The sequence below is a fragment of the Methylosarcina fibrata AML-C10 genome (assembly GCF_000372865.1).
In the GTDB taxonomy this organism is placed as follows: Bacteria; Pseudomonadota; Gammaproteobacteria; order Methylococcales; family Methylomonadaceae; genus Methylosarcina; species Methylosarcina fibrata.
The window spans coordinates 2,275,805-2,322,586 of record NZ_KB889965.1; the positions used below are offsets into that span (position 1 = coordinate 2,275,805).

Below are 46,782 nucleotides of genomic sequence, written 5' to 3' on the forward strand. Positions count from 1 at the left end.
TTTATAGGTCGAGCATAAAACGGCTTAAAGACTTTTCCTTGCTCAACATCGGCTAAAAGCCGTTGCAGTTCTGGCCGCAATTCTCTCAGATGCTGTTTACCAGCAATATCTACCGCTAGCATCGTTTTAGACTCCGATCGTAAAAGAAGCCATTCCTTAAGCGCGGCAACTAATTCCTCTCTCTCAGAAATCATATAACGAGCAACAATATTGTTAATATATTCGTAACCTTGTTCTCCAGATGCGCGGACAGGAAACCCTGCCACTTCCGCATCAAGAAGCTGGAGAAGAGCATTTGTCATTTATCTGATCCTCGTAATTGCCTCAGGGGGAATCAAAGAATTAAATATGACTTCCTGTCCGCCTCCAGGCATATTGAAATCCCTATAAACTTGAGTTGGATTGGGAATATCAATCCCCATCTGTTTGAGTACTCGTGTATCAATCTCTAAGAGGGCATCAGGGACACCTCGGTTCGAAGGTAGAGCCAAATTAATTTGAGCTTGCATTCCGCTCATTGTCCCGTCTGGGGTGGTAAATATCTTATTTGACGAGATACCTGGCTTTAAACCATTTTCAACAATGCTATTTGCATATTTACTCGATGTATAGTGATAGATTTTTTCTGGAGTCTTTGCAATTTTACAAAAGCCGCCTCCTGGTATGCCCTCATTTGCTACTTCTTGCAGTTCATATAATTCTAAAGCCATTGCGGCTACTGCGTAACACCATGGGCAATTACCTGAAATATCAATAATATTCACCGGATCATTCAACACATACCCATACAGGTTCGTGTCGCCGCCGGCAAATAGTATAGGATCCTTGGCGGTCCATCGTCCTGTTTCCGCATCATAGTCACGCGCGCCGAACCGGACAAGTTTGGTATGGGGATCGTACAGTCCGCCGGCGAAGCCGAACGGTTGAAAGCCGGGGTTGGAATCGCGGATAAGGTTGCCCCAGACGTCGTAGTCGAGCTCCTGTACAACGGCGCCGGTGACGGTGTCGACAACGAACCTCGGGCTGCCCAGATGATCCGAAACCAGGCGGTAAATGGTTTTCGCCTGCGTGGCGGGATCGGTTTTGACCAAATACGAAGGCACATTGCCTTTATCGCCATAGATGAAGCGTGTGATTACCTGGCCGTCGCCGTCGAGTTCGGCGACTGGATTCAGTTGGCTTTGATAGAGCCAGGCCTGCACCAGTTGGCCGTTGACTTTCTTGCCGATCCTGCGGTTTTGGCCGTCGACGACGTAATCGATCCGTGTGCCGTCGGATAAATCCACGTGCCGAAGGTTGCCGAAGACATCGTAGCCGTAGCTCGTCGTTTGGCCGTGTTCGGTTTTGCTTTGAAGCTCGCCGTTATCGGTGTAGACGTAATGTTTCCCGTTGAAATCGGTCAGGCGGTCCTGGCTGTCGTAAACCGCAACGGTTTGGCCATTGAGCTGAGTCCTGTTGCCGTTAGAGTCGTAGCCGTAGACGGCGACGACTGCATCGTTGTCCGTGATTTGTTCCAGGCGTCCGCGGTCGTCGTAGCGGTAGCCGAGACTGTGCGACAAGGAACCTACGGTTTCGGTTTTCCGAGTAATCCGGCCCAGCTTGTCGCGCTGGTAGATCCAACGTATCAAAGGAGCGTCATTGATTATTGCCTGATAATCGGAAGTTTCGCCAAAGCCGTTATAGCTGATGCTGTCACTGACGGCTCCCAGAACGGTTCCAGCGAGCAGACCGTTTTGAGGCTTGCGGGTTAAAGTAAGCAGCCCGGCTTGAGTGAGCAAGCCGTCCTTGTCGTAACTGTAAGCCACGGAATCGGCTTGATTCAGGCTGATGCTTTTGATGCGAAAATCCGAGCTGTAACCGAAATCGACTTGCCCGTTGATAGTGCCAGTCCAGATTTGCCCGGTGACGAGGCTGCCGTCGTAGCGGTAGGCCAGGCTGTCGCCGTCCGGTAAGGTGAGGCTGTCCAGTTGTCCACTGGCGGACAGATAGTGGTACTGGATATCGCCGTCTTGGGTATGAACCGCGTCTAGCTTTCCGCTTTGCAGCTGATAAACGAAATCGATCGTCTGGCTATCGGGACGCTGAATCCGGGTCGGCTGTTTGTCTTTGTTGTAAAAATACTCCGTGTACGTTTGGGCGATGCCGGGCGCATCGGGCGGGGTGTAGCGTTCAACCAGATTGACGGCATTGTGATTGAAAAGATGTTCGTCGCGCTCGGGAGGACGGATGCCGGTCAGGTTGCCGTTGGCGTCGTAGTGATATTGAAGGACGCGATGGTCCGGCAGTATTTGGCTGACAATACGTCCTGCGGCGTCGTAAGTAAAATGCTCGCTCCGGCCTAGAGCGTCGGTACGGCTTTCGAGATAGCCTGTCAGGGCGCCGGAGGCGGCATCGGTATGATCGTAGTAGCTATATGCCGTCTTGCGCTGTGCCTCGCCTTGGCCCTGGCGGACGGCACTCAACCGGCCTCTGTCGTCGTAGTCATAGGCCACCGGTTCGATATCGGCCAGAGTCGACCGCAGTGGCCTTCCTTGTCCGTCGATTTGGACGGAGGCGATGCGATTTTCGGCGCTGGTCGCCGTCCAGGTTTTAGTCTGAGCGTGGTAATTTAATACGGACGCCTTGCCGTTGATACTGATCGTGTCGGTCAACGAAGTCAAGCTGAACGGGTCGTTGGCATCGGCCAAGGACACCGTACGCTGTTGGGTGACCGTGGCGCTCAGGCCGGACGGCGTTTTTACGGTGCTGGAAACACCCAGAGGGGCCTGCATGCCGAAACGCGGGTCGGGGCCTTGCTGCGCGGTGGTGACAGTGCCGTTCGCGGCAGTGCCGGTTTCAAGATAGTCTTGTGGATTAAACAATCGACTTTGGGCAGTGCCGTCGGCAGCGGTATTGACCTGCAGTCGCTCACCAGTCGACAAATAGTCTACTGCAAAGCGGAGAATCCGGTTTTCGCCGGTGCTCATGATGCTGTCATAGCCGGCGCTGCGAGTTGAGCCGTCGACTGTCCAGCCTCCGCCGGCCGCATCCATGTCTTTTTCAAGGCGGCCCTGGCTGTCGTAACTGAAAATGCTGGCATGCTGGTTTGGGTCGCTAAAAGATTCAAGCAAGCCTTTCGGCAAGTAAGTCATTTCATGTCGATGCCCGTCCGGGCCTGTAACAGCGCCGAGAGTACCGTCCGGCTTGACGGTAAGTTCGGTGCGCTGCCCGTCGGGCGCAACGATAGCCGTGACGGTGCCGTTGGCGTCGCGTTCGATACGGGTGACATCGTTGTCGATATCGGTAATTGTGCTCAGGCGCCCTTCGGCATCGTAGCCGAAACGGAAGAGCACGGCGCGGGTAACGGCATCCAGTGTACGCAGGTGCTTGCCGTGCGGGTCAAAGTGATAGACCTGGCTGGCGTCGGCAGAGGGGATGAGGAGGTCGCCCAAACCGAGTCCTGGAAAAGGAGACGTCAGTTTACGAATGGTGTTATTAAGCGGATCAGGTGTGGTAGTACGAATATTGGCGATAAAAAGAGCGCCGTCGGGACCTAATGCAACATCGCTGGGATTATATAATTGCGCCTGAACCGTCGGGCCGCCGTCGCCTGATGAGCCTCGTTGGCCGTTGCCGGCAATGGTTGTTATAACTTGATCCGGGCCGACTTTGCGTATGCGGAAGTTACTTCTGTCGGCAATGTATAGACTGCCGTCAACTCCTACCGTTAATGCGGACGGAGAATTGAGTTTGGCCAGAGTTGCCGGCCCGCCGTCGCCTTCATAGCCGGCCTGACCGTTGCCTGCCACGGTCGTGATGACGCCGTCGTTGCCAACCTTGCGGATGCGTTGATTGTTGGAATCGGCAACATATAGACTGCCATCCGGCCCTAAGGCTATTTTATTAGGGTTGCTGAGCTTGGCCTGATTCGCCATACCGCCATCGCCGCCATAGCCGGCCAGACCGCTACCGGCGACGGTGCTGATGATGCCGTTCCCGTCTAATTTTCGGATACGGTTGTTAGCCGTGTCAGCGATATAAAGACTGCCATCAGGCGCTAGAGCAAGACCCGAAGGACGAAACAATTGAGCCTGTACAGCTGGGCCGCCGTCACCGGCATAGCCATTTAATCCGTTACCGGCTACTGTGCTGATGATGCCGTTCCGGTCGACTTTACGAATGCGGTTATTTAAATAATCTGCGATATAGAAACTGCCGTCCGGAGCAACGGCGACATCCTTTGGCCAAGATACATTAGCCTTTGTTGCCGGCCCTCCATCTCCTCCGAAACCTTCAATTCCATTGCCGGCTACGGTATTAATCACCCCATCGGGATTAACTTTCCTAACTCGATAATTATTTTCTTCTTCCGTAATAAAAACACTGCCGTCGGCGGCAATATCGATTCCACTACAGTACCTCAGCCATGCCGTCACTGCGGGTACGCCTTCGCGGCTGTCGCCGGCCCCGCCCGCAACGCGCTTAATCGTTAAGCCCTGGTTGTCGGCCGCCATCCGTTCGCCGTTTCCCAATTCCAGCACGCGCGCCGACATATCGTAATTGTGATGATGGCTTAGGCTCCAGCCGCCGAGCGATCCAGCTCCCGGTGGGTTGCCGGAGAGCATCTTTTGCCAGGTACGGCTAAATGCGATAGTCCCCGCTCTGCGGTTAGCAGAAACCATGGGGCTGTCGGTTCTACCGGGTTGTCCAAAACTTTGTTGAAAGTCGGAACGAATGCCGTAATAAACCGCCTGATAGCGGTAGGCGAGCGTAACTGTCGCCGGCACGCTGCCAACTACTTCCCGGTTGTAAGCGTCCAGACCGTTCCAGACAAAACGGTAGGTTTGGTTAGGCGAAGCGTTGAAGCTTTGGCTGAAACGGCGACCGGCAATGTCGATGGTCAAGTCAATGCTGCCTATAGAGGCCGGCACGTTACTCCCGGTAATTGGAATATCCAGCGCTCGTGCCGGTTGGTAACCCGGACTGCGGCGGCTTTGATAATGCAAGGCATAAGGCGTGCCGGAAATCGCAACCGCTTCGCCGACAGTACGTGCTTGCGGATTGATTTGGCTGCCTGGGCAAGTATCGCAATGTTGATCGGCTGGGGATTCCTGGCTTTTATCCTGCGCCGGCGGGTAAATTGCGCCGAACGGCGGGCCGAACGGCCAATTAAAATCCCACGAGGTGAAGTGGGTGACCGGAACGCGCCAGAGGTTTTTTCCCGAAGGATAAAGTTTTGCCAATTGCCTTTGCTCGTCTTCGGAAATACCCAAGTCCTCCAGTTTGCTTCCGGTATCGGCCAGATTGTCGCCGTCAACATCGAGGGTGGCTGCTTCGTTTTCGATAGCCAGTATGCCGATGACACGGCCGTTATCGGAGGCGATCCAGGCCGCTTTGCTGCGGTCATACCAGCCGGCCGGCACGGCTTGTCCTACCGGAAAATTGAGAAAATTGTCGACATACACCGGCAACGGCTTACTGAAATTCACCTGGACTGCTCCCTGCGCCATCGCCTCATCCACGCTGAGTTCGACCGCATAGGTATAACCCGATGTCGGAGGCAACGGGCCGGGCATGCGTTTGGGACCGTTTTCGCCGACGGTGTATTCGGTCGCGCGTACGGTCAGACTCGTCAGAGGCTGCGATGAGCCGTCCGGCAAAATCATATTGGCCGCGGTTCCCTGCGGAAACAGCACGGCGGCCCGCCGCTGGCCATCGCTGTCGGCTTCCATACTGCCTTGAGCGACCTGATACAATTCCGACGTATTGTTAAGGTCGATAACGGTGGCGTTGACGTCCAGCGGAATCATCACGACGTCGTCGGCATGGACGTAATCCTGCCAGGGAGTCGATACGGTTCGTTGCAGCGGCAAATAGCCTTCCCTACTGTAGTCGAGGGTCAATTGGCCGCCACCGTTGACGGCTAGATCGAAGACGCCGTCGGATCGGGTCAGGGTATGGCCGAATTCCGGGTGATCTTTTATAGTGATGCGAACGCCCGGTAAGGGTCGGTCTTCGTTATCGAACACGGAACCACGCACAATGGCGATACGCCTGGATTCGATCGTTTTCGGGTCGACCCCGGTCTGAACGGGGTGATCACCGCTGTAGAGAAAGGCATTGCGCTCGGCGAGAGTCTCAATCCGGGTCGGGTCCGGCTTCGTCGCGACTTTTTCCGGATCCGGTGGAAGACTTGGATCCTGCGGTTCGATAACGTCGACGGTAAAGCTTTGACTCGTGTCGCCGCCTCGGCCGTCGATTACGCTCACGATCACCGGATAAAGTCCGGCAGCAGACGGCATCCAGTCCATCACGCCGGCCGCATTGATAGTCATCCCTTCCGGTGCGCCGTTTAATCGGTAGCTTAAGGGATCTCCGTCGGGATCCGTGGCATGAACGCTATAACGGTAAGATTGGCCTGCGACCGCACTCGTTACGGGTTCCGAGTCGATTACCGGAGAATGATTAATTGGCGGCGCCAAGGCGGTAACCACCTGGGTGTCCGTCGAGCTGGCCTGATCCGGATCGGTGACTTTTAACTGCGAGACATACAAGCCCGGAACGTCCGGTGTCAGCAAGGGTTCGACCGAATCGGCATTTTGCAGATCGGTTTCGCTGCCTTCGGGCTTGGACAGCAGCGACCAGACATAATCGATCGCATCGCCGTCGACGTCGTGCGACAGACGGCCGTCCAGACGCACTAAAGTGCCGGCGTCCACGGTTCGGTCCTCGCCGGCGTCGGCGACCGGGGCCGAGTTGAGGGTATCGATCGCGATGAAGTCGGGCGCGCTGTCCCCCTGCCCATCGTTGACCGTCAGCCGGGCCACGTAATGGCCGGGCTGGTCGATGTCCAGGCGGGCGAGTGGCTGCCTGTCATCGTCCAGAACGGCATTGCTTGACGCGGGTTTTTCATCCAGATGCCATTGGTAGCTCAAGGCATCGCCGTCGGCATCGTCGGACCCGCTGCCGTCCAGTCGGACGGAAGCGCCGACGAAAGCGCTCTGATCTTCGCCGGCATGCGCGACCGGCGCCGAATTTCGGGTATCGATGACGACCCGGTCCGGTGCGCTGTCGGCAAAGCCGTCGCTGAATTGCGCCGCGCTGTTTGCCGGCGTTTCCAGAAGACGCCACCGGTAGCTCAAGGCATCGCCGTCGGCGTCGGTCGACGCGCTGCCGTCCAGTCGGGCCAGAGCGCCGACGGCCAGCGTCTGATCGAATCCGGCCTCGGCAACGGGCGACTGGTTGCCTCGCACCAGCGCGACGGTGAGTCCGCTTCCGGGCTTGCCCTGGAGCGTTACCGACAAGGTATTGACCAATAAGGCCTCGACCGGAATCGACAGCGAGGCGAGGTTCTTCTTGAATTGAGACGGGCCGGCCACCTCTTGTCCGTTCCAGGCGATCGCTCCGGAACGGACCGGGCCTCCTGGGCCGCCGTTAACAATCAGCAGACGGTAGGCGGCGGCCGGGTTGGTGACGGTTACGGTGTGCGTTTCGGCCACCGGCGAACCCGAACCGCGAATCAACTGGACCGGACCGAACACGCCGACCTCGTCCCCGGTAACCGGAAAAGACAGGATCATCATCAGCATCGGCAAGATCCGATAAAATCTATTCAATAGAATCAGTTGCCATGTTTTGAATAGCTTCCACCCTTTCTTGCCCATTCTGGAATTCAATCCCGTATCCATCGGCGCTCTTCCCTAACAGTTAAAATGACTTTTTCAGATTAGCGTATAAGCTCCGCTTTTTTGGGCTTTTTCGTTAACCGGTTCACATTTCCACCATCCAATCCCCAGTATTCTCGAAAGCGCGTTTAAGACAATCCCCCTCCAGCATCTTGCAGACCTTCGCCATGACGAATATTCTAAGGCCGGTTTTAACTTCAATTGATAACCCCGAGCTCATGCCATTTTAGGACCCTCTTTTTTCAAACGCAAATCCTTATGAAATTTTCACTCAATCCAATCCCCAGTATTCTCGAAAGCGCGTTTAAGACAATCGCCTCCAGCATCTTGCAGACCTTCGCCATGACGAATATTCTAAGGCCGGTTTTAACTTCAATTGATAACCCCGAGCTCATGCCATTTGCTTGAGTACCCTCTTTTTTCAAACGCAAATCCTTATGAAATTTTCACTCAATCTGCAAATTCTGTTCGCCGTAATTGCCAGCTTCATCCTGGGAATCGCCTTGCAGCAAATGGACCCCAACGCAGCGTTTTATAAGAATTTCATGTTCGCCTGCGAGATTATCGGCAACACTTTTGTCGATTTGCTGAAGATGATCCTGATTCCGTTGATCTTTTCTTCGATTGCGGTCGGCGTGGCGCATTTGCGCAGCCACGGCAACAAGCACCGGGTCTGGAAAACGACGCTGATCTTCTTTCTGTTCACGTCATCGCTGGCGGTTCTGCTCGGACTTGGCGCGGCCAACCTGTTCCAGGTCGGCAAAGGGCTGGACATTCATTTATTCGATGCCGACATGGCGCATTTTCAAGCCCGGCAAATGACGCTGCCGGATTTTATCGTCAAATTCTTCCATGGCTTGTTTATCAACCCCTTCGCCGCGATGGCCAACGGTGACATTCTCGCCGTGGTCGTCTTCGCGCTATTCATCGGCATTGCGCTGATCGTGCTGGAGGAAAAAACGCCGCTTTGCCTCAATTTTCTCGAGGAAGTCCTGGCAATTACGATGCTGATCGTCGGCTGGATCATGAAAATTGCCCCGTTGGGCATACTGGCTTTACTGACCCGTCTGATCGCCGGTCAGAGCTTGGAATTGCTGGCTACCCTCGTCCAATTCATTGCGGTCATCATCGGCACGACACTGCTTCATGGGCTTGTCGTGCTGCCTTTGATTCTGTTTGTTCTTACCGGCGTATCGCCGGCTTTCTTTTTCAGAGGAGCGAGAGAATCGTTGATTACGGCCTTTGCGACCAGTTCCAGTTCCGCGACGCTGCCCGTCACGTTGCGCTGCGCCGAACATCATTTACACGTCGATAAAAAAATTGCCGGCTTTGTCGTTTCGATCGGAGCAACCATCAACATGGACGGCACGGCGCTGTACGAAGCGGCGGCGGCCTTGTTTGTCGCCCACCTGACCGGCGTGGAACTCAACCTGTTGCAGCAGCTCATCGTGTTCATCACCGCCATGCTCGCCGCCATCGGCGCTCCCGGCATCCCCAGCGCGGGCATGGTGACCATGATCATGGTACTGCAATCGGTCGGTTTGCCGGCGGAAGCGATCGCCATTCTGTTACCGATCGACCGCCTGCTGGATGCCGTCCGCACCATGGTCAACGTCGAAGGCGACATGATCGGCAGCCTGGTCGTGCAAAAACTGACCAGGCCCGAATGAGTAACGAAGGTTGGAGGGAGATGTAGTGTCTACTTCCCGCTACGCGAGCCGGCCTGTTCTCCCGACGAGTTCAACTTACATAGCGGTCATAGACCATTTGTAGCATCCGGATTTCGCCCGGCTCCGGTTTGCTCCAGCCGTCGATTTGAATGTCGCGCAGAATCGTTTTTCCCTGCTCGTCGTTGGTCATGTCTTGCAAAATCCCGGCCAACAGATCGCCTTCCTCTTGCAGATGCGGCGCCACGCAAAACAGGTGGCAGGCGAAATGGGTTTCGCTTTCGTCAAGTTTACGGACGTTGTTGCGGCTGAACGAGGAAAGGCCTTCGTACGATTTTTTCAACATGAACACCAGATCGCATTTTTTTCGGATCAACGATTGCAGTGCCTTGATTTCATTTCCGGCGACATCGTAGGTAAACTTCGTCGAATCAAGCCCGCTTTCGTCGCATAAAAACCGTCCCAGCAGATAAACAAAGCTGTCTTTCGTCGCCGTGCCGACGCATACGCCCTGATACTCGGACAGGCTTCTCCGGTCGTCCGCCCGGGTCAGCAACACGACCTCGTCGACCTCGGCGACCGGCCGCATCGCCGGAAGAAAACCGTAGCGCTTGATCATCGCGCAGGCTTCAAACGGTCTGGCAAACAACAGATCGGTGGTATCGCCGTTAGGATGTTCCATTGACTGTTCGAAGTGAATTGCTTTTTTCATACGGCGCTGCAGATAGGTATTCAGCAAATACCAGCCGGTCAATTGCTGCCCCGACTGAAGGCTGGCGACGAAATTCAACTTGTCGTGCGCAGCATCCGCACTTTTCTGCCTGATCTCGGCGTGGCGCGGTTCGGGAACGGCGGTCGCGAAAAAACTGTCCTGGGCAGCGGCATTACCGTCGGACTTGACGAAGCGGCCAAGGCCGGTAATTTTGAACAGCATGCTGACCATCCGGTCCAGCCTTTGCACTTCCACTCGGATTTTTTTCCGCTCCCATTCCTCGAACAATTTCAAAAGCAGCGACAAGCCCATCGAATTGACCCGTTCGACCTGGCTGAAATCGAGCAGCACGTGCGCCTGGGAAGGTATTGCCGCCAACGACTCCAGGACCGGATTGGCGTGCGCATCGATCGAACCGATGAAATTGTAACAATAGCTGTTGTCCAGCTCGGAAACGGGCTGGATGGAAAAACTGCTGATCATGCTGCTCATATCGATGCCCTCATTTGATAAGCGGATTCATACTCGCTGTGGTACAGGAACTGAAGACCGGAATCGACGCCCATGTCGACGCTGCCGTGCAGATCCCACAAGGTAGTGACCTGGGTGCGTTTCTGCGGATGCACGCGGATTTGCAGATAATCCGACATCCGCCACATCATGTACAGGCCTACGCCGCCGACGCCGGGTTCGACGCCTTCCGCCATCGCGCGCGCCAGACTTTTCAGAAATACGCCGGGCATCAGGGTGCCCCAGTTATCGGTAATCATCAGCCCCAGGGTATCGCCGCTGACGGCAATATCGATGCGCACTTCTTCCTGGGACGACAGCTCCCGGGATTCGCCTTTGACGTAGTAGGCCACGCCCTTGCCGTCCCGAGGCGCGGCATAGAGGCTGTTTTCGGTCATCTCGTCCAGCACCATCATCAAGGAGTCCAGTTGGTCTTGCGGAATATGCCCCTGATCCTTCAGCCAGGAATGAATCTCCTCCACGATAAACGGCTTGTCGTCGGTATGCGTCAATTGAAAATGGCGATATTCCGCCTTGCCGGGCATCAACGCGTACAAATCGTCGTCGGGCGATTCGTTGTGCTGGCTCAACAAATGATTCCAGCCCAATTTTTTGCAAAAATCGTCGTGCCTCGGCAAAATCCTGCAGATGCCGTCCTGGCTGAAGCGAGGCAACAGGTCGGAATAACCCTGCTCGGCGAGAAACACGACATATTCCTTTGAAATTCGCGGTATCGGATGCTCGCCCTGACGGTAAAAGTTTTCCGAGATGCGGATGATGTCGCTGACCTCGTTGCTGGCGGCGGTCTGGGCCACGCGGTCGCTGTGCGTCACGATCACCATTGTCACGTCGTCCGAATACATCGTGCTCCGGCAGTGCCGCCGCAATGCGTCCAGGATTTGCTCTCGCAACTGTTCTCCCTGTTCGGCTTCGGTATTGGCGTTCAGAATCGCTTCCAGGCGGTCGTAGCCGAAAGGCTCGCCGCCGGGCGATTCTTCTTCGACCAAGCCGTCGGTATAGAGGAACAAACGATCGCCGACTTCCAGAGTCAGTTCGAGCGCGGAGCTTTGATAATCCGAGTCGGCGCTTTTTCCCAAAGGCAGGCCGGAAGCTTCCAGCATCTGCCATTGTTTGGCGTTGCGTTTCAACAGATACGGCAACACATGGCCGGCATTGGCGAACACCAGCTTGCCGGTGCGTGCATCCAGGCTCAGGCAGGCCATCGTCATCAGCAGCGACTCGTGCGCCGTCGCGCGCATCGTGTCGTTCAACGAATTGAGGATCTCGCCCGGGCTGGTTACCCCTTCGTGGATCAAAGGATACACGCCCGCCTTCGCGGCGCTCACCATGGTGCCGGCGGCAACGCCGTGGCCACTGACGTCGCCGATCATGAGAATGCTGTGATGCCCGCCCACTTTGTAATAATCGTAATAATCGCCGCCGACTTCGCTCGACGTCAGCATGTTCGCAAGCCCCTGCATACCGGGCAGTTCAATGCTCGGCTGCGGCAGTATCGAACGCTGCAAAGCGGCGGCCAGATTGACTTCGCCCTGCAGACGCGCGCTCAGCCGCGCCAGATCGGCGTGAGCTTTTTGAACCTTGTTCTCGGCTTCCTTGCGTTCGGTAATGTCGATGCCGGTCATCAGAAACATGATCGGCGCACCGCCTGCGGAATTCTTGATCACCGTGGGATTCCAGACGACGTGAAGACAATCGCCGGTACTGATCTGCATGCGCGTTTCGGTGGCCTCGGCAAATTCGACCGCGCCCGACATCATGCCGGAAAACAGCGTGCGCAGTTCGCCTTGTTCGGCGGCCGGGATGAATTGGGCGAAAAAGTCCTTGCCTTTCAGCTCGGTTTCCGGCCAGCCGGTATTTTCCTCGGCGTGATGGTTGAACAAAACGATTTTGCCGTCCGCATCCAGACCGATGATCAACGCCTGGGTCGTATGAATCACGTTGTCGGCGAACGCCTTTTCCTGCTGCATTCTGACCGCGCTTTCCTTCAGACGCTGCACTAAAGGCTGCAACAGCAGCACGCCGACCAGAGCCAGAGAAGCGAGCGAGACGGCAAACATCATGTGCTGTTTGGTTGCCGTGCTGGTAATCATAAATTCGGACTTGCGTTGATGAATGGTGCTGACTTTGCCCATGTCTTCCAACAGCATCGGCGACAGCGAAAACAATTTCTTAAGATCCGGATTGTCCGCCTGCAAATTGTTCACTGGAATTCTTTGAATTTTACGCACTAGGGAGAGATAATCCCTGACCAGATTGTCGAGCGGCTTGTTTTTGTCGAAATAGATGAATCTCAGATCGTCCGACAGACTCCCGGAAACGCGCATCAGGCGTTCGCCTTCCCTGACATAACGGTCGCCGTCTCGTAAGGTGAGATGCGTCTGTTCCAGTTCGTTCATGCCGACCAGAATTTTCCCGTCCAGCTTGCGCACTTCGTCGCTGCCTGAGGCAAGAATTTTCTGGCTCAGCAGCAGGTTGATGTCCTGTACGATCCTGCTCTGCTCGGTGCTCATTTTCACCAGCAGCGCATTGCCTTCCTGACTGCGGATATCGGTGATTAAAATGAAATAGGTGATGGTGGCTACGCCGGTCAGCACGAAGAGTACGGTCGCATATTGCTCCAGCATTCTTCCCACCAGGCGTCGAAATAGATCCTGCATTGATTATCTCCTCTGATTTTGTGCCTTTTTCAGCTTATTGTTCTTGTTAAACCGGCATTCCGGGTGGGTCCTTTTGCCGCTTGATTTTGTTTAACATGCGGCATGTGTCACCGATACCCGATGAACTATGGCCTGACGGCAAAGCTATGCAGCAACAGCTTTTCGATTCGGCCGACCCATCTTGTCCCGAGCCTGTCCACACGTTGCTTCAAGCATCTTCGAGAATGCGCAATCCGTTCGGTACAACGAACAGCCTCCCGGAAAAACCCAGCAATTGAGTCAAATTTTCCAAATCCAAAACTAGCAGACATCGGGTTTATGTCAAAGCCTGAGACTCATTCGCGAAAAGGATCCGTCCAGACGGCAAAACCAGGCTACTCAGTTAGAATTCAAGGGCGAAGTCCGATTTTTATTCCCATCGGCTTTCCAGTAGCGACCGACTCGCCCGATCTCTCCCTTTATTTTTTGATCAAAAATTATTTTTATATTCCATCAAGTTACAAAATTAAGCTGATAAGCATCGAAGCATCGTGTTTTGTTTTCGAATCCAGCCGTCCACTTGACGATTTTGTGACGATCTTCACAAGATGATGTTACAGGCGACGGTATCCTGTGCCGGCCCAATTCATAAGGCGCCCAAGCCGAACTTTTTCGAGAAGACGCCACAATGACCAGTCTAACTTTATGGGAATTACTGGGTTAAAATACTGTCAATTTTTGGGAGCGGCAGACTGCTGCGGTAAACCCGGCGATTTTTTATTAAGCAAAGGTAGAGAAAAATGACGCTAAAAACCATCTGTAATCGTGAAGTGCTGATTGTCGGCAAAAACGATACCGTCCCGGAAGCCGCCCGGTTAATGCGCGAACATCATGCCGGCGACGTGGTGATTGTCGAAGAACGCGACGGACTCCGGTTTCCGGTCGGCATCGTGACCGACAGGGACATCGTCATCGAATTGATCGCCAAGGAGGTGGATATTCATTCGGTCACCGTCGGCGATGTCATGTGCCAGGACATCGTTTTGGCAAAGGAAGAAGACGACGTTGACGAAACGATAAAAATCATGCGGCACAAAGGCATCCGCCGTCTGCCGGTGGTGGATCAGGCCGGAGCATTGGTCGGAATCGTCACGTTGGACGACCTGATCGACCTGATTGCCGAGCAGTTGAAGGATTTGGCCGGTCTGATCGCCCGCCAGCAGGATCTGGAAAAGAAGTACCGATAAGCCACCCGGAGTCAACCTCCGGCACATTCATTCCGTGCAAGCCGGCTCCGGACGTCTCTCCGCCGGAGTCATAGATTGCCGGGCTTTCCCCTGCTAAGGCCGGTCACGAACCGAGGTTTCCGGATAGCGTCTCGGCGTCTCGAGCTGACGATGAGAGCGCCTGGCCGGATACACATCCTGTCCATAGCCTCCGGCTTTAGAATGGAGGATCCTCGCCCAATCAACAGCAACCGCCGCCGGGATTGCATTTATTTTCGTGCTGCGCTCCTTTGGTTTCGGCTACCGGCCGAAGAGTGCCGGCCGGCGCGCACCACGGAATGCCCGGGACTTCCTGCCGGGGAGCGATGCCGATAAAGTCGCTGCCGTAAGCCGGTCCCGTCAACAGTTGGTAACTGCGTTCACAGACCGCCATGCGTCGGCCGCGGTAATAGACGTGGCCTTCGTCGTCCTGCACTTCGGCATAGGGACCTCGGTAAATGACGGCATGGCCTTTATCGAGACAGGGTTCGCTGTGAGGTTTGACCGCGGTAATCGTGACCGAACGGAACTCCACGCCTTCCACGACGCGCCACGGCGCAGTTTCCCAATGATCGAGGCAGACCGCAATAAAGCCGGCCTGAACGAACGACTGCAAAAAATCGTATTCCTGAAGGGCTCCGGACAGACAGCCGCTCCATAATTGCCTATCCTGTTTCAAAGGCTCGGGCACCGGCTCGTCGGAGACGATATCGGAAATCGCCACTCGCCCTCCCGGCTTGACCACCCGGAAAATCTCCCGGACCAGTTGCTCCTTGTCGCTGTCGTGGACCAGATTCAACACGCAATTGGAGACCACCAGATCGACCGAGTTGTCGGCAATCAACGGCGATACTTTGCGCTGGTTTTCCTGCCAGGCCCGCAGGGCGATCAGATCTTCTGCGTTGCATACCGGGCGATCGGCCAGATGACGATTCACGGCCGCCAGATCCAGGGCCAGATCCTGGATTTGCCCTTTCTTGAACTCGACCCGGTCGGAACCCAGTTTTTCGGCCATTTCCGCCTGATATTTCCGGGCCAGCGCCAGCATGTCGTCGTTCATGTCGACCCCGATCACCCGACCTTCCTCGCCGACTAGTTGCGCGGCCATGTAACAGATTTTACCGGAGCCCGAGCCCAGATCGAGCACGACGTCCCCTTTCCGGACATGGCGCGAAGGATCGCCGCAGCCGTAATCTTTTTCGATGATTTCCTGCGGCAGGACGGCCAGCAATTCCCGGTCGTAGTCGACCGGACAACAAAGATCGGCCTGCCTCTCCGCGGCCCCCGCCGAATAACGCTCTAAAACCCCTGTTTCTACGGTCATGTTGTCTCCTCGGTCCGAATGATTTTATGGTGCTTTGGCCACGCCCAGCGCGCCGCCGCAACTGCTGCCCTGCCCTGCGGTGCAACCGTAGCAATGATCGGCTACGGCGATGCGTGATCCCGGCAGGGAACGCGCATTGAGCCGGTTCAAGTGAATCTTTTCGCCGCCCCCCGAGCCCAAAGGGAGTTGCAGCATCTGATTGAAATCGCAGTCATAGACGTACCCTTGCCAATCGATGCTCAGCGTGTTCCGGCACATCACGCCGTTCAGGTTTTCCGGACGATGGCTGTCCTTCAGCAGGCGCATGTAGTCGTTAAAGAGCCCCTTGCTGATCAACAGGCTGCCGAAGCGCTGGACGGGCAGATTCGCCAGAGCGAACAGGCGGTTAAAAACGATGCCGTAATGGTCGAACAGATAATTCTTATAAGCCAGTTCCAGCCCCTGCTGATCCGGCGGCAGCGACGCGCCTTGCGGATTAAACACCAGATTCAGCATCAGCCCGCTGCCGGCCTGCCCGTAGCCCAAATCATTCAATTTTTTCAGCGCGGCCAGGCTGGAACTGAACGTGCCTTTCCCTCTCTGCCGGTCGACGTTGTCTTCAAGATAACAGGGCAACGAAGCGGTGATCTCAACCCGGTTTTCCGCGAGAAATTCGGCCAGGTCTTCATAACCGGGCTCTTCGAGGATCACCAGATTGCAGCGGTCGATGACGGTCACTTCCAGTTTCCTGGCTTCGGCTACAAGATATTTAAAATAGGGATTCATTTCCGGAGCGCCGCCGGTCAAATCCAGGATGCGAACGTTTTCCTTCCGGATAAACTCCAGTACCCGATCGACGGTCTCTTTTTCCATGGATTCCTTGCGTTTAGGGCCGGCATTGACGTGGCAATGCGTACAGCTCAGGTTGCACCGGTAACCCAGATTGACCTGAACTATTTCGAGGGCATTCCGGGTAATCGCCGGAAAATCGCTCGGTTTCAGAAAGGACAATGTCTCGTGCATGAACTTCAATCGCTGCTGAAAAATAGATCGCCGTAATAAGAGAGGCCGGCGCCGAGTAATCATTCCCCGCCTTGGCTTATTCGTTGATGGCGCCGAGCCTTTTTCGGCCCGCCGGAGTCCATTCATGAACGACGTTTTTTAAACATGCCGCTCGAAAAAACGCCGACGAGCCTGGCGTCCGCCGTCAAGCGTAAATCCTTTTATCAGACTTTTCAACTTATGCGTGAATTCGGCAATCGTCATCGAATTGTAATCGTTCGGACTTTAAACTTTAATATGCATCGTTCATGCTGCATTCATCGATCGGAGGTATCAGCCATGAACAAAAACATTATCTCACCCTTTTATAAAAGCTCCCCATTACTGTTTGCCGCAGCCGCGATGACCTCGCTGACTCTTCTGATAGCCTGGGCCATCGAACAATTCGCTCTGGTCGTATTCCGGGTGTGGTGAATTCTCCCTATCCGTACCGGAAAAACGGCAGGGAACATTGCCTTCTTATTTTTCCGTCAATTCGATCAAATCCCCACTATGGTTTTCGGCCAGACGCTTCAAATGGAAGGCGGCAAGACCGTCCGAAGGATGCCGGGCAAGCAGGTTTCGAAAGGCTTCGACGGCGGTAGGATCGGCTTCGCACATAAGGCGGTAGGCTGCCAGATAGTCGTTTAACTCCGTCTCATCGGTCAAGCCGGGATCGAGCAACTCGAACACCAACAACGGCTGCGCCTTGCCTTTCAACCGCAACCGCCCGATGGGCCGCACCGGAAAATCGGCACAACCGGCCAGCGTGGCCTCGGACAGGCACACCGACGTCCCCAGGTATTTGTTGGCGTGTTCCAGACGCGAGGCGGTATTGACGGGATCGCCCAAAGCCCGGTAATCAAAAAAAGTTCTGCCGCCGAAATTGCCCACAATCACTTCACCGGTATGGACGCCGATCCGCGTTTTGCCGAAGAGTATGCCTCTGGCGTTCAACTTCGCGGCATATTCTTCGGCAAAGCGATGCATGGCCAAAGCGCATCGAAGCGCCCGGCACTCATGATCCGGTTGCCGGATAGGCGCGGAAAACAGGATGGCTACGGCATCGCCCACGATACGGTCCAGGGTGCCCTGATGAGCAAAAGCAATGGCAATCATTCGGTCCAGATAGCCGTTCAGTACGGCTACCGCTTCGCCGGGATCCATGCTTTCCATCAAGCCGGTAAAATCGGTCAGGTCACTGAAAACGAAGCTGCATTTCTGACGGCGCCCGCCCAGTTCCAAAGCGTCGGGGCAGGCGATCAGATGATCGACCAGATTGGGCGAGATATAGCGGGCAAAAGCCTGTTTAACCCAGCGCTGCCGGCGCTCGCTGTAAACATGCCGGAAAATGCTGGACATCAGATAGACCAAGGCCAGCAGCACCGTCGCCGCCATCGGGTCGAGCAGCAGACGATAGCCGGAAAAGGCTTCCCAGGCGCCGGCCCACAAAAAAACCAATACCAGCCAAAAGACGCTAAAAGAAAGCAGAGCTCCGGCATTCAAAGCGAGCAGTCCGATGCCCGAGCCGGCTAGAATGACGGTCAGCAACTCCGCTGTTTCGGTCCAGCCGGGCCGAAGCAAGGGCGTGCCGCTCAACATTTGCTCCAAAGCCTGGGCATGAATTTCGATACCGGGAACGACGTCGCCCAACGGACTGAAGCGCATGTCCAGGATGCCTTGCGCCGAAGCCCCGACCAACAGAATGCGCCCCTGCAGGCCGGCCGGATCCACCCGTCCGGACAGGATTTTCCAGGCGGAAATATAACGAGTCCTGTCCGGTTTGGCGTAATGAATCCAGATTTCTCCGTTCGGCGCGGTCGGCACGGCAATCCGGCCTATACGGATTTCGCCGATTCCGCATCCCGGTTCGGAAGCCGAACGGATCGTATAATTGCCGGCGTTTTGAGAGACTCTCAACACTTCAGCGGCCAGCGAAGGAACGACGGCACTCCGGTAACTCAGCAAAATAGGGACTTTTCGGATGATGCCGTCGGCATCGGCCATAAAATTCAACGCGCCGTTGCCCTGAGCCTTCTTCTCGAACTGCGGCAGCGAGGCTACCACGCCGTCAAAACGGGCAAGGCAGGATGCAGGAGAGTTGCCCAGGCTGATAAAGCGCGCCTTGATGGCCGGATTACGCTCTTTGGGAGCGACCGAATGGCTCAGCGCAAAGCCCAGCACGACTTTGCCGCGGCCGATCACATCGGCCAGCATGTCGTCATGATCGGGCAAAAGGCTCAGCAAACGTCGGTTTTCCGGAGACAGCGGCCAAAGCTCCAGCATCGATTTCGGCGACGTGCGGTCGGCTTCCGCAAAAATAACGTCGAGAGCGATCACCGCGGGTTTTGCACTCTGCAATTTCGACACCAATTCGGCGAGGCGGCTGCGGGGCCAGGGCCATTGGCCGAGGCGCGCCAGGCTTTCATCGTCGATGTCGATGACGACGACCGATCCGTCCCGGCCGGTACGGGGCTGCCACCGTTGAAATTGGTCGAAGGCAGCGTTGCGCAGGTACTGGAGGGGAACCGGATACCACAGAAACAGAAAGAAGCAGGCCACCAACATCGCCAACAAAAGCCAAAGTCCGAAGCGCACATTGGGGTAAGCGATCGGCATACCGCCCGGCCGGTTCATCCGTGCCTTTTCAAGCTGACCATGGCCGAAGGCCGCCGATCGGCCGCCGAAAACTTCGGAATGTCCGGAACGGCGCTCCGCCATGCGTTCAAGACGATGCTCTCCCTATGGACGGCACGGGCCCCAGAAAATCGCTGATGTCGACTTCATCGATTTGTTCGGGATCGAGATATTGTTCGGCAAATCTCCGATAGACGCCCGAGGTTAAAAACAGATCGAACAAATCGGGATCGATTTGCCGGTTTTTCTTCATGCCGAACAGAATTTTCAAGGACTTGGACAGTTTATAAGGCCCTTTATAAGGGCGGTCGGCGGAGGTCAGCGCCTCGAAAACGTCGGCAATCGCCATGATTCGGGCGGGTATGGACAGTTCGGCCGCGCTCAGTTTCCGGGGATAGCCCCGTCCGTCCAGCGTTTCATGATGCGTCGTGGCGTATTCGGGCACGCGCTTCAGATAGTCCGGATACGTCATCTGTTCCAGCATTTTGATGGTTTCGATGATATGTTCGTTGATTTTATAACGATCCTCGCTAGTCAACGTCCCCCTGAGTATGCTCAGGTTATAAATCTCTCCGTAATTGTAAAGATTCTCCGGAATCGTCATTTTGATGCCGAGGGCGGGATCCGGATTTTGCTGGATATTGCGTGGAATGACATGGTAAGGCTTGTCGCTCAATAGAAATTCTTCGGCCGGCAAAGGCGTGACCGATTCATCCCGACGCCGGTTCATATCTTCCCAGGAAAGGCCGAGCTTGTCGTCGAAATGGCGCCGCCAGGTTTTTTGAGCAATGCTCCGGATGCGGGCAAGATGTTCGGGGTCCATGGTTTCTCTGCCGAGATTGCATTCCGCAATAAAGCCGAAATCGTCCAGAAGCCGGTTTTTTTGTTGTTCATAACGCTCATTCGCCGACTGTTCGTCCATCCCGCGCAGCCGGCTTTTAAGGCATTCGATTTCAGCATCCCGCAACAAGACTTCGAAGCGCATGCGGACTTCGTGGATCCGATTGTAAATCGCATCCAGTTTGGTGGCCTTTTCAATCACATATTCCGGCGTGGTGACTTTGCCGCAGTCGTGCAGCCAGGCGCCGACGCGAAACTCGAACCATTCGTCTTCGGTTTGAAATTTGAAATCGGCCAAAGGTCCCTCGGTCTCGCGGCAGGCGGCTTCGGCCAGCATGATCGCCAACTCCGGCACCCGCACGCAGTGATGGCCGGTATGCGGGCTTTTGCTGTCCACGGCCGCGGCGATGGTGTGAATGATGTTTTCGGTCGTGGCCTTCTGCCCTTCCACCAGTTGCAGATTGTCCAGGGCAACCGCGGCTTGCGCCGCCAGGGCTTCCACCAGGACGACAATATCGGGCGGAAAAGGAACGATGGCGCCGGTATCGGGATCTTTGGCATTAAAGAACTGCAAAATGCCGATCACTTTGCCGTTTCTGGGAGCCATCGGTGCCGTCAGTAAGGACACGGTCCGGTAACCGCTGCGGGCATCGAAATCCCGGGTGCCGCTGCAATCGAACGCCGTTTCCCGATAGACGTCGTCGATTAAAACCGTCGTTTTGTGAAGAGCGGCAAAAGTGGAAGCGTAGTTTTCGTTGGGCTGGCCCGAGATTTCGTCATACAAGGGAATTTCTTCATAAGGCAAATGATCGTCGCGGGTGCGCTCGGTAAAACGGAGGGTATTCTGCGGAGTGACCAAATACATGGTGCCGCCGTCGCAGTTCAGCAAACGACGGCCCTCCATCAGGATATGTTTCAATAATTTGGCTCGGCTTCTTTCCACCGACATCATCAGACCGCTGTCGATCAGCATGTCGAGTTTTGCGGTTCGGGTTCTGATCTCGTTTTCCAAGTTGGCGAGAATGGCCCGGTTGGCTTTGTAAAAACGGCCGAGCATCAAATAGCTGTTGATCCTGAAGAGATGTTTGTCGGCCTCGAACGGTTTGGTCAGCCAATCGTTCGCCCCTGCCGCCAACGCTGAATTACGCTTGTCTATCGTCCGGGCGCCGTGGATAATCAATACCGGCATTTCGAGCGCGGAAAAATGCTCTCTTATGCCTCGGACCACCTCGTTGCCGTCAAGATCCGCCTTATCGACATCAAGCAGAATCAGATCATAGGCCGCATTCGACAAAGCCGGCATGAGCATCAGCGGATCGTCGAGCAGACGCACTCCCCAATTCCCGGCTGCTTTCTTTAGCGATTTTTGGTAGATCTTGCCATGAATCGGATCAGTGCAAATCAGCAGGAAGTTTTTTTCAGAGAGAGATTCCACTTGGCCTGGATCTGAGCTCATAGAATACCTGGGTCGCGAATGAGAGAAATAGACGAAGTTGGCAGAGGCCACTATTGAGATTGCGCTTCACCGGGCCACGTCGGGAAAAATCGGGCCGTCTGCTTTCATTGAAAATACCGGCCGAAGCATCGGTACGATTCCAGTAAGTTGAACAATAACATCCTAACAAAAAAACCCATGCCGGTGATTAATATAAAAGATCATGGTTTTTTTTCAATCATAAATCAACTCTTCCGGAAACCCGAGGCGAAACATCCGCCGCCACTGACCTTGCGATGCTTGCGCCGGTGGCATCAAGACCGGACGCGGTCTAACAATCCATCTTCGGCCGTACGGTTTAAAGACGCTCTTTATGCGAAACCGAAGCAGGCAAGGAGCGCGCCGCGTCCTCGTTATCTGACTGTAACTTCCACCCGGCGGTTGCGCGGCTCGTCGGTATTATCGGGCGTCGGTACCAGAAGATTCTTTTCCCCGTGCGACTCAACGACGATCTTGTCGGCATCGAGCTTGGCTTCCTTCAGCAAGGATGCAATCGACTTCGCCCTGGCCAGGCTTAATTGTTCATTGTCACGAGAATCACCTACGGTGTCGGTGTGGCCGATCACTGAAACGTCGGGCGCCGGGCGGAGACTGATTTCCTTGAGGATTTTGGGAAGATCGGCGGCCGACGCCCGGGTTAACGTTGCGCCGCCGCCTTCGAAATACAAATAGAAAGAGACCGGTTTTTTAGGGCTTGCCGCCAAAGCCTGGCCAAAATCCCGATTGATTTGCTCCTCGCTGACCGTAAACGTTTTTCCCGCTTCGCCTCCGATGGCAGCGCCTTCGCGCGATTTTTCCAGGACGGTCGTGCCCTCTGCGGTCGCCACCTGCACCTTGCCCACGCGGCCGTCTTCATCAAGAAGCACGACATACGACTGCGAGCAAGCCGAGAGTCCCAGCACGAGAATTACCGAACATACTCGCCGCTGGCAACGGGACGGATTATCCTTCATGCTGTTCTTGGCCATCCTGTTCATTCCTCCACTTTGACCAGAAAACGCGTACCCCTGACGCCAATGATTCCCGTCGGCGTTTTTAAAGCGACGGCCTCGGGTTTAAGCCTGGCGATGACGCCGGAAAGATAGTGCAAGGTGCCCCGGATCATGCTGGCAACCAGCTTCAGATCACCTTTGGCCGGTTTATACAGATAGTCGTCCACAGTCACTTCGGTATCGGCTCCAAGCGACATCACCGTATTGTCTCTGAACGTTACTCCCATGCTGCCTTCCCTGCCGGTTTTGAGCACACTGCCCAGATAAAACGGAATGCCCGGTACCGCTTTTTGCATGTGTTGAGAGGTTGACACCGTCGCTTCACCATGAACCGTTTTAACAAATCCGATCGCATCGCTCTGAGCCCCGGCAGTGACGGAACCCGCACAAAATACCAGCAACAACCCTAAAAAGATCGATTTCGACATGAATTCTCCCTCTGGACATTTTGTGAGTTTCATTAACGAATGCCCTACCGCCGATTCGGTTTCTTCTTCCGCATCGTTATCGGATAAGGCATATTTAACTCCAATTCGGCTGATATAGGCAAATGGATTATCCGACTTGCAAGCTGTCTCCTTTCGAGGGACGAGCGGCAGAGCTCCGGAGCCGGGAGTTCCGGAAACAATCAACATTCGGCAAGGACGGCAACCTTCCGACTTTAAGGCATATTTCCATGATTGATAGGGTATCGGTCTCTTTATATCTTTTGCAAAACTGAGGAATGGAAAAATAAAGATCATATCTGGCTTATTTTTTTTGTTGCTATATAATACGCAGCTCACCCAAATATTCGATGCCTCGGTGGCGAAATTGGTAGACGCAAGGGACTTAAAATCCCTCGGTGGTAACACCGTGCCGGTTCGACTCCGGCCCGAGGCACCATAAATATCAGTAAGTTACAAATAGCGTCTTGACGGATTAAAAAAATCCATTACCATTTTATTACCAATTCTAAAAAGTTTAGGTAATAAATGGCTGCTTTTCGTAAGCTTCCAAATGGAAAATGGTTTGTTCGTATTCGTCGAACTGGCTATCCTGAGCAATCACAGGCCTTCCCAACCCGACCAGAGGCCGAACTTTGGGCGGCCGAAATTGAATCCACAATGCTTCGCGGTTCCTTTATCTGCAAGAAGGAAGCCGAACAAACGACCTTGGCTGAGGCTTGGGATCGTTATCTAAGAGAAATAACCCCCACTAAGAAAGGTGCCAAGCGCGAGCGCTCTCGCATTATGCTGCTCCAAAAAAGCTCGCTCGGCAATCGTTTTTTAGCATCTCTTCGCGGTATTGATATAGCAGCATATCGTGACAGCAGGCTTAAAGAAGTTTCACCCAGAACAGTGCAAGTCGAAATGGCGGCCATTAGTCATTTATACACTATCTGCCGAAAAGAATGGGGTATGGAATATCTCACAAACCCGGTAATGTCTGTTCGCTCTCCCAAAGTAAATAACGCACGCGATCGTCGCTTTAACTATGGCGAAGAAGAAGCCATTCGAGAACATCTCAATCCCGAAATGAACGCCATCGTAACAATCGCTATCGAAACTGCCATGCGTCGTAGCGAGATAGCGTCTCTTCGATGGGATATGATTCGAGGCCATGTGATTACTCTCAAGGAAACCAAGAACGGAGCAGTACGACATGTCCCACTATCGTCAGCAGCAAGGAAAGCCCTAGACACCCTCCCCCGCAGAGAGGACGGTCGCGTATTTGGTATTTACATAGACGACATGACTCACCGATTCAAAGCTGCCTGCGATTCAGCGGGGGTGACTGGAATGAGATTTCATGACTTACGTCATGAAGCAACTAGTCGACTATTCGAGCGTGGTTTTTCTATTATGGAGGTTGCCAGCATAACCGGGCACAAATCACTGACAATGCTTCAGCGTTATACACACATTGCTTCGTCGGATCTTGCCAAACGATTGGGCTAAAGACCCAAAGCCTTCCTTCCTTTGCAATCCATCTTTTTAATCCAAGCATCGACTGATCTTGCTTGAATTTTACAGACAGATAGCTAAGAGACTTGTTTAAGTTCAAAGGCTTCTGGGGATAGATAACCCAACTTGGAATGAAGCCGTTTGCGATTGTAATACACTTCGATGTATTCGAAGACATGTTGCTTTGCATCGGCTCGCGTTTGTAGCCGCTCACCGTGAATGGCTTCAACCTTGAAGCTGTGGTTCCAGCTTTCCATGGCGGCGTTATCGTAGCAGTCGCCTTTCTTGCTCATGCTACAAATCAATTGATGCTGTTTGAGCAGGGCTTGATAGGCTGCCGAACAATACTGGCTGCCCCGATCCGAATGAACGATGACGTTTTTTGGGCGCTTTCGCCGCCATAATGCCATGGTTAATGCATCGTAAACCAGGCTGGCGGTCATGCGCTCCGCCATGGCCCAGCCGATGACCTTGCGCGAATACAACTCCAAGACGACGGCCAGATAAAGCCAGCCCTCATCCGTCCAGATGTAGGTAATGTCGGAGACCCATTTCTGATCGGGCACCGTCGCTTCAAAATCTTGAGCCAAGTGGTTGGGCGCTACGGGCAAGTTGTGATTGCTGTTGGTCGTGGCTTTGTATTTTCGCGCGGCCTTGGCCCGCCAACCCTTAGATCTCATGATCTTGGCCACGGTATGGCGGCTGATACGATGGCCTTCATCATTGAGACGCTTGGTTATTCGTGGCGAACCGGCGCGTGCCTTTTCATCGTCGAATACCCGCTTGATCTCATTGGCCATAGCTTCTTGCGATTGCGCTCTTGGCGAGGGCGGGCGTTTTTTCCATTGATAATAGCCGCTGCGCGAAACTTTAAGACAGCGGCACATCAGCGTGGCTGAAAATTCAGATTCAAGGGATTGCATCATAGCGTACCTCACCGTGGTTGCTTGGCAAAGTACGCTGCCGCCTTTTTTAAAAAAGCGACTTCCTCTTCCAGGCGAGCATTTTCCCGTTTAAGCCGCGCAATTTCTGCTTGTTGCAGTTTTTGCTCTTCAAAGGGCTGACCGGTTTGGTGGCTTTTGGCTTGCCAGCAATACAGCATGGCTTGAGCAATCCCCAAGTCTTTGGCTGCCTTTGGAACGCCGTCTTGCTTTGCCCGCTCCAAAGCCTGCTCTTTAAACTGGGGCGAATATTTGTTGCGTTTTGGTTGCGTCGTAGCAGATGCTGCTTGATCATTGTTTTTCATAAGACTCCTCATGCATAGAGATTACTCTCTTAACAGAGTGTCTGTGAAATTTTGGCAAGATCATTGCCCGGCGTCGGCAGAAATTTGTACAAATCGACATGCGCCGGACCGTGGCTAACGCCTTTGCGCAACACATCCACCACGCCGCGCTTGGCGATCTCGCCCTGAATGCGATGCAGAAACTGGCTGCGTTTGATGCCGTCCTGCGCCAACTCCAAGGTTTCGACAGTCTTGGGCTGGGTGGCCTGCAAAAAGGCCAGCAACTTGACGACATCCAGCGCCACGTCGCGGTTGTAATCGGCGGGCAGGCCTTGCTGATAGCCGCCGACGCTGTAATAACCCACGCTGGATTGAACCGCGTTATCCGCGGCAACGTCCGGTGTCGGTTGACCGGTGAGATGATTAACGATCAGGGCTTCCAGACCTTTTTCGCTGGTGTCGGTGGGTTTCATGCGTTGTCTCCCTTTTTCTTGCGCCGGGGTTTTGGCACTGCATTCGTAGGTTTGGCCATTGCGCTCTGCGGCGACAAGGTCGCCGCTGCAGCCCGTTCACGCGCCACTGCGATGGCGTGATGCAAGCGGGAACGCAGCGCCTCGCGTTCCGGCAGTTCGGTCAGATACTCGGCCACGCGGATGCTAGAGCCATCCAGTTGTAGCACTTCAATTTCTTCCCGGTTGATGCTAGCGCACAGAATCAGGCCGATGGGCGCTTCTTCGCCGGGTTGCCGCTCGTAGCGATCGAGCCAACGCAAGTACAGCTCCATCTGCCCCTTGTGCGCCGCTTGAAACTTCTCCAACTTCAGCTCCACCGCCACCAAGCGTTGCAACTTGCGGTGATAGAACAGCAGGTCGAGATAAAAATCGTCCGCCCCGATAATCAGACGCTTCTGCCGGGCGACAAAGCAGAAGCCATCACCCATTTCCAGCAGAAAACGCTCCATGTCGGCCAGAATGGCCGACTCCAGGTCGCGCTCGCTGTAAACGCCTTGCAGGCCCAGAAAATCCAGCAGGTAAGGATCGCGGAACACCAGATCGGTGCTGATCTGGTCTCGCTCGCGCAGCTTGGCGATTTCCATTTCCACCACAGCCTCGGGCTTTTTGGAGATGGCGGTGCGCTCGTAGAGCATCCCGCCAATCTTCTTTTCCAGCGTGCGCGTACTCCAGCGTTCGATGCGGCACATCTCGGCATAGAACTCGCGCTGCAAGGGTCGCTCCAGATAGATGATCTGGCGAAAATGCGTCCACGACAAAACTGTACTCAGCGCGGAGACAATCTTTTCGTCCGGAAAAGCCTCGGCAAATCGCTTCATGTGCCACAGATTGCGGTCGGCGAAGCCTCTGCCGTAGGCCTGGGTCAATTCTCTACTCACTGCGGAGACAATCTCCTGCCCGTAGGGCGCTCGCTCCTTCTGCAGCAATTCCACGCCGATCCGGTGGCCGATGCGCCAATACAGCATCGTCAGCGTGGCGTTGGCGGTCTGCGCGATGTGCTGACGGGCGGAATCGATCAGGCCGCGCAACTCCAGCAGCAGGGCATCGGCCGGTTTGGGTGCGGCGGGCTTATTCTTCGCCATCCTCGTCCTCCCCATCGGCTTCGATGTCTTCGCCGCCGCCCAGAGCCGCCAAGTCTTCCTCGGCCACCACGTCATCCGGCCCCGGCACCCAATCGCGAACATCGATTTGGCCGGTGACGACGTCGGTAATCAGGCGGTCGCGGTATTCGCGGATCAGCTTGATTTCTTCTTCGGCACGTTGGATGGCTTCTTCGAGCGGTTTACACTCGTCGGCGATCCACTTGCAGATTGCCTTTTGCTCTTCGACGGGTGGTACAGTGAACGGAACGGTCACAAGCTTTTCACGTGTCAGATGCGCGATGCTAACTCGGTTCACGATGGCGTTGAAACGTCCGCGCTTGCCGTAGGAGAAGAACTGATGAAACAGGAATTCCGGCAGCATCATGGTCTTGGCCGCTACCCGGTGTACGGAGTTTTGGATGTAACACTCCGGCAGTTCATCGTTCCACATGCAAGCACGACCGACTTCGCCGCCTTCACTGACAAGCAGATCACCCTTGCGAACGCGGAGCTGTGCCATCTCTGAACTGGCAATCCACATTTCCTTTACGTCATGCACGTCCGGCTTTACCCATTGCACATTCGTGGAACGCAGGTAGGGCTTGAATTCACCGTCACTATCTTTGGCCTCGGTGATCAGCATCTTGCCCAGAATCACGTTGGCAACATTTTTCAGTCGCTGAAGCTTCCAATGCTCGGGGATATCCCCCAGCCACTCAATACCAGAAGATTTCAACGCAACTGACGCATCAAGCCCGCGCGTCACGGCGTGATCGATGATGCGCAGCTTCTGCTCGGTAAGCAGCCTGATGAGATCGCGCTTGGCCTTGATGAAGCGGGCGATATGGGCATCTTGCACCCGCAAATAGTCGACGATCTGATCCTGCTCGGCACGCGGCGGTTGAATCAGTGGAATATCAAGAAACTGGTTTGGATAAAGCCGAAGCCGGGACGCTCGGATACCTGTCGAACGGCAATTGTATTCAGACACGTAGGCGCGAATACGCAGCAAATAATCCAGATAAGCCGGGCTGAAATCCTCTGGGTTGTGAGGCCTGTAAACACCATAAGCCGGACTAACCAATCCTGTGTGACGAGCTGCTCCTAACGCCGCCATCCAAGCCCATAACGTATTGACGACAATATCGCCGGGACGGCAAAGCTTGTGCCCAGCGTAGCTTTCCGCCTTGAACATGGTGACGTTTTTCTGGCTGCGAGGTGTAACGCCTGTCAGATGCGACACAGAAAGCAACTCCTCGTCACCCGTGCGCGAACGGTCATCCACTTCACGAAAAAACACTTTGGCGCGCTGTTCGTCCCAATGCTCTGGAATATTGGGAAGCCAAGGCATTTTGGGTTTTCTATATCCTGAGTAGCGGGTGGAATCCATCAATCTTCTCCTGCGACTTCGCAAGGGCTATAAGCTAATTGTCTACTCAGTGCGTAGACAAAACTGTTCATGAAGCCCCCACAATTTTATGCAGCAAACCCTCGGTCTGCTGTTCCAAAGCCAGAATATCGGCGCGGATTTCCGCCAAGGTCCGTAGCGGCGCGGGCCGGTAGAAATAACGGGCAAACGAGATTTCATAGCCAATTTTGGTGGCGTCCATCGCGATCCAAGCGTCGGAGGCATGCGGCAACACTTCGCGCGCAAAAAACGCTTCGATGCCGCCCGGTTCGGTCAGCGGCACCTGTTCGGTGTCGCGCAAATCGCTGTCGGGTTCGTATTCGATCATGTAGCGGTCTTTGCCGTCTTGCTCCAGATAGGCACCGTCGTATCCCGGCTCGAAATATTCGCCGGCCTTGAGCTTTGTGCGCTTGGTGATCACTGGTGGCGCGGTTTCATCACGCCAGCTCACGGCTTTGTAGATGATTTTTTTATCGGAAGCGCTGGGCTTCTTGTCGAGCTGTTTCATCGCCGCATCGAAGCGGGCGCGGAACTGATTATGATCGTCAAAGATGCCATCACCCAACTCCTGTTGCGCCAAACGTGCCAGTTCGACCAGGGCTTTGTCGCGCAGCCAGGTGGCTGGGTCGAGCAGTTTCTTGCGTTTTTGAGACGATACGTTCCTGTATCGTCCCCCTTCGGGGTCGCCATGCGATCCAAATCCGTTCCCGACGGATTTGTCCGGCACGGCTTTCTTGGCAGGCTTGCTGTCGCCGTCATCCCCTTCATCCGCATCGTCGTCGCTATCGTCGCCTTTCAGCCAGGCTTCAATCTCGGGCCGCAGTTTGGCGAACCGATCGTAGAGCGCATCGCCCCAGCGGCCGTAAATTTCGCTGCGCAAGGCTTCATCGCCGGAGGCAAAGCGTAGCGTCTCGATGGCACTGCGTTTGAGCTGGCTCTTTAGACGTAACGGCCGGTCGACGGTGATTTTCCAGTAACCGAAATCGGCGTTGTTAAACCACTTGGATTCCGGACTGGTCTTTGCCGACTCTTCGTCAGCCGGCGGCAGTTGCAGGTATTGCTCCAGAATGCGTTCGATGTCGGTTTCACCAAGAGCGCAGTTTTTCTTGCCCAGGTTGCGGCGCAACGGCTGAAACCATTGGCTGGCATCGATCAGTTGCACTTTACCCTTGCGGTGTTCGGCCTTGCGGTTGGTCAGCACCCAGATGTAGGTGGCGATGCCGGTGTTGTAAAAGATGTTCAGCGGCAAGGCGATGATGGCTTCCAGCCAGTCGTTTTCGATGGCCCAGCGGCGGATGTTGCTTTCGCCTTGGCCGGCGTCGCCGGTGAACAGCGCCGAGCCGTTGTGCACCAAGGCGATGCGGCTACCCAGCGGGGTGTTGTGCTTCATCTTCTGCAGCTTGTTGACCAGGAACATCAATTGGCCGTCGCTGGAACGGGTGATGAGTTTGTATTCCGGGTCGCCGTCGTGGGTGACCATGAAGCGCGGGTCGCTAAAGCCGGCTTTGCCGCCCATGCGTTCCAGGTCGGTTTTCCAGCTTTTGCCGTACGGCGGATTGGATAGCATGAAGTCGAATTCGCGCGCCGGAAACTGGTCGGCCGACAAAGTGGATTTATCAGCACCGCCGACGATGTTCTCGGCTTCTTCGCCTTCGCCCTTGAGCAGCAAATCGGCTTTGCAGATGGCGTAGGTTTCCGGGTTGATTTCCTGGCCGAATAAATGAATCGACACTTCCTTACCGTGGCTGGCGGCCAGTTCCAGCAGCGTTTCCTCGGCCACAGTCAGCATGCCGCCGGTACCGCAAGCGCCGTCATACAAGGTATAGGTGCCGGATTCGATCCGGTCGGCGATCGGCACGAACAATAATTTGGCCATCAGTTTGACCACATCGCGCGGCGTCCAGTGTTCGCCGGCTTCTTCGTTGTTGTCTTCGTTAAAACGGCGAATCAATTCCTCGAAAGCGGTGCCCATGCCGTGATTGTCCAGTCCCGGCAGTTTGATGCGGCCGTCGCCATCGAGCACCGGCTGCGGCGACAGATTCACATCGGGATTGAGAAAGTCCTCGATCAGGTAACCCAGGACATTGGCATCGACCAGGGTCTGAATCTGGTCGCGGAATTTGAATTTGGCCAGAATTTCCAGGACGTTGTACGAGAAGCCATCGAGATAATCGATGAAGTTGTCGCGCAATCGTTGGCCTTGGCCGCTGGCCGCCAGACGGGACAGGGTAAATTCCGAGGTGTTGTAAAACGCCTGGCCGGCGGCCATGCGTAGCGCGCCTTCCTGATCGACCACGCCGTGCTGATCGAGGAATTTTTTGCGTTCCAATACGACGTCTTTGCTGGATTCCAGCACGGCATCGAGACGACGCAGCACGGTGAACGGCAGTATCACATCGCGGTATTTGCCGCGCACGTACACATCGCGCAGACGGTCATCGGCGATATTCCAGATGAAGTCCGCAATCCATTTGAGTTGGCTTTGATCCATATAATTGTTGTTCCGAGGTGTTTACCTGATCAGTCGTTCAGTTCAGGTTGATTCAATTCCGACGCTCCCATCCAGTAGCACAGCAACGGTGCAGGCAAGCGCATGATTTGGGTCACTGTTTCGCCGGTCTGCGGCAAGCCGGTCATCAAACCGAAGTCGTCAAGCGATTTAGTCACGACATAACCTCGGGCAATTTTCTTTTGCTCGCATAGTTCGAGCAAGCCTTTCAATTCCCGCGCACCGGTGTGCTGGGCGCGGTATTTGACTTCGAAAGGAATAAATTGCCCGCCGATTTCGGCAACCAAGTCAACCTCGCGCTCTTGTTTGCCTCGCCAGTAGGTAAAACGTACATTCTGGGCATAATAACGCGCGAACAGGTGTTTGAACACGGCCGTTTCGGTCGCCACACCCAGCGCGGAAGGATCGTCGATGATGCTTTTGCCTTTGAGCAATACGGCGGGCGCGATCGCTGCATCGGCCAGGTAAATTTTGAAACGCCCTTTGAGCACATCCTTGCCGTAACCGAATGGGGGTAGCCGGTAAATCAGATGGCAGGCTTCCAGCAATTCGATGAAATGCTGGGCGGTGGGGCGCTTGACCTCCAGGTTTTTTGACAGGTCGGTGATATTCAGCAAACCGCCGTCGTGCATGCAGAGGTAGAGGAAGGTATGCTCGAGGTCGAGAACCCGGCGCACCCCAAACAGCGCGGTCATATCGCGTTTGAGCGCCTTGTCGATGATGTCTTCGCGCAGCAGGCGCTGGGCCTGGGTGATGCTTTCTACTTGCGCGGTTTGCGGGAAACCGCCGCGAATCAGATACTCGTGGAAATGACCGACATAGGGCGCGGCGATTTCTTGCGCCCGGTAAAATTGCGGCGGCGTCCAGTCGAACAGCTCTGTCAGGCTTTTTAACGGAGGCAATGCCGGCAGTTGGACCTGTTTGATTTGCAGGTATTCGTAAAACGATAGCGTGGTCAGCCGGATAGTATGCCAACGGCCGACGCCGGACTCCTGATCCGCTTCGACCAAAGGCATCGCCGAACCGGTAAAGACAATGCGGCGCTGTTTGTTGAAATCGATCTGATGTTTAACCCAAGTGCCCCAATCTCGGATAAACTGGGCTTCGTCGAGAAACAGATATTCAGGTCCATCGACACGCGGCTCACGCTCACGCCAGGCCTCCAGCACCGCTTCAATGCCGGCGAGCTTCAGTACGGGGTGATCGAAGGTAGCGTAGAGAATATTGGCGGCAGCGATGCCTTGTTTCAGTAGCGCGTCGATTTGTTGTTGCAGCAATGTCGTTTTACCGACTTGGCGTGCCCCGGACAACAGGATGGCGCGATGTACTGGCGGGCTGGCCACCCAACGGTTTAACTGCCGCCAAGCCGCACGCTGCCATCCCGGCAAATCGGCTATAGACTCACCGCGCCACCAAGGGTTGAATTGGGCCAATACCGCAATCAGCTCTTCTTTTGATACCTTCATCCGCAGATATTAGCATTTTTACGACATTATTGTCATGTATAGATAGCAATAAAATGTTTTTTTGGAAAAAATAGCTTCATATCCAATTTTTGAGATCGGTATCATTCAGCAGATAGGAGGAGCTCAACAATTTGGGCCTGGATGAGGATCGATCAAACAGAAATAACCTTAAAGGATTTCACCGGTGGCCTCTTTAGCTTTTTCCTTTTACATTATTGATCCGGCCCCATGAAGTCTCAACTCCGTTCGGGCTAAGCTTGTCGAAGCTCCCGAATGACTGGCCTTTCGACAGGCTCAAGGCGAACGGCTTCAAACTTTTAAGGGCCGGATCAATATATGGTTGGACTGCACCCTAACTGAGGTCAGCGTGTGTCAAAGCGATCCAAATCCATCACTTTGGCCCAAGCATCGGCAAAGTCCTGCACGAACTTGTCTTTGGCGTCGTCCGAGGCATAGACTTCCGCCACCGCACGCAACTCGGAATTCGAGCCGAAGATCAGGTCGACCGGCGTCGCCGTCCATTTGAGCTGGTCGGTAGCGCGGTCTCGGCCTTCGTAAATGCCTTCGGTTGCCGACTTGGTCCATTGTGTCGACATATCGAGTAGGTTCGCAAAGAAGTCATTGGTTAAAGTGCCAGGCTGGCTGGTGAATACGCCGTGTTTCGAATGGCCGGCGTTCGCATCCAGCGCCCGCATGCCACCGACCAACACCGTCATTTCGGGCACGCTCAAGGTCAGGAAATCCGCCCGCTCGACCAGCATTTCCGCAGGCGAGTGAGCATTACCCTTGACGAAATAATTGCGGAAACCGTCGGCTTTGGGTTCCAAAACCTCGAAAGACTTGGCATCGGTTTGTTCCTGCGAGGCATCCATCCGCCCCGGCTTGAACGGCACCTGTACCTTGACGCCAGCCTTCTTGGCAGCTTCTTCCACTGCGGCGGAACCGCCCAGCACGATCACGTCGGCGAGCGATACTTTCTTGCCGCCTTTCAATGAGCGGTTAAAGTCGTTCCGGATGGATTCTAGACGAGCCAGCACTTTGGACAGTTCGGCGGGATCGTTGACCTCCCAATCTTTTTGCGGAGCCAGGCGAATCCGCGCGCCGTTAGCACCGCCGCGCATATCGGTACCACGGAAGGTCGCTGCGGAAGCCCAGGCGGTTCTGACCAATTCAGGTATTGTCAAACCCGAGGCCAAAATGGCCGACTTTAGCTTGACGACATCCTTGGCGTCAATCAGCTTGTGGTCAGCCTTGGGAACCGGATCCTGCCAGATAAAGTCTTCGGCCGGCACTTCGGCGCCGACGTAGCGAGCTTTGGGTCCCATATCGCGGTGGGTCAACTTGAACCACGCCTTGGCAAACGCCAGCTCGAATTCCTTGGGATTATCGAGAAAGCGCTTGGAGATTTTTTGATACTCGGGATCCATTTTCAAAGCGATATCGGTCGTAAACATGATCGGCACATGGCGCTTATTGGGGTCGTGCGCATCCGGGACGAAGTTTGCGCCTTGGCCGTTTTTGGGAATCCATTGCGTCGCGCCGGCCGGGCTCTTGGTGGTTTCCCAGTCGAACGCATACAACCAGGTCAGATATTCATGGGTCCAGCGGGCCGGATTGGTCGTCCATGCCCCCTCCAGGCCACTACTGACCGTATCCACGCCATGGCCGCTGCCGCATTTGTTGGCCCAGCCCAAGCCTTGCTCTTCAATGCCGGCGGCGGCCGGTTCCTTGCCGACGCATTCGCCCGGCTTATGCGCGCCGTGGGCCTTGCCGAAGGTGTGGCCGCCGGCGATCAACGCCACTGTTTCCTCGTCGTTCATCGCCATGCGGCCGAAGGCTTCGCGGATATGCTTGGCCGCCGCCAACGGGTCGGGGTTGCCGCCCGGCCCTTCCGGGTTGACGTAGATCAGCCCCATTTGTACCGCGGCCAAGGGCTTGGCCAGCCCCCCTTTTTCATCGTGGCGCTCGTCGCCGAGAAATTTCTTTTCCGAGCCCCAATTGACGGCCTCGGCTTCCCAGTCGTCAGCCCGACCGCCGGCAAAGCCGATGGTTTTAAAACCCATGTCTTCCAAGGCCACATTGCCGGCCAATACCATCAAATCGGCCCAGGACAGCTTGGCGCCGTATTTTTGTTTGACTGGCCACAACAAACGCCGAGCTTTATCCAGGTTGACGTTATCCGGCCAGCTATTGAGCGGCTCGAAGCGTTGCTGCCCGCCCGAGGCACCGCCGCGTCCGTCGAAGATGCGGTATACGCCGGCACTGTGCCAGGCCATACGAATGAAAAACGGCCCGTAATTGCCGTAGTCCGCCGGCCACCAGGACTGGGAGGTATGCAAGACGCCCGCGATGTCTTTTTTTACCGCTTTCAGGTCCAGGGTTTTGAATTGTTCGGCATAGTTGAACGCCTTGCCCAGCGGGTTGGACTCGGCCGAGTTCTGTCGCAGTGGTTTCAGATCCAGTTGTTCCGGCCACCAGAAGCTGTTGGTCGTCGGCTGCATCTCGGCCAATGCCGGCGTAGTCGTCAATACGGCTGAAATGGCCACCGCCAACGCAGAAGCCAAAATAATTTTATTAGATTTCATGTTGCACCTCTGATCCTGGTTGTGGGTACATAAAAAAAGCAGGCCGTTGAGTTAATCAGTATAAATGCCGGCAGCGAGTAGAGCCATGACTTTGTGCAACTCCAGCGCCACGAAGTGCCGAGCACAACACTTGTCGACTCCGCCATGAATCACGCGCTCTCGGTTACGGTGCTCTGCAACCTTCGCCTGCGGCTCATCGCCCCACTGATTCCCGCGCCGAAATCGAGGTCTATCAAATGCCAATCGGATGGCTTTCCGCAATCCTTCGGCAAACCCAGAAATTTCGCTAGACTGCCCGGGGTTGTCTCGATCGATGCAACGCCGATACCGATGCCTGAACCAACCGCCTTGGCCAAGCTTTCCTTGCGCGTCCAAAAACGGTAAAACGCCGCAGCACGCTCTGCGGGCGACAGAGTCAGCCAATATTCCAATTCATTCGGCGCCAGGATTTCCCCGGCCAAACTTTCCGGGTCGTGGCGTGGATCCCACACCTCGATATCCACGCCCAGCTCGCGCGGACCCGCCGCCAGCAACATCCAGTCGCCGGAATGCGACAGATTGAAACGCAAGGCATGGGGGCCGCCGCTCGCATCCAGCAGAAACGGCTTGCCCAAAGTCTGACGGCCGAAGCATACCGCTTGCGGCGCAATACCGAGATAATGGCCCAGCAGCAAGCGTACCTTTCCGTGGCAAACCGCGTAACGGCGCCGGTGCAACTCGCGAACGAAACGCTGCGCGGTTTGCCGTTCCGACTCCGACAGCCAACTCCAATACTGTCGGTATTCGGCTTCTTCGGCCTGCAAAGACTCGAACCAAACGTCGGTTTCGTCCACCGTCAGAAACGGTTTACCGGCCACCAGCATCATCACCCCGCCGTTGAAAATCCTGCAACACCGCATAACAAACCGGGGTCAGCAACAGGCTGGCGAACATGCCGAACAGCAAGCCGGACGCCAATGACAATGTCATCGGCACCAGGAATTGCGCCTGCTCGCTTGTTTCCAGCAGCGTCGGCAGGAAACCGGCAAAGTTGGTGAGGAAGGCCAAAAAGATCGGCCGGAAACGCGCCGAACAGGCATCGGCGATCAGCGTCAAGCGATTAACCACACGCCTTTCGTGTTCGTGTATGTAATCCAGCAACACCATGCTGTCGTTGACCACGACGCCGCTGGCCGCGATCATGCCGACCAGAGACTCCATCGACAACGGCATGCCCAGCGCGGCATGCGCCAGCACCGCGCCGCACCAGGCCATCGGCGCCGCCAGCAAAAACACCAAAGGCAGCGCATAGGAACGGAACGCCACTGCGATAATAGCATAAATCACGCACAAGGCAATCGCGGTATTGCGGCCCAGAGCCCTCAAGGTTTGTTGCTGTTCCAGGCGTTCGCGGCCCAGATCGGCGTTCAGGCCGCTGAACCGGCTTTGCAGGTCCGGCAACACTCGCTGCTCCAGGTCGGTATAAATCCGATTCAAATCGGCTTGGGCCGGATCGACCCGCGCCGCGACCTCCAAAACCCGTTGCCGGTCGCGCCGGGTCATTTGCGCCACGCCCGGCTCGAATTCCAGCTTGGCCACCTGCGACAACGCGGTGTTTTTGCCGTCCGGCAACGCCACCGGCAAGGTATACAAATCACCCAACGCGCGACGCTGCACGAGCGGCAAGCGCACCATGACTTTGACCTCGCTGCGACCGCGCTGAAAACGCTGCGCTTCGACACCGTAATAAGCATGGCGCACCTGTTCGGCCAGGTCGGCCGTTTTCAGGCCCATCGCCTCGCCGGCCGCGGTCAATTGCAAACGCAGTTGCGGCTTGCCGGCGATATTGGAATCCAGTACGTCGTAAACGCCGGGATAGGCCGCCAATCGCTGCTTCAACGCCGCGCCGGCCGCGCGTAGCACCCGCGAATCGTCGGCGGACAAATTCAACACGATGTCATACGGCACATCACCTTCGCGGACGATGAAGTCAAGCCGCGCCACACCAAGCTCGCCGATGCGCCGCCGCCATTCACGCACGAAATCGTCGACTTTGATGCGTTGCCTGGCCGCGTTGGACAATTCCAGCCACAGCCCGGCTTCCTGCTCCCAAATCAGAGTCTCCTGCCCTATCAGCAAATTAAAACCAGGGTCGGCCCGCTCCAGCTCGTCGCGGTAATCCAGCAAGGCCTTTTCCACCCGTTCCGCCAGGCGCTTGGTTTGCGCCGGCGCGGTGCCGGGCGGCACGGTCAAGCGAGCCCAGAACGCATCCTTGCTGATGTCCGGATTCATCGCCTTGCGCACGTGGCCGCCGGCGTAGAACCCTCCAGTCAACAGCAACAAGGCCACGAACAGCGATAATACCAGGTAGCGCCAGTCCAGGGCTTTTTCCAGCAGCGGCCGGTAACGGCCAGCGACCCAGCTTTCCAACGACCGATTCATACGCTCGCGCCAGCGCGCCAATTTCGCGTTGTCCACGGAATCCGCCGCCGGTACCGCCAGATGTGACGGCAAAATCAAAAGTGCTTCCGCCAACGAAAACACCAAAGTCAAAATCATCACCCAGACGATGGGCCGCATCATCGCCCCGCTCCAGCCCGGCAGAAACAAGCCGGGCAGGAACGCCGCCACCGCAATCGCAATCGACAGCAACACCGGCAGCGCCACCTTGCCGGCGCCAATCGCGGCGGCGCGTAGCGGATCGGCGCCCGGCTTTTGTTGTTCGCTGTGCACGCTTTCGCCGATGATGATGGCGTCGTCCACCAGAATGCCCATCGCCAGCAAAAAGCCGAACAGCGACAACATGTTCAACGATAATCCCAGCAGCGGCATCCACCACAAGGTGCCGAGCACCGAGGTCAAAATCCCCATTCCAGCCCACCAGGCCACCCGAGCGCGCAAAAACAGCGTCAACACCAGCCAGACCAGAATGAAACCGCTCAAGCCGTCTTCCAGCAGAGTATCGACGCGCTGATCGAAGGCGATGGAATCGTCCCACCAGGTTTTCAAGCGCAAACCCGGCGGCAACGTCGATTGCGCGTGCGCCACGTATTCCCGCACGGCCTGAGCGACGGCGATGCCGCCGGCTTCGGCGTGAATCTCCCAACCCTGTGCCGGCAGACCGTCGTGGCGCCATTGCAACACTTTTTCGCCCAGGCCGTCGTTGACCGTCGCCACGTCGCCGACCGTCACCGTGCCGCCGTCGGCCAAATTGAGTAACGGCAATGCGGTCACCGTGTCGCCGCTAACCGCCCCCGCCCGCACGTGCAATAGCAAATCGCCGGTCGGCGTCTTGACCGGGCCTGCGGCCAATACCGGCGAAGCCCGCCGGATAGCCGCCGCCACTTGTTCCAGCGTCAGGCCGTATTGCCGCAAACGCTCGGCGCGCACCTCCACGCCGATTTCGTACTGCATGCGGCCGTAATCGACCGCCTGCGTCACGCCGGGCAGGGCCGACAATTCGGCGCGGATCCGTTCGCCCAGGTCTTTGAGGCGCAACGGATCGACATCGCCGTACAAAGCCACCCAGATCACCCCGTCGTCGCCGTCGCGCTGCGCCGCGCGCACGTCGATTTTTTCCACCGCCGCCGGCAAACGGGTCAAGGCGTCGATACGGCCGCGCGCCGCGCTCATCACCCCATCGCGTTCGTGGCCCGGCAAGACGCTGACATTGATCTGGCATTCGCCCTCGAACACGCCGGTATCCAGATGCTCGATGCCGGGCACATCGTGTATCGCCTCTTCCAGCGGGATACATAATGCGGCTTCCACGTTCTCCGGCCCGGCGCCGGGATAGATCGCGACGATTTCGAAGCGGCCGGGGCTGAAGCGCGGATAAACATCGCGTTCAAGCGTCAACAAACCGCTCAGACCGCCGAGCCAGATCAACAGCATCAAAAGATTGGCCGCGACCGGATTGGTGGCGAACCAGGCCAAAGGCGAGCGCGAACGAAAAACTGGCAATTTCATGGTGCCTCCCCTACAGCAAGGCGTCGGCCGCTTCGACGACGACCTTCTGCCCGGAAACCGGCGTTTCGATACCGGACACCACCACCCGTTCGCCGGCCTGCAAGCCGCCGCCGACCCAAACCCGGTCCGCATCGCTACGCAGCACCTGCAAACGGCGAACTTCCAGTTTGCCATCGGCATCGACCAGCACCGCCTCCTGGGCCGCATTCAACGCGCCGCGCGGCAATTCGATCACGCCGTCCAACTCCTTGCCTTCGATTTCCGCCGTCAAAAAGGTGCCGGGCAACAAGGCCGGCGTGCGTTCCGGAGCATCCAGACGCGCGACCCAATATTCCAGTCCCGTGGCCTGATCGATGATGCCCTCGCGGCGCACGATCACCGCCTCGCGCCGCACGGTTTCCAAGCCGCGTTCGGCGGTCAATACCACCTTGGGGCGATTCGCCTTGCTTGCGTTGGGTTCCAGCAAGTAGCCGATCTGCGCCTGGCTCAACGGTAAGCGCACCTCGGCGGCATCGTCGGCGTAAATTCGACCCAACACCTTGCCCATTTCGGCCAGTTGCCCGACGCCGGTCGATTTCTCCTTGATCCGGCCGTTGAACGGCGCGCGGATCTCGCAGCGGCTCAGATGCAGTTTGGCGTCGGCCAGTTCGGCTTCCGCCTGTTTCAGTCTGGCCTTGGCTTCCTGCACCTGCGGTTCGTGCAGCGACAGCGGCGTCGGCGCGCCTTGCCCCAGCACCTTCCATTCCCGTTGCGCCTGTTGCGCCGCCGCCTGTTCTTCCGCCAGTTTACGCTTGGCTTCGGCCAGTTGCGTCTCGGCGCGCACCACGGCCAATTGGTATTCGTGTGCCGCCACTTTGGCCAGCACCTCGCCGGCCTTGAAGCGCCCTCCGACCACGAAACTGTCGTGCAAGGCCTCCACCCTACCCCGCACCTCGGCGGTCAAATCGATCTCCCGCACCGGCTGCAACACGCCCTGGCTGCGAACCGGCACGCGCAGGCGCCGCGCTTGCGCGCTCAACACTTTGACGACAGGCACGGCTTCGTCCCGATGCGTCGATTCCGGCGCCGATCCCTCAGCCAACAACCAAGCGCAGATACCAGCCGCCAGCACGACCAAAACCGGCAAGACGACACGCCATCGTGCCGCCGTCATACGCCGCCGCCCAGAGCCAAATACAAGTCCAGCCGGTTATTCAACAATTTAAGCCGAGCGTCCAGCAGCGCGGTTTGCGCGATCAGAGTGCTGCGGTAGCTATCCAGTAAAGTCAAAATATCCACGGTGCCGTTTCGGTAGGAATAAATCGCCAGCGCGCGGCTGGTTTCGGTTTGTTTGACGGTAGTGGCCAATGCCTGTTCACGGCCGCGCAGCCAAGTCTCGGCGGCCAGACTTTGCTCGACCTCACGCAAGGCCTGCAACACGGTTTCACGGTAAGAGTGAAGAGCCTCGTCGCTTTGCGCCGCCCGCAGGTCGATGTCGGCTTGCAGCCTGTCGCCGGCGTACAAAGGTTGGGTCAACCCCAAGGCCAAGTTCCAGGCCGCCGAGCGCGGATCGCTCAAATCGGCCAATGTGTTGCCCAGGCTGCCGCCCGAGGCCGCCAGGGTCACGCGCGGCAACAATGCCTTGCGGGCGCTGCTCAAGCGCTGGTCCTGGGCGCGCAAGCGGGCGAATGCGGCCACGATATCCGGTCGGCGGCTCAATAATTCGGCAGGCAAGCCGGCCGGCATCGCCGCCGGCAATTCGGGCAGTTGGCCGCAACGCTCGACGCTCCCGGCCGGATATTGCCCCAGCAACACTTCCAGCCGCCGCTGCGCAAGCTGAACTTGGTTGGTCGCATCGTCTAGCTCGGCACGGGCATCGCTGAGATCGGTCAGCGCCAGGCTCAAATCCAGACCTTGCGCCAAGCCCAAATTGAAGCGGCCTTGCAGTAATTCAACCAAGGCGCCCCGGTCGTCGATGGAAGACTGCACGACGGTCACCCGCTGGCGGGCTTCGGCCAGTTCGAAGCAAGTCTGCGCGGTGCGCGCCGCCAGCGACAAGGCCGCCCCGCGCCAATCGGTCTCGGCGGCATCGGCGGTCAACTCGGCGGCTCGACGAGCATCGCCGATGCGGCCCCAGACGTCCAATTCCCAACTGAAATTGAAAGGCACGGCCCAGAGATTGCCGTCAGCTAAATAGGCCCGCGCGTGGCGGCCGGCGTCGGCGTGCTGAAATTCCGGCGCCAGATCGACTTGCGGCTTAGCCGCAGCACCTTCGATGCGCGCCAACGCGCGGGCTTGCGGAATGCGCGCGGCAGTGGCCTTCAAGTCGTTATTGCCGTCCAGCGCCGCCGCGACAAGGACTTTGAGGTCGTCATAGTTAAAGCTCGCAAGCCAGGCCGACACTTCGGCCCGATAGCCATCGGCGGGGCGTGCCATCCAGGCCGATGGCAACCCCACGGCGTCCTTGACCGGATCGCGTTCCGGGACTTCGACGCAGGCGGCGGTCAGTAGGATGGGCAAACTCCAAACCAAACCGAACCAAAGCCTTCCAATACTCATCGAATTTTTATTACGCTCATCTCTGAGCATTTGCCTTCCCTTGCAATAGCGCAACAATATCGGCGATGAAATCCGCATCGCGCACGATGCCGGCATGATCACTGTCGACCCGCGCCGAACCCAGCACGCGGTTGTCGCAGGCCTGCTCCAGAATGGCTTGCGCCAACTCCGCCGCATCGCCGGCCGCGCGCGACCACCAGCAATACATGCCGGCGCGGACGGGCTCGATACGGTAATGCTCGCTCAACTCGGTCAGGTGTTGCATGATCGCCAGGCCATTTTGCAAATCCAGCAATTTTACCCACTCTCCCGCCGGATGCGTAGCACCGATGGATTCCGGCAGTTTTGCCAGCGAATCCGGCTCCACGTCCGCCAGCTCCGGCGCCATGTCGCGCAATAGTTCCCGCAGATTGTCGCCATCGTCCTCTGCTTCTTCATCATTTTCGAAACCGGGCACAAAGCAATCGGCCAAGCCTAAGAATCCGATCTCGCGGCCGGCCTGTTCCAAGGTGCGCGCAATGCTCAAAGCCAATGCGCCGCCCAGCGACCAGCCCAGCAAATGAATCGGACCTTGCGGCTGGCTTTGCGCAATCGCATCGGCATAATCGCGTGCCATGTTTTCCAGCGAAGCGTCGCGCCAATTCGCATCCAGAAAGCTGCGGCACAACAGGCCGACCACCGGCCGCTGTCCGGCCAGCGCGCGGGCCAGCGGGTAATAGCCGAATACCGCGCCGCCGGCAGGATGCAAACAAAACAGCGGCGGCAACGGACCGGCGGCATGGTTCAGAGCCACCAGCGGCGACAAGGATGTTGACTTATTTTGCGCCGCCAGAGCAGCGATGGTCGGCTGCTGCAACAAACGGCTGAGCGGCAAATCCCATCCCAGCTCGCGGTTGATCGTCGATAGCAAACGCAAAGCCAGCAAAGAATGCCCGCCCAGTTCGAAGAAATTATCCTCGATGCCGACCGTTTCCAGGCCGAGCACTTCTTGCCAGATTTGTACCAGTTGCCGCTCGGTGTCGTTGCGCGGTTCGATGCGGCTTTGGCCGATCCGCTCCGGCTCCGGCAGCGCCTTGCGGTCCAGTTTGCCGTTGGGCAGTTTGGGTAACTCGGGCAGCACGACGATCTGCGCCGGAACCATGTAGCCCGGCAACTGCCGGCTCAGGGCGCTGCGCAGTTCGTCGCCGTCGATTTGTCCTTGATCTCCCACCGCGTAACCCAACAATCGCCCGCCGGCGCCGACTTTAGCCGCCGCTTCGCGCACGCCGGGCTTGGCCAGCAAGGCATTCTCGATTTCGCCCAGTTCGATCCGAAAGCCGCGCAGTTTGATTTGCTCATCGACTCGACCCAGGTAGTCGATGCTGCCATCGGCGCGCTGCCGCACCCGGTCACCGGTGCGGTACATGCGCTGGCCGTCGCCAACGAACGGGTCGGGCAAGAAGCGTTCACCGGTTTGTCCCGGCCGGTGCCAATAGCCCTGCGCCAAGCCCAGGCCGCCGATGTACAGTTCGCCGGCCACGCCAACCGGTAATGGATTCAGGTCGGCATCCAGCACGTAAGCGGTGCGGGCCCCGATGCACTGACCGATCGAGGCGTAGATACCGCTGCATTCGATGTCGGCTTGCCAAGCCAGTGGAGTTATGACACATTCGGTGGGACCATAGGCGTTGAATAAACGCTCGGGGCGCAAGCGGCTTTGAATCAAGGCCAGGCTGTTCTGTGGCAGGGCTTCGCCGCCGACAGTGCAACCGGTCAATGTGGGTGCTTGTTCCGGGTTTTCGAGCTGGCGGGCCAGTTCGGCCAGATAGGCCGGCGATACGTCGATACGACTAATCGCATGATCCCGAATGGCTTGCAGGGTCCGGTCGACGCTCCACTGTGCCGGATCGCCCATGACCAGCGTGGCGCCACGCAACAGCGGCACCGCCCATTGTTCAATGGCGGCATCGAAGCTGAACGAGGCAAAGTGAAGACAGGTTTCTTGCGCCTGCAAGGCATACAGCTCCGCCATCGCTTCGCAATGCATGGCCAGCGGGCCGTGAGCGACAACGACGCCCTTGGGCTGGCCGGTGGAACCGGAGGTGTAGATCAGATAGGCTGGCGTTTCCGGGTGTAACGCCACGTCGGGCGGCATATCGGGATAGGCGGACAAGTCGAGTTGGGCGAGGTCTATCCGTTTGACTGCATTGACCGCATCCACCCTGCCGATCGTCGCCTCACAACCGATCAGCCATTCGGCGCCGGCATCGTCCAGCATGTAGCGCAAACGCTCACCCGGATACTCGGGGTCCAGGGCCAGAAACGCCGCGCCGCATTGCCACACCGCCAGACAGGCAACCAGCATCTCCACCGAACGCGGCAGGCTCAAAGCCGCCACCGCGCCGGGACGCAGGCCTTGATCCAATAAATAATGCGACAAACGATTGGCCTGACTGTGCAGCTCGGCGTAACTCGTCCGCTCCGCGTCGGCTATCAGCGCAACCGCAGCGGGCCGGGTTTGGGCCTGGCGGCGGATTAACGATGGCAACAATTTTCCGGGATAAAATTGCGCAACAGATAACGTATCGATAAACGCGGCCTCTCCCAAGCCAAGCGCGCCGATACAAATATCCGGCTGCTTAGTCATTTCCAGCAGCAAATGACGCAAACCGTTCGCCATCCGTCGCATATCGTCTGCGCCGAAATACGCACAGGCATAATCGAAGCCGATTTCCAAGCGCTTGCCGACGGTCACGTCCAGCGTCAACGCATAATTGGTCACGTCGCGCTGACTCAGATTGCCGATACGCAGGTCGTCGTTGGTCTGGCGCAAGGCCGCATCGACCGGGTAATTCTCGAATACCACCAACGTATCGAATAACTCGCCGCTACCGGTTCCGGACCAACGTTGCACGTCGTACAACGGCAAATATTCGTGCTCGCGCATCTGCAAATTGGCGATTTGCAATTCGCGCAGCCAATCCGCCACCGGCTTGTCCGGCTCGATGCGGACTGCAACCGGCAAGGTGTTGATGAACAAACCTAAAATATTTTCCGCGCCAGGCAAATCGCCGGGTCGTCCGGCCACGGTGGTGCCGAACACAGGGGTTCGGAGACCGGTGTAATGCGCCAACAATAGTGCCAAGGCACCTTGCACCAAGGTATTCAAGGTCAAATGCTGCCGTTGTACAAAGGCCTGCAAGCCCTCGGTTTCGGCATCCGACAGCTTGCATTCAACATAAGCGTTGCCATGTTGTCCCGGCGCAGCCAAACAATTCGCCAACAGGCACGGTTCACGAACTTCGCGTAAATTTTCCCGCCAAAAGGCTTCTCCAGCTTTCCTGTCTCTGGCTGCCAGCCAGGCGATGTAATCGCGGTAACGGCCTGTTTTTACCCGAGTTGCTGACTTTCCTTCGTATACTGTCATGACTTCGGCAAAAAATAGCGAGTTGCTCCATCCGTCCAGCAACAAATGATGGTTGGTCCAAATCAGATGCGTCCGCCGTTCGGGCAAACTGACCAACGTTAAACGCTGCAGCGGCGGACGAGCCAGATCGAAGCCGTGCGTGTAATCGGCTTGCGCCAACGCGGTCAACTCGTCTTCGATAAATGCCCCCCTCCCCCAATCGAGACAAGAAACCGGTATCTTCGCCTCACGCCATACGACTTGTAACGACGCATCGCCCTGCCAGAAAAATCCGCTACGCAGAATCTCGTGCCGGTTGGACACCTCTCGCCAGGCTTGAATAAAACGTGGCACATCCAAACCCGTCAAATTCAGCACCAACTGAGTGACATAGAGATTGGCTTCCGGTTCGCGTAGCGCATGAAACAGTATCCCCTGCTGCATGGGCGAGAGCGGGTAGACATCTTCGATCTGGGCGTGCGGGATCGGCAGCGCGTCGAGCTGGGCTTGGCTGAGGTTGGCCAGCGGCACGTCGCTCGGGGTTAATGTCGGTTCCGCTTGCAGGCAATGGTCGAGCAATCGGTTTAAGTGCAGCTGGTAGCGTTCGAGCAGGGTTTTGATCGTGTCGGCTTGGTAGCGCTCGCGGCTGTAGCTCCAGTGCAGGCGCAATTGGCCCTGGTAGATTTCGCCGTTGATTTCCAGTTCGTAGGCCAAGGGCGTCTGCGGGTCGCGTTCGTCGCCGCTGTCTTCGGCGGCCGGTTGCAACAGGGCGTCGTCGCTGAAGCTGCTGTCGAGTTGGCCGAGGTAGTTGAACAAGACTCTGGGCCTGGCTGGGTTGACGGAGGCTTCGTGCCGCGCGTCCGCTGGGTGTTGGTTGGTCGGGCTCAGGTAATGCAATACGCCGTAGCCCAAGCCGCGATCCGGCACTCGGCGCAGTTGTTCCTTGACGGTTTTGACGGTGTCGACCTCGCTCGTTTGCGGACTGAGTTTGACCGGGTACAGGCTGGTGAACCAGCCGACCGTGCGGCTCAGGTCGAGAGCGGCTTGCGGATTATCGCTCGGCATGAGCTCGGCTTCGCGGCCGTGGCCTTCCAGAGCGACGGCAATGTCGGTTTGCCGGGTCCATTCGCACAGGGTCTGCGCCAGGGCCGCCAGCAGCAGTTCCTGAATGCGGGTGCGGTAGGCCGGATTGGCGTCGTGCAGGAGCTGGCGGCTGCGCTCGGCGCTCAGGGTCAGGGTCTGGCTGACGCGGTCGCGGGCTTCGGCCCGGCCTTGCGGGTGGTCGCAGGGCCAGTTGCAAAGGCTTGTGTCGGTTTGGCTTTGGTCTTCGCCTTGCGCCTGCCAGTAGCCGCGTTGGGCTTGCAGGCCCGGGCTTTGGGCATAGTTTTGCAATGC

General features: G+C 56.6%; 27 protein-coding genes and 1 tRNA gene (1 of these 28 running past the window's edge). 6 read left to right on the forward strand and 22 right to left on the reverse strand.

Annotated features, from left to right (window positions below):
* Together A3OW_RS0110840 and A3OW_RS26415 are read right to left on the reverse strand one after the other, a co-directional pair.
* Window positions 1–302: the 5' portion of a hypothetical protein gene (locus A3OW_RS0110840; protein ID WP_020563463.1), read on the reverse strand. 31 nt of this gene lie to the left of the window's left edge; 302 of the gene's 333 nt are visible here — the first part of the coding sequence; it begins with the start codon at window positions 300–302; its stop codon lies off the left edge, out of view.
* Window positions 303–7,568, reverse strand: a complete 7,266-nt coding sequence (locus A3OW_RS26415; RefSeq protein WP_198291310.1) for an NHL domain-containing protein — start codon at window positions 7,566–7,568, stop codon at window positions 303–305.
* Window positions 7,569–8,101: 533 nt separating this feature from the next.
* On the opposite strand from A3OW_RS26415, the gene A3OW_RS0110865 reads away from it, so the two are divergent.
* Complete coding sequence (locus A3OW_RS0110865; RefSeq protein ID WP_020563467.1) at window positions 8,102–9,334, forward strand: dicarboxylate/amino acid:cation symporter; 1,233 nt, start codon at window positions 8,102–8,104, stop codon at window positions 9,332–9,334.
* 70 nt (window positions 9,335–9,404) lie between these two features.
* Here A3OW_RS0110865 and A3OW_RS0110870 read toward each other — a convergent pair whose 3' ends face one another.
* On the reverse strand, window positions 9,405–10,535 hold the full coding sequence (locus A3OW_RS0110870; protein WP_020563468.1) for a PhnD/SsuA/transferrin family substrate-binding protein: 1,131 nt from the start codon (window positions 10,533–10,535) through the stop codon (window positions 9,405–9,407).
* Window positions 10,532–13,231 carry a SpoIIE family protein phosphatase gene (locus A3OW_RS0110875; RefSeq protein ID WP_026223497.1) on the reverse strand — a complete coding sequence of 900 codons (2,700 nt, stop codon included), beginning with the start codon at window positions 13,229–13,231 and terminating at the stop codon, window positions 10,532–10,534. The genes A3OW_RS0110870 and A3OW_RS0110875 overlap by 4 nt, the downstream gene beginning before the upstream one ends.
* A gap of 120 nt (window positions 13,232–13,351) precedes the next feature.
* Between A3OW_RS0110875 and A3OW_RS28270 the strand changes: the two genes are divergently transcribed.
* Both A3OW_RS28270 and A3OW_RS0110880 read left to right on the forward strand, forming a co-directional pair.
* Window positions 13,352–13,822 carry a hypothetical protein gene (locus A3OW_RS28270; RefSeq protein WP_198291311.1) on the forward strand — a complete coding sequence of 157 codons (471 nt, stop codon included), beginning with the start codon at window positions 13,352–13,354 and terminating at the stop codon, window positions 13,820–13,822.
* Between the two features lie 188 nt (window positions 13,823–14,010).
* Window positions 14,011–14,457 carry a CBS domain-containing protein gene (locus tag A3OW_RS0110880; protein ID WP_020563470.1) on the forward strand — a complete coding sequence of 149 codons (447 nt, stop codon included), beginning with the start codon at window positions 14,011–14,013 and terminating at the stop codon, window positions 14,455–14,457.
* Window positions 14,458–14,677: 220 nt separating this feature from the next.
* Here the strand turns inward: A3OW_RS0110880 and A3OW_RS0110885 are convergent, their stop codons facing one another.
* Together A3OW_RS0110885 and arsS are read right to left on the reverse strand one after the other, a co-directional pair.
* Window positions 14,678–15,799, reverse strand: coding sequence for a methyltransferase domain-containing protein (locus A3OW_RS0110885; RefSeq protein ID WP_020563471.1), 1,122 nt, complete (start codon window positions 15,797–15,799; stop codon window positions 14,678–14,680).
* 24 nt (window positions 15,800–15,823) lie between these two features.
* Window positions 15,824–16,801, reverse strand: coding sequence for an arsenosugar biosynthesis radical SAM (seleno)protein ArsS (gene arsS, locus A3OW_RS0110890; RefSeq protein WP_020563472.1), 978 nt, complete (start codon window positions 16,799–16,801; stop codon window positions 15,824–15,826).
* 318 nt (window positions 16,802–17,119) lie between these two features.
* Here arsS and A3OW_RS28850 point away from each other — a divergent pair, with 318 nt between their 5' ends.
* Complete coding sequence (locus A3OW_RS28850; protein ID WP_269746762.1) at window positions 17,120–17,254, forward strand: hypothetical protein; 135 nt, start codon at window positions 17,120–17,122, stop codon at window positions 17,252–17,254.
* A gap of 45 nt (window positions 17,255–17,299) precedes the next feature.
* Here the strand turns inward: A3OW_RS28850 and A3OW_RS0110900 are convergent, their stop codons facing one another.
* From A3OW_RS0110900 to A3OW_RS0110915, 4 genes are all read right to left on the reverse strand, one after another.
* The gene (locus tag A3OW_RS0110900) at window positions 17,300–19,540 is read right to left on the reverse strand and encodes a CHASE2 domain-containing protein (RefSeq protein WP_020563474.1); all 2,241 of its coding nucleotides are present in this window, start codon (window positions 19,538–19,540) and stop codon (window positions 17,300–17,302) included.
* A gap of 4 nt (window positions 19,541–19,544) precedes the next feature.
* Entirely contained in the window at window positions 19,545–21,752 is a 2,208-nt protein-coding gene (locus tag A3OW_RS0110905; protein ID WP_020563475.1) for an HD domain-containing phosphohydrolase, read from the reverse strand.
* Between the two features lie 392 nt (window positions 21,753–22,144).
* Window positions 22,145–22,759 (reverse strand): OmpA family protein, encoded by a 615-nt coding sequence (locus A3OW_RS0110910; protein WP_020563476.1) that lies wholly within the window; start codon window positions 22,757–22,759, stop codon window positions 22,145–22,147.
* A 5-nt stretch (window positions 22,760–22,764) separates the two neighbouring features.
* A complete protein-coding gene (locus A3OW_RS0110915) occupies window positions 22,765–23,211 on the reverse strand; it encodes a FecR family protein (RefSeq protein WP_026223498.1) in 447 nt (148 codons plus the stop codon).
* Between the two features lie 370 nt (window positions 23,212–23,581).
* Here A3OW_RS0110915 and A3OW_RS0110920 point away from each other — a divergent pair.
* Both A3OW_RS0110920 and A3OW_RS0110925 read left to right on the forward strand, forming a co-directional pair.
* A tRNA-Leu gene (locus A3OW_RS0110920) sits at window positions 23,582–23,668 on the forward strand.
* Between the two features lie 89 nt (window positions 23,669–23,757).
* Window positions 23,758–24,723 carry a site-specific integrase gene (locus A3OW_RS0110925; protein WP_026223499.1) on the forward strand — a complete coding sequence of 322 codons (966 nt, stop codon included), beginning with the start codon at window positions 23,758–23,760 and terminating at the stop codon, window positions 24,721–24,723.
* Window positions 24,724–24,806: 83 nt separating this feature from the next.
* Here A3OW_RS0110925 and A3OW_RS0110930 read toward each other — a convergent pair.
* From A3OW_RS0110930 to A3OW_RS28275, 12 genes are all read right to left on the reverse strand, one after another.
* A protein-coding gene (locus tag A3OW_RS0110930; protein WP_085984332.1) for an IS3 family transposase occupies window positions 24,807–25,975 on the reverse strand; the annotation gives its coding sequence in 2 pieces (ribosomal slippage) (window positions 24,807–25,708 and window positions 25,708–25,975; 1,170 coding nt in all).
* 29 nt (window positions 25,976–26,004) lie between these two features.
* On the reverse strand, window positions 26,005–26,427 hold the full coding sequence (locus A3OW_RS0110940) for a hypothetical protein (protein WP_020563482.1): 423 nt from the start codon (window positions 26,425–26,427) through the stop codon (window positions 26,005–26,007).
* The gene (locus tag A3OW_RS0110945; protein WP_020563483.1) at window positions 26,424–27,548 is read right to left on the reverse strand and encodes a PDDEXK nuclease domain-containing protein; all 1,125 of its coding nucleotides are present in this window, start codon (window positions 27,546–27,548) and stop codon (window positions 26,424–26,426) included. Before A3OW_RS0110945 ends, A3OW_RS0110940 begins: the two co-directional genes overlap by 4 nt.
* Window positions 27,535–28,938, reverse strand: a complete 1,404-nt coding sequence (locus A3OW_RS0110950) for a restriction endonuclease subunit S (RefSeq protein WP_033411694.1) — start codon at window positions 28,936–28,938, stop codon at window positions 27,535–27,537. Before A3OW_RS0110950 ends, A3OW_RS0110945 begins: the two co-directional genes overlap by 14 nt.
* Before the next feature lie 67 nt (window positions 28,939–29,005).
* The gene (locus A3OW_RS0110955) at window positions 29,006–31,447 is read right to left on the reverse strand and encodes a type I restriction-modification system subunit M (RefSeq protein ID WP_020563485.1); all 2,442 of its coding nucleotides are present in this window, start codon (window positions 31,445–31,447) and stop codon (window positions 29,006–29,008) included.
* A gap of 29 nt (window positions 31,448–31,476) precedes the next feature.
* Complete coding sequence (locus A3OW_RS0110960) at window positions 31,477–32,931, reverse strand: ATP-binding protein (RefSeq protein ID WP_020563486.1); 1,455 nt, start codon at window positions 32,929–32,931, stop codon at window positions 31,477–31,479.
* 362 nt (window positions 32,932–33,293) lie between these two features.
* Complete coding sequence (katG, locus tag A3OW_RS0110965) at window positions 33,294–35,516, reverse strand: catalase/peroxidase HPI (protein ID WP_020563487.1); 2,223 nt, start codon at window positions 35,514–35,516, stop codon at window positions 33,294–33,296.
* Window positions 35,517–35,665: 149 nt separating this feature from the next.
* Complete coding sequence (locus A3OW_RS0110970; protein WP_020563488.1) at window positions 35,666–36,382, reverse strand: 4'-phosphopantetheinyl transferase family protein; 717 nt, start codon at window positions 36,380–36,382, stop codon at window positions 35,666–35,668.
* Window positions 36,363–39,464: an efflux RND transporter permease subunit gene (locus tag A3OW_RS0110975; protein WP_020563489.1), complete on the reverse strand. Its 3,102-nt coding sequence runs from the start codon at window positions 39,462–39,464 to the stop codon at window positions 36,363–36,365. The genes A3OW_RS0110970 and A3OW_RS0110975 overlap by 20 nt, the downstream gene beginning before the upstream one ends.
* 10 nt (window positions 39,465–39,474) lie before the next feature.
* A complete protein-coding gene (locus tag A3OW_RS0110980) occupies window positions 39,475–40,617 on the reverse strand; it encodes an efflux RND transporter periplasmic adaptor subunit (protein WP_020563490.1) in 1,143 nt (380 codons plus the stop codon).
* On the reverse strand, window positions 40,614–41,963 hold the full coding sequence (locus A3OW_RS0110985; RefSeq protein ID WP_232422365.1) for an efflux transporter outer membrane subunit: 1,350 nt from the start codon (window positions 41,961–41,963) through the stop codon (window positions 40,614–40,616). The genes A3OW_RS0110980 and A3OW_RS0110985 overlap by 4 nt, the downstream gene beginning before the upstream one ends.
* Before the next feature lie 55 nt (window positions 41,964–42,018).
* Window positions 42,019–46,782: non-ribosomal peptide synthetase (locus A3OW_RS28275; RefSeq protein ID WP_020563492.1), on the reverse strand; the 4,764-nt coding region annotated here is incomplete at its 5' end.

Excerpts from the sequence above, each read along its gene's own strand:
- A3OW_RS26415 (WP_198291310.1), bottom strand. The coding sequence starts at position 7,568 with ATGCTGATGATGATCCTGTCTTTTCCGGTTACCGGGGACGAGGTCGGC.
- A3OW_RS0110865 (WP_020563467.1), top strand. The coding sequence starts at position 8,102 with ATGAAATTTTCACTCAATCTGCAAATTCTGTTCGCCGTAATTGCCAGC.
- A3OW_RS0110870 (WP_020563468.1), bottom strand. The coding sequence starts at position 10,535 with ATGAGCAGCATGATCAGCAGTTTTTCCATCCAGCCCGTTTCCGAGCTG.
- A3OW_RS0110875 (WP_026223497.1), bottom strand. The coding sequence starts at position 13,231 with ATGCAGGATCTATTTCGACGCCTGGTGGGAAGAATGCTGGAGCAATAT.
- A3OW_RS28270 (WP_198291311.1), top strand. The coding sequence starts at position 13,352 with ATGAACTATGGCCTGACGGCAAAGCTATGCAGCAACAGCTTTTCGATT.
- A3OW_RS0110880 (WP_020563470.1), top strand. The coding sequence starts at position 14,011 with ATGACGCTAAAAACCATCTGTAATCGTGAAGTGCTGATTGTCGGCAAA.
- A3OW_RS0110885 (WP_020563471.1), bottom strand. The coding sequence starts at position 15,799 with ATGACCGTAGAAACAGGGGTTTTAGAGCGTTATTCGGCGGGGGCCGCG.
- arsS (WP_020563472.1), bottom strand. The coding sequence starts at position 16,801 with ATGCACGAGACATTGTCCTTTCTGAAACCGAGCGATTTTCCGGCGATT.
- A3OW_RS28850 (WP_269746762.1), top strand. The coding sequence starts at position 17,120 with ATGAACAAAAACATTATCTCACCCTTTTATAAAAGCTCCCCATTACTG.
- A3OW_RS0110900 (WP_020563474.1), bottom strand. The coding sequence starts at position 19,540 with ATGGCGGAGCGCCGTTCCGGACATTCCGAAGTTTTCGGCGGCCGATCG.
- A3OW_RS0110905 (WP_020563475.1), bottom strand. The coding sequence starts at position 21,752 with ATGAGCTCAGATCCAGGCCAAGTGGAATCTCTCTCTGAAAAAAACTTC.
- A3OW_RS0110910 (WP_020563476.1), bottom strand. The coding sequence starts at position 22,759 with ATGGCCAAGAACAGCATGAAGGATAATCCGTCCCGTTGCCAGCGGCGA.
- A3OW_RS0110915 (WP_026223498.1), bottom strand. The coding sequence starts at position 23,211 with ATGTCGAAATCGATCTTTTTAGGGTTGTTGCTGGTATTTTGTGCGGGT.
- A3OW_RS0110925 (WP_026223499.1), top strand. The coding sequence starts at position 23,758 with ATGGCTGCTTTTCGTAAGCTTCCAAATGGAAAATGGTTTGTTCGTATT.
- A3OW_RS0110940 (WP_020563482.1), bottom strand. The coding sequence starts at position 26,427 with ATGAAACCCACCGACACCAGCGAAAAAGGTCTGGAAGCCCTGATCGTT.
- A3OW_RS0110945 (WP_020563483.1), bottom strand. The coding sequence starts at position 27,548 with ATGGCGAAGAATAAGCCCGCCGCACCCAAACCGGCCGATGCCCTGCTG.
- A3OW_RS0110950 (WP_033411694.1), bottom strand. The coding sequence starts at position 28,938 with ATGGATTCCACCCGCTACTCAGGATATAGAAAACCCAAAATGCCTTGG.
- A3OW_RS0110955 (WP_020563485.1), bottom strand. The coding sequence starts at position 31,447 with ATGGATCAAAGCCAACTCAAATGGATTGCGGACTTCATCTGGAATATC.
- A3OW_RS0110960 (WP_020563486.1), bottom strand. The coding sequence starts at position 32,931 with ATGAAGGTATCAAAAGAAGAGCTGATTGCGGTATTGGCCCAATTCAAC.
- katG (WP_020563487.1), bottom strand. The coding sequence starts at position 35,516 with ATGAAATCTAATAAAATTATTTTGGCTTCTGCGTTGGCGGTGGCCATT.
- A3OW_RS0110970 (WP_020563488.1), bottom strand. The coding sequence starts at position 36,382 with ATGATGCTGGTGGCCGGTAAACCGTTTCTGACGGTGGACGAAACCGAC.
- A3OW_RS0110975 (WP_020563489.1), bottom strand. The coding sequence starts at position 39,464 with ATGAAATTGCCAGTTTTTCGTTCGCGCTCGCCTTTGGCCTGGTTCGCC.
- A3OW_RS0110980 (WP_020563490.1), bottom strand. The coding sequence starts at position 40,617 with ATGACGGCGGCACGATGGCGTGTCGTCTTGCCGGTTTTGGTCGTGCTG.